This is a genomic window from Burkholderia sp. LMU1-1-1.1 (genome assembly GCF_040675865.1).
Classification (GTDB): Bacteria; Pseudomonadota; Gammaproteobacteria; order Burkholderiales; family Burkholderiaceae_D; genus Rugamonas.
Map to the genome: position 1 here is coordinate 115344 of NZ_JBEGHG010000086.1, position 57671 is coordinate 173014.

Here is a 57671-nt window from a genome sequence, read left to right on the forward strand (position 1 = left end):
CGCGGTCATCATCGACGAGTCAGCCAACTAGTCCGCAGGATACAAAATGGATTTCCCCACCCGCCATCTGAATCAACCGTTGCCCTATGATTCCTCCTACGAAATCGAGGAAGAGGATGAGGCCCAGACCATCGCCGGCCTGCAAGAGGCCATGCGCAGCGTCGCCGAGACCGTCCACAAGGACAGCGGCCACGCCCCGCGCGGCGTGCACGCCAAGAGCCATGGCCTGCTGCGCGGGCAGTTGCGGGTGCTGGACCGCATCCCGCCCGATTACGCGCAGGGCCTGTTCGCCACGGCGGGCGAGTATCCGGTGGTGATGCGACTGTCGACCACGCCGGGCGACCTGCTCGACGACAAGGTGTCGACGCCGCGCGGCATGGCGCTCAAGATCATCGGCGTTCCCGGCGAACGGCTGGCGGACGGCCAGGGCGACACCACCCAGGACTTCGTCATGGTCAACGGTCCGGTGTTCCTGTCGCCGACGGCCAAGCAGTTCCTGGGCAGCACCAAGCTGCTGGCCGCCACCACCGACAAGGCGCCGGCGCTGAAGAAGGCCTTCTCCGCGGCCTTGCAGGGCGCCGAGAAGGCGATCGAGGCGGTCGGCGGCGAGAGCGCCACGCTCAAGGGCCTCGGCGGCCATCCGGAAACCCACATCCTCGGCGAGACCTTTTACACGCAGGTGCCGGTGCTGTTCGGGCGCTACATGGCCAAGCTGTCGCTGGTGCCGGTGTCGCCCGGGCTGGTCGCGCTGAAGGACCGGCCGGTGGACCTCGACGGCAAGCCGAACGGCCTGCGCGGCGCGGTGGTCGATTTCATGACCGAACATCACGCCGAATGGGAACTGCGCGTGCAGCTGTGCACCGATCTGGCGGAGATGCCGATCGAGAATCCCACCGTCGAGTGGAGCAGCCCGTGGGTGGCGGTGGCGCGCATCAGCGCCGGGCCGCAGGCAGGGTGGACGCATGGCTTGTCGGTGCTGGTCGACGACGGCATGCAGTTCAATCCGTGGCATTGCATCGCGGCCCATCGCCCGCTCGGTTCCATCATGCGGGTGCGGCGCGCCGTGTACGCGGAATCGGCGCGCTTCCGCGCCGAGCGCAACGGCACGCCGATCGCCGAGCCGGTGAATCTGGATCATTGGCGCGAGCATCGATCGGCGGCTCGCCCATCCCTTAATACTTGTAGTTCAACCCCACCACGAACGTGCGCCCCGAATGCACGTACAACAACGTGTCGTTGCGCTGGCTATCGCGGCCGTAGCGCAACGGCGTGTCGTTCAGGTTCTGCCCCTCCAGACTGATGCGCAACTGCGGCGTGATGTTGTACGACATGCTGAAGTCGATATTGGTCGATCCGTCGACGATGGTGAAGTCATGCCCCTGCACATCGCCCAGCACATTGAGCAGATACGACGAGCGGTGCGCCGCCGATACCCGCGCGCTGAAGGTCTTGTCCTCATAGAACAACGTGAGGTTGTGCGCCTTCGGCGACAGGCCGGTGAAGTTGGCGCGCCGCGTCAGCTGCTCGTTGGCGGCGGTGTTCGGATTGTCGACCCGCGTGATGTAGGTGATCTTCGAATCGACGTGCGTGTAGTTGGCCAGCAGGCCGAAATTGGCCCAGATCCCCGGCAGGAAGCTGAACGGCGCCTGCAGGTTGAACTCGTACCCGGTCAGCGGCCCGCCCGGCGTGTTGACCTGGCGGTTGACCACCACCGTGGTGTTGGGCAGCGTGGCGCAGGCCGGCGTGCCGCCGGTGATGCTGCAGCCGCCGCCCAGCAGGATCGATTCCGGCAAGCCCAGCGTCGAGAACACCGCGCGCTCCGACACGCCCTGGATGAAGGTGCCAATGTCCTTGTGGAAGGCGCCCACCGACACCATCGCGTTCTTGGCGTAGTACCACTCGGCCTGCACGTCGTAGGTCTTGGCGCGGATAGGCGCCAGGTTGGGGTTGCCGATCGTGACCGTCTGCACCTGCGTGCTGAGCGTGGTCGACGGCGCCAGGTCGGTGTACTCCGGACGCGCCAGCGTCTTGCCGGCCGAGAAGCGCAGCATCACGTCGTGCGGCAGGGTGGCAGAGACGTTGAGCGCCGGCAGGGTGTCGCGGTAGCTGTTCTTGAAGCGCGCCGGCTCCAGCACGCCGTTGGCGTTGAGCATGGCGAAGGTGTCGACGTTGGTGCGCGCGTGGCGCACGCCGACATTGCCGCGCAGCGGAATCGAGAACAGGTCGTACTTGAAGTCGGCCGCCAGGAACAGCGCCTTGATCGACTCGTCGACGCCGCGGTTGGCCTGGTTCAGGTAGTTGTAGCTCGACCCCGGCACCTCGGTGCAATGGCACTCGATGTTGTAGACCTTGAGGAATTTGTCGAGGTCGACGGCCGCCCACGAGCTCGGCACGCCGCTGGCGTCCAGGCCCTTGCCGAAGCCGCCGATCTGGCGCGTGATGTCGCCCATCCCCACGCCCGCCGGCAGGGTCAGGCCGTTGCCGCCGGAGCCGATCTCGACGTTGGTCCAGGTGTTGTCGCGCTTGGAGAAGCCGGTGCGCAGGGTCAGGTTGTCGTTGAGCTCGTAGCTGGCGTTGACCTGGTTGGTCTTGAGCGTGTTGCGGGTGTGCAGATAGCGGCCGACGAACTGGCCGTGGAAGGTGCCGTCGGCCTCCTGCGGCGCGAAGCTGAAGCTGTTCGGGTTGGCGACGTCGACGCCGAAGTTCATCGCCGGCACGTTGCGGTTGTTGCGGAAGTCGAAGGAGTAGCCGTTGGCGTTGGGCGAATCGAACTGCACCGTCGTGCGCTGCGGCTCGTCCAGGTCCGAGCGCGACTGGCCGGTCAGGAAGTCGACCTTCAGGCGGTCGGTGACATCGTGGCGGCCCGACAACACGTGCTGGCGGAACAAGGTCGAGTAGACGTCGAGCAATCCTTCGCTGCGGATGTCGACCGCGTTGAACTTGCCGTAGTCCCAGCTGCCGGCGTCGTTGAAGTGGCTCTCCAGGATCGACGTCTGCGGCTTGCCGTTCGATTGCCCGAGGCTGCGGCCGAACGAGATGGCCGAGATGTAGTTGTCGTAGCGTTTGTTGTTGAACTTGCCGCCGAGCAGATCGAGATTGAGCTCGGTGCTACTGCTCGGGCGCCATTGCAGCGAGCCGGTCACGCCGGAGCGCTCGTACTGCGTCATCGAGCGGCGGTAGCGTGGGATGCGCGGCGCGAACGCGCCCGAGCCGGGCAGCGGGTTGGCGACCGTTCCGCCGTAGTTGTCGGTGCGCGACATGACGTCGTTGTAGGCAGCCGGGTTGGATGTGCGCGGCACGCCGAAGCCGCAATTGGCCGCGTCGATGCCCTTGACGGCGTTGTTGGCGGGGTTCTGCGGCGCGTAGCCGGCCGGCGCGCAAAAGCCGCCGTCGTTGCTGGCGCTGAGCAGTTCGACCGCCTCGTAGCCTTCCTCCTGCACCGTGCGCTTCGAATAGGCGGCCGAGATCAGCGCGCCGAACTGGCCGTACGGCGTCTTCCAGCGGTCCGACAGCAGCGCCGTCACGCGCGGGCTGTATTTTTCCGACAGCGAGTTGTGCATCTCCTGCGCGCCCAGGCTGAAGGTGCGGCCCTTGAAGTCGAACGGACGGGCGGTGCGCAGGTCGACGGTGGCGCCGAGCGAGCCTTCCTCGACGCTGGCCTCGGAGGTCTTGCGCACCTCGAGGCTGTTGAACAGCTCGGAGGCGAACACGGAAAAGTCGAAGCCGCGCCCGCGGTTGGTGCTGCCGTTGATGTCGGAGGCGCCGGTGGCCGTCACGCCCTCGATGCCGTTGATGCGCACGCGCGTGAAGCCGGCGTTGAGGCCGCGCACGGTGATCTGCTTGCCCTCGCCACCGTCGCCGCGCGTGAGCGACACGCCCGGCACCCGCTGCAGCGATTCGGCCAGGTTGGCGTCGGGGAACTTGGCGATGTCCTCGGCCTTGATGACGTCGATGATGCCGTCGCTGGCGCGCTTGGTGTTCAGCGCGCTATTGAGGCTGGCGCGGAAGCCGGTCACGACCACCACGGAGTCGGCGGACTGCGCGGCCGACTGCGCGGCCGCCGGTTCGGTTTGCTGGGACGTTTGCGCGTGCGAGGAGGTGGCCATCGCGGCCATCGCGGCCAGCACGCCGCTGACGGCGAGCACGGACGGTTTGAGCGGACTTGCGTTCCGGTTCTTCATGCGTATCCTTTTGTATTTTTTGTTGCTGTGTGGATGTCTCTCCCTGCTTGGGAAAATCGATCATATGCGACTTCAACGCGCGAAAAATCGACGTGGCGGAAACGATCAGTGAGTTGATTTATTAGGGGAGGTTGCGGGCGTCGGCGTTGCTTGCTAACTACAATCCGGCCGGCCCGCACCGGGTCCGGCGCGGCGCGCGCCTATTGTGCGCCACCGTACACCGCACTTGTTACACTTTGGCTTTCGGCTTATCAAGACATCATGGCGGCCCTCTCCGTTACCACCCTGTCCTTCCCTGCGGCCGTTGGCGCACGGTCGTACCGCTTCATCGGCGGCGGCACGCCCATGCGCGACATGGTGCGCGATTTCCCGTGGCAAGACACGGTGCTGGGCGCCATCGACGACTGGCCCGCCGCGCTGCGCGCCGGTGTCGGCATCGTCATGCACTCGGTGCACCCGATGTTCCTGTGGTGGGGCGACGAGCTGATCCAGGTGTACAACGACGCCTACGTGCCGTGCTTCGGCGAGGGCAAGCATCCGGCCGCGCTCGGGCAGGGCGGACGCGCGTGCTGGACCGAGATCTGGCCCATCATCGGCCCGCAGATCGACGAGGTGCGCAACGGCGGCGAACCGCGCTGGTACGCCGACAACCTGGTGCCGATCTGGCGCAACGGCCGCATCGAGGATGTCTACTGGAGCTATACCTACACGCCGGTGTTCGGCGAGGACGACCGCATCGCCGGCGTGCTGGTGGTGTGCACCGAGACCACCCGCCAGGTGCTGGCCGAGCGCCGCCGCCACGCGCTCGACCTGCTGGCGCGCCGGCTGCTGGCCTGCCGCAGCGAGGCCGATGTGCGCGCCGGCATCGCCCTGAGCGCCGGCGACGATCCGGGCGACCTGCTGTCGGTGGACCTGCTGCGCGGGCCGGGCGCGGACGCGGTCGACGGCGCCGACCTGGCCGTCGGCGACCCGGCCGTGGTGGTCATCCGCGGCGCCGACCTGCAACTGTGCGACGAGCTGGCGCTGGCGTTCCGCGTGTCGTCGCGCTTGCCGATGGACGCCTCGTTCCGCCAGTTCCTGGAGCAGTACACCGCCACCGTGTGCGCCACCCTGAGCCGCCTCGACAGCGACCGCGCGCTGGCGCAGGCGATGGCCGAGAGCGAGCGCCTCAACGCCGACCTGAACGCGTCGGCGCGCACCAAGGACGAATTCCTGGCCATGCTGGGCCACGAGCTGCGCAACCCGCTGGCGCCCATCGTCACCGCGCTCAAGCTGATGAAGCTGCGCGGCGGCGAACACAGCGAAACCGTCCACGAGCAGGAGGTGATCCAGCGCCAGGTCGACCATCTGGTGCGGCTGGTGGACGACCTGCTCGACGTCTCGCGCATCGCCAGCGGCAAGGTCGAGCTGCGCAAGGAGACGGTCGCGCTGGCGGACGTGCTCAACAAGGCGATCGAAATGGCCAGTCCGCTGCTCGAGCAAAAGCAGCACCGGCTGCTGGTCGACGTGGCGCCGGTGCGTTGGCACGGCGATCCGGCGCGGCTGGCGCAGGTGGTGTCCAACCTGCTGAGCAACGCGGCGCGCTACACGCCGGCCGGCGGCCACGTGACCCTGGCCACCCGCGTCACCGGGCGTTCGCTGACGATACAAGTCACCGACGACGGCTCGGGCATCTCGCCCACCTTGCTGCCGCACATCTTCGACCTGTTCGTGCAGGGCAACCGCATGGTCGACCGCGCCAAGGGCGGGCTGGGCATCGGACTGGCGCTGGTGCGCAACCTGGTGCAGATGCACGGCGGCGAGGTGGCCGCCTACAGCGCCGGCGAAGGGCGTGGCAGCACCTTCACGCTGACCTTGCCCGAGTCGGTGGTGGAGGAGGCCGAGTCCGGCAACGCGGGCGCGGCCGACAGCGCGCCGGCGCAGGGCGGCGGCGTCCGCGTGCTGGTGGTCGACGACAACCAGGACGCCGCCGATTCGCTGGCCGACCTGCTCGGCGCGCTCGGCTACAGCGCGGCGGTGGCCTACGATCCGGCCCACGCGATCGCCGAGGCCGGCAGGGCGATGCCGCAGGTGGCCATCCTCGACATCGGCCTGCCCGGCATGGACGGCTTCGAGCTGGCCGCCCACCTGCGCCGCCTGCCGCGCGGCGAAGGCCTGAAACTGATCGCGCTGTCCGGCTACGGCCAGGAGAACGACAAGCACCGCAGCCGGGAGGCCGGCTTTGCGGCCCACCTCGTCAAGCCGATCAATATCGCCGAGCTCCAGACAACGTTATCATAAAGAGTTGCATTTTTCTTAAATAAACCGCTAGAATAGCTCCCGGGAAACTTTGCGAGGCCGGGAGCCATATGGAATTGGTGTACAAGCACGAAAAAGCGCTGTTCGGCATCATGCTGGCCGTCTCGCTGGTCGTCTGGACCGGCCTGCTGGCGGCGACCCTGGGCATGGCGCTGGTGTATCTGCTGCTGTTCTTCATTACCTACTGTTTCGCGCAGTCGGCGCTGGTGTCCTGGCTCAAGGGCACCGGCGTGCGCATCACGGCCGAACAGTTCCCCGACCTGCGCGAGCGCATCGACGCCTGCTGCCGGCGGCTCGGCCTGGAGCAGGCGCCGGAGGCGTATCTGCTGCAGATGGGCGGCAGCTTCAACGCCTTCGCCACGCGCTTTCTCGGCAATAACTTCATCGTGCTGTATTCGGACGTCGTCGACGCGCTGGAGGAGCGCCCGGACGCGATCAACTTCTACATCGGCCACGAGATCGGCCACCTCAAACGCCAGCACCTGCGCTGGTCGGCGCTGCTGGCGCCGGCTTCCCTGGTGCCGCTGCTGGGCGCGGCCTACGCCCGCGCGCGCGAATACACGTGCGACCGTCACGGCTTCCACGCCTGCGACGACCTCGACAGCGCACAGGTGGGCCTGTCGGCGCTGGCGGCGGGCGGCAAGCGCTGGCGCCAGCTCAGCACGGCCGGCTACGCCGCGCAGGCGCAGCAGTCGTCCGGCTTCTGGATGTCGTTCCACGAGCTGGTGGGCGACTATCCGTGGCTGGTCAAGCGCATGGCGGTGATGCGCGGACTGGCCGGCGGCAACGAGGTCGAGCAGCCCGGCCGCCACGGCCTGGCCTATCTGCTGGCGCTGTTCGTGCCGCGGCTGGGCGTCGGCGGCGCCGGCTCGCTGCTGGCGGTGCTGGCGCTGGTCGGCGTGCTGGCGGCGGTGGCGCTGCCGGCCTACCAGGACTACACGACCCGCGCGCGCATGGCGCAGGTGGTCGGCGTCGGCCAGGAGGCGACGGCGGCGGTGGAGCGCTATTTCTACGCCCACGGCAGCGGTCCGGCCACCCTGGAGCAGGCCGGCTACGCGATGGCCGACCCGAACCACGTGGTGCAGAACATCACGGTCGATGCCGCCAACGGCGCGGTGCACGTGTTCCCGGCCGACCTGAATTATCGCGGCAAGGCTATTGCGTTCACGCCGAGCCTGGACGAGAATAAGCGCGTGGCCTGGCGCTGCGGCAGCGACGGCATCCCGGTCCGGCTGCTGCCGGCCGATTGCCGCGACTAGCTGACCCTCCAGCGCCACCCATCGAAGGACGCCGTTTTGATCACACCGCTGGAAGTCGCCGCCAACGCCGTCATGGCGCTGTCCATCGTGCTTGCCGGCCGCAACAATGTGCATTCGTGGTGGCTGGGCGTGATCGGTTGCTCGATGTTCGCGGTGCTGTTCTACATCTCCAGGCTGTACGCCGACGTCGCGCTGCAAGGCTTCTTCATCGTCACCTGCCTGATCGGCTGGCGCCAGTGGGTGGGCGGCGGCGGCGGGGCGCTGCCGATTTCGAAGGCGCGGCCGCTGCTGGTGGGCTCGATGGCGGTGGCCGGCCTGGCCGCCACCGCCGCCTACGGCCTGATGCTGCAGGCGTGGACCGACGCCTACGCGCCGTTCATCGATTCGGCCGTGCTGATGTTCAGCATCATCGCGCAACTGCTGCTGATGGGGCGGCGCTTGCAGACTTGGCCGTTCTGGCTGATGGTCAACACCGTCTCCATTCCGCTGTACGCCAGCCGGGGCCTGTACCTGACGGCCGCGCTGTACGCGGCCTACTGGTTCAACGCTCTGGCGTCGTGGTTCTTCTGGCGCCGGCAGATGCGCGGCCAGGAGGCAAAGCTACAACTAAGCGCGTAGAAAAACACGACAAAAATCGACATTGTCCTGGGCACGCTCTATCATTCATTTCCAAGTGGAAAAAATATGGAGCACAAAATGCAATGGTTCTATGATCTCAAGATAGGCAAGAAGTTAATTCTGGCGTTCGCGGTGGTCATCGCACTGACTTGCTTCCTCGGCCTGTTCTCGATCAACCAGCTCGTCAAGGTCAACCAGGCCTCGACCGACATCGCCACCAACTGGTTGCCGGCCGTGCGCTACCTGGGCCAGATGCAGACGTCGATGTCGCGCTACCGGATCTCAGAATCGACCCACATCCTGCTGGCCGAGGAGGCCGACATGGCGGCCACCGAGAAATCGATGGCGACCCGGCTCGAGACGCTGGGCAAGCAGCAGGCCTCGTACGCGGCGCTGGTGTCGGAGCCGGAGGAAAAACGCATTTACGCCGAGCTGCAAAAAACCATGGAGGCCTACCAGGCCGAAAGCAAGAAGCTGACGGCGCTGTCGCGCGCCGGCCAGAAGGACGAGGCGCGGGTGCTGTTCCGCGGCGCCTCCAACAAGGTGTTCCGCCAGGTCAACGAGCAGCTCGACGCGCTGGTCAAGATCAACGACGACGGCAGCATGGCGGCCGACACGTCGGCGGCGCAGACGTTCTCGCTGGCGCGCAAGCTCATCCTCGGTACGCTGGCGGCGCTGATCGTCATCAGCCTGGTGCTGGCGACGACCGTGTCGCGCGCCGTCGCCGCGCCGCTGCAGGAGGCGGTGGTGATCGCCCGTCGCGTGGCCGAGGGCGACCTGACCGGCCACATCGCCAGCACCAGCAAGGACGAGACGGGACAACTGATGTTGTCGCTCAAGGCCATGAACGACAGCCTGCTGCGCGTGGTGGGCGAGGTGCGCGGCGGCACCGACACCATCGCCACCGCGTCGGCCCAGATCGCGAGCGGCAACCTCGACCTGTCGAGCCGCACCGAGGAGCAGGCCAGCTCGCTGGAGGAGACCGCCTCGGCGATGGAGGAACTGACCTCGACCGTCAAGCAGAACGCCGACAACGCCCGCCAGGCCAACCAGCTGGCGCAATCGGCGTCCGGCACGGCCACCGACGGCGGCCAGGTGGTGGGCGAGGTGATCGCGACGATGGAGGCGATCAGCGCCGCCTCGCGCAAGATCGTCGACATCATCAGCGTGATCGACGGCATCGCCTTCCAGACCAACATCCTGGCGCTCAACGCGGCGGTGGAGGCGGCGCGCGCCGGCGAGCAGGGGCGCGGCTTCGCCGTGGTCGCCAGCGAGGTGCGCAACCTGGCCCAGCGCAGCGCGGCGGCGGCCAAGGAAATCAAACAATTGATCGACGACTCGGTGACCCAGGTCGACAGCGGCACGGCGCTGGTGCAGCGGGCCGGCACGACGATGACCGAGGTGGTGGCGAGCGTGCGCCGCGTCAGCGACGTGGTGGCCGAGATCTCGGCCGCCAGCCACGAGCAGAGCACCGGCATCGAGGAAGTCAACCGCGCCATCACGCAGATGGACGAGGTGACGCAGCAAAACGCCGCGCTGGTCGAGGAGGCGGCCGCCGCCGCCGGGTCGCTGCAGGAGCAGGCCGCCAATCTGGCGGCGGTGGTCAGCGTGTTCCGGCTGCGCTAAAGCTCGCAAGCCCGCAAGCGTATCGCTCAAAGCCTACGGGTTCACACTCCAAGACACGCCGCGCGCCGTCAGGCCTGCGGCGTTTTTCTTTGGTTCGAGGTGCGGAAGGCGCTCGGCGTGATGCCGTTGCGTTCGCGGAAGGCGGTGGCGAAATTGCCGGCATTGTTAAATCCGATCAGCAGCGCGATATCCTGCACGTCCATGTCCGTGTCGCGCAGCAACTCCTCGCCGCGCCGGATGCGGGCCTCGCGGATGAAGGCGAACACCGTCATGCCGGTTTGCTCGCGGAAGATTTGTGACAATTTTTCCCGGTAGGTGCCGACGCTGCGGGCGATCTCAGCCAGCCCCGGCAAGGTGGCCAGGTTGTCGGCGATCAGGCGCTTGACGGCGGCCACGATGACCGCGTCCGGATCGCTGTCGGCCCCGCCCGCGGCGGCGCGAGTGCCGGCCTCGGGGTCGTTGGAGGCCTGCAGGCCGCGGTCGCTGACCCGGCGCGCCAGGTTCAGGTGCACCTGGATGCGGGCGGCCAGCTCGCCCGGCGAAAACGGCTTGGAGACATAGTCGACGCCGCCGATCGACAGGCCCATGATGCGCTCCTCGTCGGCGTCGGCGCCGCTCAGGAAGATCACCGGGATGTCCTGTGTCACGGGGTTGGCCTTGAGCAGCCGGCACGCCGTGTAGCCGTCCATATTGGGCATGCGCACGTCCAGCAGGATCAGGTCCGGCAGATTGGCCAGCGCCAGCTGGTAGCCCTGCAGCCCGTTGAAGGCCACCGACACCTTGTAGGGCAGCTCGCTAAGCAGGTCGACCAGCACGCGCTGCTCGAACGCGGAGTCGTCCACGATGAGGATTTTGCGCTGCGTACTGTCACTGGCCGTCGGCATGGTTCACCTTGGATGATTGATAAATTCGTGACGCCCTGTTGCGTATTATGCCTATCTTTTAAAAATTTTTAATAGTTTTCTCCGCCTACAGAACCCTGGTCACTTGCAGCAAAAGCACGGTTTTTTTAGATCATCAATAATTGATTCAGTGTTGGGAGATGGCAATTGTAAAATTGTTGTCTTTTGGAATTTGGGTGGTGCGGCACGGCTGCGCGCGGGCCGCCGCCGGTTTGTGGAGGTTCGGCTCGTACCTTCCGCCAGGGTCCAAGCCTGCTTTCCGTCGTGAGTTTTGGAGAGTTTCCAGTATTTTTTTGGTCTATGTTGGAGATGGGAACAGGCCGAAAACTGTTGTTTTATAGAGGAAATAAGTAAACCCCAGGGTTAAAAAGGAGACAAAAATTGACATCGAAAAATACTTACATTGTCACATAGCTATCCCGAATACAACTCGCTCACCTCCGCCGGCCTCGGTGCCGGCAGGTCGACCGCGCAGTGTTTTCCATAACTGATTTTTCCTGTTCAACCTGAACCAAGGAGTTACAAATGAAACATACCGATTTCGGCCGCATGCCTTGCCCTATCGCACGCAGCCTGGGTAAAGTTGGCGAATGGTGGAGCATCTTGATCCTGCGCGACGCCTTCTACGGCCTGTCGCGTTTCGACGAATTTGAAAAGAGCCTGAAGATCGCCCCGAACATGCTGACCCGCCGCCTGGCCGGGCTGGTCGAAGGCGGCCTGATGGAGCGGCGCCAGTACAGCGCCCGTCCCCCGCGCTATGAATACCTGCTGACCAAGGCCGGCCGCGACTTCAAGCCTGTGCTGCTGGCCTTCATCGCCTGGGGCAACGAACATCTGGCACCGGAGGGCGCCAGCCTGCTGGTGGTGAGTCGCGAAACCGGCAAACCGGCCGATCAGGTGCTGGTCGACGCCAACAGCGGCCTGGCCATCAACGACGAAGACTACATGTTCGCGCCGGGCCCCGCCGCCAGCGACACCATGCGGACCCGTTTGATCGAGATCAGCAAACACGCTTCCTAAGCGTTGTTGCGTCCCTAAAAAAGCGCCGGCTTGCCGGCGCTTTTTTTCGTCGCGGCCAAGCTGCAACCGACCATAGCCCGGCACATGAAGTCCGTGCCGCAGATGGCGGCGGGCAAGAACGGGGCGCCGAAAACGCAGTAAAAATTACTCTAAAGAACCAAAATCGCTTTGCATTCAGGCACTTGGCGCGGGGCGGCGGGGGACCCTGAAAACTGTGGAATAATGCTGTCACAGCGTTTAAATACGTTCGGGCAACTAGACCCGGCGGACGACACACAGTCAAAGGACGTCACTTGGTGGACATGTTTGCCCTCGATGAGGAGCTGGCGCGGTGGGAGGCCGTGTTGCCGGAGATATCCGGCGCGGCGCGCTTGCCGTTGCTCGTGGCGCTCGCCTGGCATCTGCGCCAGCGCGCTCCCGCGCGCGCACGCGCCCTGTCCTCCGACATCGTTCCCCTGCTGGGCGCGCTGCCGCCGGCCGACGCGCTGGTGGTGCGCGGCCGCCTGCTGCTGATCGCCGCCGAAGCCGAATGGCTCAACGGCCAGCTCGACACCGCCCAATACCAGGCCGAACAGGCGTTGTCGCTGTTCGGGCAGGCCGCCGACCATCCCGTCGCCGCCGCCGCGTCGGCGCGCGCCCGCGCCGACGCCTGCTGGGTGCTGGCCTGGGTGTCCAACGACCGGGGCGACAGCGCCGCCGGCGACCGCTGGCTGGCGCAGGCCGGCGCGGCCGCCCGCGCCGGCGGCGATCCGGTGCGGGTGGACGTGATCGACGCCGCCGCCGGCATTTGCGCCGCCTTCGGCGATTGGCAGGCCGCGCAGCGGCAATGGGACGGCCGCTTCGACGCCGATCCGGGCGGCCTGGCGCCGATCGCCGCCGGCTGGGTCAGCGATTACTTCGGCACCTGCGCCTTCCAGCGCAGCGAGTACGGCCGCGCCATCGGCCATCTGATGCTCAGCTTCGAGATCGCGCTGGTGACCGGCCAGATCCGCCGCGCCATCATCGTCGCCACCAACATCGGCAACGGCTTCACCAGCCTCAACGCGCACGAGGCGGCGCTGGAATGGATGCAGCGCGGCCTCGACCTGGCGCGTCCGGCCGGCTGGCCGCTGTCGATCGGCATGTGCCTGATGCAGACCGCCGAGACCTTGCGCCAGCTGGGCCAGCGCGAGGCCGCGCAGACCCTGCTGCGCGAGGCGTTGGCGGTGCTGGCGCCGCTGTCCGGTTCGCGCGCCTACGCGGTGGCGCTGGAGTACCAGGGCGACCTGGCGCTCGACCTGGGCAACCACGCGGCCGCGCTCGACAGCTTCACCCGGCTCGCCGCGCGCGGGGACGCGCTGGCGCAGAACGATTTCCAGAGCAGCGCGCGGCGCGGCCAGGCGCACGCGCTGTCGCACCTGGACCGGCCGGACGAGGCGCTGGCCGCCGTGCGCGGCGCGCTGGCGCTGGCGCGCGAGCATGGCGACGCCCTGGGCCAGATCGCCGCCCTCAACGTGCTGGCCGATATCCACGCGCACCACGCGCTGCCCGAGCCGGACCTGATGATGGCGCCCAATCCGGTGCTGCACTACCTGCTGCTGGCGCTGGAGATCGCCGCCACCATCGACGGCTACACGGTGCCCGGGGCGTTGCTCGACGCCACCGCGCGCGAGTACGCCGCCATTGGCGACCACGCGCGCGCCTACGCGATCGCGCTGCAGGCCGGCGCCGCGCGCGACCAGACCCACAGCCAGCAGGCCACCAACCGCGCCATCGCCATGCAGGTGCAGTACCAGACCGAGCGCGCGCAGACCGAGGCCGAGCACCATCGCCAGCTTGCGGCGGCCGAGGCGCAGCGCGCCGAGGTGCTGCAGCAAACCAGCGCCACGTTGGCGCACCTGAGCGCGATCGGCCAGGAGATCACCGCGCACCTGGACGCGGCGGCGGTGTTCCGCGCGCTCGACCGCCACGTGCACGGCCTGCTCGACGCCACGCACTTCTCGATTTTCCTGCTGGAGCCGAACGGCGTGTGGCTGTCGTGCGCGTTCGGCGTCGAGGCCGGCAATCCGCTGCCGGAGGCGCGCTATTCGCTGGCGGACCCGCGCGCCAACACGTCGCGCTGCGTGCGCGAGCAGCGCGAGATCCTGATCGAACTGGGCGAGGCGGATGTGACGCCGAACCTGATCCCGGGCACCTTGCCGACCTTGACGCTGCTGTTCGCGCCGCTGCGCGTGGGCGAGCGCGTGCTGGGCGCGATGACGGTGCAGTCGCTGCACGCCAACGCCTACGGCGAGCGCGAACGGCTGATCTTCCGCACCTTGTGCGCGTACGGCGCGATCGCGCTCGACAACGCCAGCGCCTACCGCCAGGTGGCGGCGACGCTGAAGACGCTGAGCGCGACCCAGGAGCAGCTGCTGGAAAAGAACCTGGAGCTCGAGCGCGCCTACCAGGCGCTCGAGGAGGTCAGCCTGACCGACCAGCTGACCGGCCTGCGCAACCGCCGCTTCTTCCTGCGCAACGTCGACGCCGACGTGGCGATGAGTTTGCGCGGCTACGACGGCGGCCAGCACCGCGGCCAGCCGCCCGAATGCGACCCGCGGGCGCCCAACGATCTGGTGTTCTTCATGGTCGACATCGACCACTTCAAGGAAGTCAACGACCGTTACGGCCACGCCGCCGGCGACGCCATCCTGGTGCAGATGACCGAGCGCCTGCGCGAAGTGTTCCGCGAATCGGATTACGTGATCCGTTGGGGCGGCGAGGAGTTCCTGGTGCTGGCGCGCGCCACCCACCGCGACGACGCGCGCGTGGTGGCCGAGCGCATGCGCCGGGTCGTCGCCGAGCGCGAGTTCGTGCTGCCGGACGGCGTGCGGCTGTCGAAGACCTGCTCGATCGGCTTCGCCTGTTTCCCCTTCCTGCCGGCGCAACCGCGCCTGCTGTCATGGTCGCAGGTGGTGGAGCTGGCCGACCAGGGCCTGTACATCGCCAAGCGCTCCGGCCGCAACGCCTGGGCGGCGTTGTACGGCACCGCGCGCGCCCGCGCCGACGGCCTGTTCCCGCGCCTGATGCATCAGCTCGACGCCGCCGTGGCCGGCGGCGAGGTGCGGCTGGTCAGCAATCTGGAAGGACCGCTGTCGCTGGGCGGCGAGCGTCGCCGCGTGGGCCTGTCGAGCGACCTGGAAACCTGACCCGGTTCGACTACGCCGGCGGCGCCTCCACCACCACCTCGCAGTTGAGCGTATTGGCGATGTAGCATTTGTCGTGCGCCTCGTGGTGGATGGCGTGCAGCTCCTCCTCGCCGGGCGGCGCGGTGCCGGCGAACACGATGGCCGGGCGCAGCGCGATGCGCGTCATCGCCATCTTCCCTTGGGCGTTCTTGCCGAGCGTTCCGATGGCGCGGTCGGTGTAGCTGTCGACCGTGTGGCCCCGTTTGGCGGCGATCGACAGGAAGAACAGCATGTGGCAACTCGACGCGGCGGCCACCAGCGCCTCCTCCGGATCGACGGCGGCGGCGTCGGACATCGGCAGCGGCACCGACAGCGGCGACGACGACGCCGGCACGACGGCGCCGCCGTCGAAGCGCCAGGTGTGCGCGCGGCTGTAGCGCTGCCCGATAAAATCCTGTCCGCCGCGTTTCCATTCCAGTGTTGCCTCGAACTGCATGCGCTGCTCCTATTTGGTGGCTTGGGGGCATCCAGTATCCCACATCGCCGGCAACGAGTCCGGCATGGCCGTTTTCATGTCGGTGACGACCAGCGCCGGCCGGCCGGACAGCTGGGCGTCGACTTCGATCGGCACCCGGCAGCCATGCCAATACACCCGGAGGTTCTTTTCGAGCCGTGAGAATTCCCCCGCTGGTTTGATGAGCAATTGGCCCGGCTCGAGGCGCTCACCGATGACCAGCGTCCAGCCGTCGTGATGAGGATCATCGAACAGGGCGACCTTGTCACGCAGCGGATTGATGATGAGCGTTTCGACGGTGACGGCGGTGTTGCCGGTGTTAAGCACCGAGACGTAGGTGGCCGATTTTTTGACATCTTCTTCCAGGATGTACCACGACGACTGCAGGCGGATGGTTTGATAGCAGCAGCCGGACAGCAGCGCGGCCAGCGCCATCGGCGCGCCGGCCCTCATGGCCGCACCCCGTCGCCGCCGCGCACATGGGCGCGGGAATTGGTCTTGTGGATCTCGGCGGTGATCTTGGCCGTTTCGGTCTGCAGCGTTTTGTCGAGTATGACGAGCTGGGCCAGGATGGCCTTGATCGCGTCGCTATAGTCTGTCCCCGCCGGCAGCTTGCCGGATATCGTTTGCAGCGTACTTTTAATGTCGGTCAGCGTCTGCTCGTTTCTGGTGTTGTTGAGATGATTGATCAGGTTAATCTGCTTGTTGATCAACTGGCCGATATCGTTGCTGATCTTGTTATTGACGCTTGAATTATCGACGATCGATTGCCGCAGGTTTTGCAATTGCAGCGTCAACCCGGCGATATGCGCGGCGACGGCCGGGTCGGCCTCCCGCGGCTGGAAGATTTTCCTGAGCTCGTCGAGGCTTTCCTTGCTGATGGCGACTTCGCCGCCTTTCTTGAGCGCGACCTCGCCATCGCGCAGCGCGAGCGTGCCGACGACACCCGCGCCGAGCGCGCCGGTCGCCGCGATGGTGGTCCACAGCAGGCCGGCCTGGCCGGCCGCGCGCACCGCGCCGGCCGCCCCCGATAGCGACGGGCCGCCGCCTTCCGGGTTGTCGGCCGACCGTTCCGCGGCGGCCAGCTTTTCTTCGCTGGCGTCCACCGCGCCGGCGGGGAAGATCTTCCAGGCTTCGCCCTGCGGAAAGTCCGCCATCACGCTGTGATAGCCGAGCGCGCGGTAGCTTTCGAACTGGACCTCGTCGAAGAACTGGTCGGCGGTCGAGTGGTGGGGGAAGGGGTTCAGCTGCGCCTTGTCGGCCTTGGCGGCATAGCGGGTGATGTCGAGCGGCTCGTTGCCCGACAATAGCGGTTTGATATAAATGATACTGCCGTCGGTGCACGGACCGTCCACGGTGGAGTAGCGGATCACGCCGTGCGCCGAATGTTTATGCTTGTTTTGCTCACCGCGCGTCCAGGCCGGCGTCGGCAGGCCGTCGGGGAAGACAATGGAGATGCCGAAGTCGATGCGGATCTTGCGGATGGCGTTTTCCAGGTCTTCGAATTCGTATTTCGGATCGCAACTGGCGTCGACCACGACGATGCGCCGGCAGCGGCGGCGCACCATCTCGTACAGGCCGAGGTTCTCGAAGTGGCCGCCGTCGCTCAGGTAGACGAAGTCGCTCTTGGCGGTCGTCGCGCCGAGCGACTCGGTCATGATCGACATGGAGCCCCACGGAGGCTCGGAGCGCTGCAGCGCCTTGACGTCCTTCAGCCCGGGATTGGGCAGCCACCATCCCAGGCGGACGTTAAAGAAGGTCATCACGAAGGCGATCAGGGTCGAGGTATGGTATCCCATGCTCGATGACGCGGCCGCGCCGGAGATCGTCATGGCGCGCGCCAATGAAATGCCTTCGGAGGACGAATAAAAATCCGAACGCTGGTATTGGGTGCCCTTCGACCCGGCGAAGTGCGGCGTGACGGTGAACGAGGCGGCCTTGCGTTGCTGCCAAGCGAGCTCCTCGTTGCTGGGCTTGACCAAGTTGAGCGCGATGTTGATCACATGATAAAGCCGTGGTCTCGGTGGCGGCGGGGGAGGGGACGGCTGCACCTTCAGCGGGTCCAGCGCGTCCATCTGCAAATTGTCGTCCGGATCGAATCCTGTGAACGGATTCGGTGAGCGTGCGTCGCGCGCGGCACCTAGATAGGCCCGCACCAGCCGGTTGCCGTACATGCTGTGCAGGGAGAAGGTGTTGGTGCCGAAGTAGCGCGAGGCGATCAGGCCGATGGCGACCAGGCCGGCAAATACGAGGAACTGGCCTTCCAGGCCGGCTTGCGTGGTCTGGATGGCGTAGTAGGTGTCCAGATGGGCGCACAGGCGCGTGTTGGCAAAGATGGCGTTCAGTTTGAGGTGTTGCAGGTCGTCGATCATGGCCAGCACGAAGCTGGTGACGATCAACAGCGCGGTGATGAAGATCGCCGCAGCCAGTTCCAGCACGCGCTCGCCGGCGATGGCGAAGGCGCTCTTGACTTTGCGCGTCAGCCGCTGGCCGTGTTTGCTCCAATAGCCATATAGTCCCGTGACCACGCCCATCCCCCCGGCCGACGCCCCCAACAATTTCGTCCATGGGCTTTGCAGCAGCAGATAGGGGCCGAAGATCACCACCGCGTTGGAGAAAATCCAGAGCAGGCAGGCCCAGAATATCCAGGCGCTGGCGCGCGCCCACCATTCGCGATCGTCCTCATCCGAGAAGCGCTGCGCGAGGCCAACGTAGATGGTGATGGTCAGCCAGCCGGCGGCAAGCAGCGCGGGGACGAAAAAAACGGAGTACAGGCCCGCCGCCAGCATGTCGTTGGGCGCGTAGTGCTCCATGAGGGCCAACTGGGCGAATTTTTTTATTACGCAGAACATCAGGGCGCCGGCGATGGCGCCCGCGCCGCACGCTGCCAGCATCTTCTTGCCGGCCTTTGCGTCAGGGGTGTTTACTTGCGGGCGCAGGGCGAGCAATTGGGCCGCCGTCGTGACCACCGCGCCAGCGCAGACCGCGATCCAGAACATGTTGGTGGTGAAAAAGTCGGGCGTGGCGACGCGGGGAATGGCCCAGCTTTGCGCTATCGCCGCGCAGCACATCGGTATGAAGCATCGCTTCATGAATGTGTCTTCTTTACCTGCTTGCGGGGCGAAGCTTGGCAGACTCGTCAGCGTCTCCTTGAGCCCCCATAGGAGCAATCCCATCATCACGACCAAAAACCCCAGGCCGGCGTTGTACGAGGAGAGCCATGGCCCGGAACGGAAAGTCATCGCAAGATTCAGCCGCGGCAGCATGACCAGCGCCGCCAGCAACGGCAGCAGCATCAGCCAGTGCAAGGTCAGGTTGCGGATAAAGGTGGCGATCAGCGTGATCAGATCGATCGAGAACCCGTGCACCGGGCTCATATAATTGCTGTAGGCGCGCAACTGCCGGACTTGCTCGGGCTCGGGCTTCTCGTTCAAGGGCGCCGCGCCCGTGCGCGCGGGCGCCAGGTGGTCCAGCACCGTGCCGACGTCGCCTTTGCTTCGCGAGATCCAGCTCGACAGCCAGCTGGCGATGTAGCCGCCGCCGGAGACCGAGGACATGTAGTGGAATTTGTCGAGCCATTTGCGTTCGGCCAGCGCTTGCAGCACGCCGAGGCAGAAGGTGGCGCTGCGCACGCCGCCGCCGGACAGGCAGATGGCGGTGCGCTCGTCGCCCGCTGGCAGCGCGTGTACCGCCGCCCGGAACCGGAGCTCGCGTTGCGCGTCGTCTGCGCTGGGCTGGAGGCGCACGCCGTGGAGCAGCATCAGTTCGTACTCCAGCACGCTGGCCACCGGGACCGGCGTCCCTTTCACCGGCGGGCCGGGGCTGAAAAAGTCAAAGGAAGGCTCTGTGGGGAACGGCATGACGGTTCACTCCCGGCTTCGGACGATTTATGTTGTCATATTTATAGTTATCAAGAATAGATGTGAAAATGACCAAAAACAAGCGTTATCGTGGCCGGTGTGGTAATCGCCGCACAGGCAAATACCTTATACTGACGCGCCACCATTTCTTCCCGCTCCCATGAACAAAATCCGCTGCGGCTGGGCCAACCCGGCCAATCCCCTGTACCTGCACTACCACGACACCGAATGGGGCGTGCCGTGCCACGACGAGACGCGCCTGTTCGAGATGCTCAATCTGGAGGGCGCGCAGGCGGGGCTGAGCTGGGAGACCATCCTCAACAAACGCGAGACCTACCGCGCCGCCTTCGACCAGTGGGACGCGGAGAAGATCGCCGCCTACGACGCCGACAAGGTGGCGGCGCTGCTGGCCGATCCGGGCATCGTGCGCAACAGGTTGAAGGTGGCGGCGGCGATCACCAACGCGCAGGCCTATCTGCGCCTGCGCGCCGGCGGCGGCAGCCTCGATCGGCTGCTGTGGGCTTACGTCGGCGGCAAGCCCATCGTTTCCGGAGACGGCCCGCGCGCCAGCAAGACGGAACTGTCGGACCGCATCTCAAAGGACCTGGCCAAGCTGGGGTTCAAGTTCGTCGGCTCGACCATCATCTACGCCTATATGCAGGGCATCGGCATGGTCGACGATCATGATCCGGCGTGCTTCTGCCGGAAGCGGCGCAAGTGACGACGGCGAACGAGCCACGGCGCGTCGTACTCGATACGGACTTCGCCGATGGCGCGCGGTTTCTGGCCGCATGGGCGCGGGCCGCTTCGCCGGCTGGCGCGCCGCTGCATTATCTGGCCGTCGCGCCGCAGCTGCCAGACGCCGAACGCATCGCCGATGCGCGGCTGCGGGACCAATGGCCGCTGAATGTGCCGGGCTTCCACCGGATCGTTCTCGATGACGGCCGCGTGACGCTCGATCTGCTGGTCGGCGCGCTCGACGCCGTGCTACCGCAGATCGAAGCGCGGGTCGACGATTTCCGGATTTTCTCCTGCGCGCCGGCTTTCGCCCCGGCCTTCGCGCGCGGCCTGGCGAAGCTGGCCGCGCCGGGCGCGACCCTGCACGCGCACGCGCCGGACGAGCCGCTGGTGTGGGCGTTGACGGCGGCCGGTTTCGCCTGCCACGCCATCGCCGACACGCGCGATGTCGGCGCGGTCTATCGAAGCCGCAAGCCGCCGCCGCCCGCGGCGCCGCGACCGGAGCGGCGCGCGATCGTCATTGGCGCCGGCCTGGCCGGTTCCTCGGCATGCCATCGCCTGTGCGCCAACGGCTGGGAGGTCACGCTGATCGAACGGCACGCGCGGCCGGCGCAGGAGGCGTCCGGCAACCTGGCCGGCATCTTCATGCCGCTGTTGTCGAAGGACGACAATATCCCGACCCGCTTGAGCCGCGCCGCCTACCTGTTCGCGCTGCGCGAGTGGCGGCGCCTGGGCGGCGTCGGCAAGGCGTTCGACGGCGCCGATTGCGGCGTGCTGCAACTGGCGCGCGACGCCGCGCACGCGAAGGTGCAGCGGGACGTGCTGGCGGCGTGGGATTATCCGCCGGCGTATGCGCGCTGGCTGGCGGCCGACGACGCCGGCCGCTTGCTGGGTGGCGGGACGCCGCACGGCGGCTGGCTGTTCGAGCAGGGCGGCTGGGCGCGGCCGGCATCGCTGTGCGATGCCATGCTGGACGCTTGCGGCGAACGCCTGCGCCGCCTGTTCCACGCGCGGGCGCTGGAGTTGCGCAGGATCGACGGCGAATGGCACGTGATCGGCGCGGACGGCTTGACGATCGCGCGGGCGCCGACGGTCATTCTGGCCAACGGCACCGGCGCCGTCGACATCGCGCAGGCGGCGCGGTTGCCGTTGTCGGCGCTGCGCGGGCAGGTCACGCATCTGGCGCTCGACGATCCAGGTTCGCGGGGCGCCCCCCGGCTGCCGCTGGTGGTTTGCCGCGAGGCCTATGTGACGCCGGCCGCCAACGGCATCGTCTGCGCCGGCGCGACCTACGACAACGACGACGATCCGCACCTGCGCGCGGCCAGCCAGCTGGAAAACCTCACCCGGCTGGCGGAAATCGTCCCCGGCGATGACGTGGCCGCGCTGGCGGCGAGCGCGCCGCTGGCGGGGCGGGTCGGGTTCCGCTGCGCGGCACCGGACCGCCTGCCGCTGTGCGGCGCCTTGCCCGATCACGGCGCCGCCGGGCGCCTGGAGCGCCTGCGCGACGTGCCGCGCCACCCCGGCCTGTACGGCCTGCTGGGCTACGCGTCGCGCGGCCTGATCTGGGCGCCGCTGATGGCCGAGTTGCTGGTCAGTCAACTGGAGAACGCGCCGCCGCCGCTGGAGGCGGGCCTGGTGGCCGCGCTCGATCCGGGCCGCTTCCTGCTCAAGGAACGCCGCCGCAGCCAGTGATTGCGCCGCCACACCGGCGTTGCGTTGGCGCAAATATGGTGCGCACACAAGCGATCCCGGCGTTGGCTTGGCTATATCCCGCAGGATATAATCACCCTTTGAAACGGGCGCGAGCACCGCACAATGGACGAAGACCAAGCGCAGCACTACGAGGGATCGCCAGAGTTGTTGATGTTCCTGGCGTCGACGGTGCACGACATGAAAAATTCGATCAGCGTCCTGAGCGGCACGCTGGAGAACCTGATCGCCGCCTCCGCGCCGCCTCCTTCGGCCGCCGTCGAACAGCCCCAATACGCGCAACTGGGCCAGATGTTGTACCAGACCCGCCGCCTCAACGACAACCTGATCCAGTTGCTAGCGTTGTACAAGGAGGTCGGCAAACCCGGTTATCCGTTCGATCCCGCCGCCCATCGCGTCAGCGAGTTGGTCGACCAGGTCAAGGGCCAGGCGCGCATGCTGCTGCAATCGCGCGGCGTCACGCTCGACGTCGAGTTTCCGGCGGACGCCATCTGGACCTTCGACGAGGAGCTGATCATCGGGGTGCTGGTCCACGCCATCAACAACGCCATCCGCTACACGCGCGACCGCATCCGCCTGGGCGTCAGGATCGACGGCGACTATCTGGAGCTGCGCGTGGAGGACAACGGCGGCGGCTTCCCGCCGGCGATCCTGGAGACCGGCGCCGACGCCATGAAGACCGGCGGCGTCAAGGTCAACTTCCTCAACAACAGCAGCGGCCTCGGGCTGTACTTTTCCAGCGAAGTGGCGAAGATGCACAAGCACCGCCAGCGCCACGGCGCCATCGCGCTGGAAAATGGCGGCGCCCTGGGCGGCGGCTGTTTCATCCTTCGGCTTCCATGAACGCGGAAACCCAGGCCAGCGGCGACGTCGATTGGGCCGAGAAGCGCTATCTGCTGGTCGACGATTTCGTCGGCATCCGCCAGCTGCTGCGCGAGTCGCTGCGCAACCTCGGCGCCAAGCACATCGACCAGGCGGCCAGCGGCGGCGAGGCGATCGTGCTGCTGTCGAAGACGCGCTACGACGTCGTCATGTGCGACTACAACCTCGGCGACGGCAAGAACGGCCAGCAGGTGCTGGAGGAGGCGCGCCTGCGCAACCTGATGCTGCCCAGCAGCGTGTGGCTGATGGTCTCGGCCGAGAAAAGCGTGGAGTCGGTGATGGGCGCGGCCGAGCACCAGCCGGACGCCTACATCATCAAGCCGATCACCGAGGGCGTGCTGTTGACGCGCCTGAACCGCGTGTGGAACAAGAAGCAGATCTTCCGCGAGATCGACCAGGCCTTCGCCGACAAGGACTACCTGCGCGCGGCTCGCCTGTGCGAGGAACAGGTCGCGCTGTATCCGCTGCACGAGATCGACCTGCAGCGGATGAAGGCCACCTTGCTGCTCAAAAGCGGCGTGCCGGAACAGGCGCGCGCCGTGTACGAGAAGGTGCTCGAGGACCGCGACTACAACTGGGCGCGCTGCGGCCTGGGGAAAATCCGCATGAGCGCCGGCGACCTGGAAGCGGCGCAGCAGATGTTCCAGGCGGTGATCGCCGACAACCGCTTTTACATCGACGCCTTCGACCAGCTTGCGCTGTCGTACCAGCAGCAGGGCAAGCACGAGGAAGCCTTCGGCGTGCTGGAAAAAGCCGCCAAGCTGTCGCCCAATTCGGTGCCGCGCCAGCGCGCGTTCGGACAGACGGCGCTGAAGCTGGGAAACATCCCGGTGGCGGAAAAAGCCTTCCGCAAATGCATAGAGATGGGCGAGTACTCGGTGGCCAAGACGGTCGACGCGTATTTCGGCCTGGCGCGCGTGTGCGGCTTGAAGAACGACACCAAGGAAGCGATACGCCTGCTCAACGCGGCGGTCCATCAATTCGGCGGCGACCAGGTCACCCTGCGCGCCAAGATCACCGAGGGCCTGGTCTATCACGAGAGCGGCGACTACCGGCGCGCGCGCAAGTCCGGCGACGAGCTGGAGGCGATGCTGGCCGACGACACCAAGCAGCGTCCGGACAGCGCCACCTGCCTCGATATGGCGAGCTTGCTGTTCGCGGTCGGCGTCAAGGACGCGCCGGTGACCTTGCTGTGCTACGTGGCGCGCAACAACCATGACAACGCGCCGTTGCTCGAGGATGTGCAGAAGATCTTCGACAAGGCGCGCATGGGCGACGAGGGCATCGAGTTGATCAAGGCCTCGCGCCAGGAGGCCTCCGACATGATGAACAAGGGTGTGTTGCTGTGGAAGACCGGAAAATTGATCGAGGCGGTCGAATGGATGCGCGTGGCGCGCAAGGCGCTACCGCACAACATGCGCATCCTGTTTAATTCGGCGCAAATCCTGATCTCGCAACTGCACCAAACTGGCTATGTGCGCGAGCTGGCGGAGGAGGCGATCGGCGTGTTGATGCATGTCGACGCGATCGCGCCGGGCCAGCTGCGTTTCGCGCAGCTGATGGAGCAGCTGGCGATGTTGGCGCCGGTGTCCGGCGTGGTGGCGGCGGCCGCCGCGAGCGAGTACGAGGCCGCCAACGGCGCGGTCCCCGACTGATTCCGGGGTGACGGATGGGCGCAACAGCCAACTTGTTTCCGGGTCACCAAATGATTACACTGAATCGCGGCGCAGCCCTGTCTGCGCCTTGAAATAAAGGGCAAAACGACATGCGTGATATCGCAAAAGAAGTGTATACGAAGATGAAAGTGGGCAGCGTGGCCTGGATACGGCCGGTCGCAGCCAAGGGAGATACCCTCGACAGTTTTCAGTCCGCCCACGACAGCGCAAAGCTGCTTGAGGAAGAGGGCTTGATCGATATCGAAAAAGTGCAGCGCCAGGAAGACGGCATGATCGACGCCATCCGCATCCAGCGCCTGGCCTGAGGCCGGGCGCCGGCCACGGCGTGATCAGGACTTTTCGGAACCGGGTTTGGCGGTTTTCGCCGGCGCGGTTTTGGCCGGGGCTTTCTTCGGCGCCGGCTTGACGGCCGGCTTGTCGGCGGTGGCCGCCTTCGCGCCGCCCGGGCCGGCGTTGGCGCCGGCGTCCGCACCGGCGGGCTTGCCGCCGGCGGTGGCGGCGGCGGCGAATTTGACCGCCGTATCGGTGGCGCGCGCGGCGGCATCGGCCATCATCGACTCGGACGCCATCGCCGTCGATACCGCCTGTTTGAATTGATCCTGCAGCAGATTCCACCACACGGCCGGATTGGGCATTTGTGCGGCGGCGTCCGGGACCGGCTTGGGCGCCGGCGCGGCGTCGGGCGCCTGGGGCGCGGCCTGCTGCGCCGGAGCGGGAGCAGGCGCCGGAGCGGCCGATGGCGCCGGCGGCCATGACGGCGTGCTGGCGGGCGCCTTGTCGGCCTCGCGGGCGTGGTGGAAGAAGGCCGACGCGTACGGGTTGGCGTCGAAGATCGATTTGTCGTTGGCGCCCGTGTTGACGGCGGCGGCCAGGCTGGCGCCGACGGATTTGAGCGTGGCGATGGTCCCGCGCTGCACTTCGAGCGCCTGGATGCTACCGCGCAGCATACTCATATTGAGGTTGAGCCAGGCCTCGACGGCCTTCAGATCGTTGATCTTCTTATCCAGTTCGTCGACCGACAGCGTCGGCGCCGTCAAACCGGGCACGCTCATGCTGCCCCACAGGTTTTTGACAAAGTCTAAAGTGTCCGTCATCACTCCGGCGCCTGGAATGTTCGGCATCTGCGTATTGGCCATATCTGTCTCCTGTGGATTTTAGCTTTCAGCGTAGCAGATATCCGCCCCGCATTCAAAAAGATTTTGACAACATTTCCATGGGCGCGAGGCGACGGACCGATGGCTTTGCCCGAACACGTTAAACTAGCGGCATGACGATTGTTTCCAACCTCTTTCAACGCCGACGCCTGCTGGTCGTATGCGCGGCCACCCTGGCGCTGCATTTGGCAGCGATCGACTGGGCGGGCAATCACCTCGGCTCCTCCGTGCCGCGCACCTCGCCCCATCCACCGTCGGTGATGACGGCGCAATTGCGACTGACCCTGCCCAAGCGCGTCGAGAGCGCGCCGCTGGTGGACGTCAAGCCGCTGGCGCAAGACGCGCCGCGTCCCCGCGCCAGGCGCCCGCCGCCGCCGGCGCCGCTGCCGCCACCGCCGGAATCGGCGCCGGCCACCGATGCGCTGACCGCCATCGCCGCCACCGCGGTGCTGGCGAGCGAGGATTCGGCGCCGGCGTCCGGCAAGAGCGCCAGCCAGGCCCAGGCCGGGGCGGGGCAGGCGCAAACCGGCACGCCGCCGGCGCCCGCCGAGGCGCCCACGCCGGCGCCGGCCGTGCCGGCCGAGGTGGCGCCGCAGGGCACGCGGCGTTATAAGGTGCATCTGCCGCCGTCGGCCAAGTTCGACATGGCGGTGGCGCGGGTGGACGCCGACGGCACCAAATGGACGGGCTCCGCGTCGATGACGTGGCATACTGACGGCAGCCGTTACGACGCCTCGGTCGAAGCGGGTGTCAGCCTGCTGGTGACGCGCGTCAACTTGTTGGTGCTGCGCAGCGAAGGCGTCATCGACGACTACGGCATCGCACCGGTCAGGGTCACCGAGAAGCGCACGCGCCGGGCGGAGACGGCGACCCATTTCAACCGCGACCAGGGCACGATCACGTTCTCGGCGTCCGAGCGCAGCTATCCGCTGCTGACGGGCGCGCAGGACAAGGCGACGGTGCCGTTCCAATTGGGCGGCATCGGCCGCGCCGACGTCAACCAGTTCGGCGGCGACATCGACCTGCAGGTCGGCGACGAGAAGGAGGCGACGATCTTCCGCTTCCAGCTGGTCGGCGAGGAAGAGCTGGACACCAAGATGGGCAAGGTGGTCGCCTGGCACCTGACCCGGCCGCCCAAGCCGGGCACCTATTCGTCGCGGCTGGACATATGGCTGGCGCCGGGCATGAACTGGTACCCGGTCCAGATACGCAACACCGAAGCGAGCGGCGCGCTGACCACGCAGACCGTCTCCAATATCACGATGACAGACTCCGGAAAATAACATGCAAAAAACCCCAACCATCCGCCTGCTGGGCGCCGCCATGCTGCTGGCTTTGTCCGCGGGCGCCATGACGGGCGCCCGCGCGGCCGGCGATGCCGCCGGTCCCCATCCGAGCGCCAAGCGGGCGCACAGCGAACCGCCGTCGGCGGACCTGAACTACAACATCACGGCCAGGCAGCACGGACTGACGATCAACGGCACGGCCATCGTGCAATGGCGCGCCGGCGACGGCAAGTACTCGCTGGCGGTGGAAAGCCGCGCCGCCATCTTCGGCAAGATCCTCGAGACGCGCAGCGAAGGGCTGATCGACGACTACGGCCTGGCGCCGGTGGCGTTCTATGAAAAGCGCTTCCGCAAGGAGGCCAACACCACCAGCTTCAAGCGCGACACCAAGACCATCAGCTTCAGCGTCGGCGACGAGACCTATCCGATCAAGGGCGGCGAGCAGGATCGCGCCAGCATCCAGTGGCAGATCGCCTCGCAGGCGCGGGCCGCGCCGGACAAGTTCAAGGCGGGCAGCGAATGGGCCTACTTCGTCGCCGGCCGCCGCGACGCCGCGCAATGGAGCTTCAAGGTCGCCAACGTCGAGCCGGTGCAGACCGGCGCCGGCGAGGTCAGCGCCGTCCACCTGGTGCGTCAGCCGCTTGACGACGATAAGGGCTCGCAGGTCGACCTGTGGCTGGCGCCGTCGATGGACTGGTACCCGGTGCGGGTGGTGTTCAAGGACGCCGACGGTGATTTCGTCGACCAGACCCTGGACAAAGTTACCAAAAAATAAACTCCGGGGTCAGGTCCACCATTTCTACACGGGCTGGTCCCTATCCGCCTTGGACTGTCCAGGCCGTGTAGAAATGGCGGACCTGACCCCGCCCGCCTGCTATACTGACGCCCCCCGCGATGATGATGCTTTGTTGCACGATTTGCAATCGCGTTGCGACCAGAATGGCAGAGAATGATTGAACCTATAACAAGTGAGTCCGCGTCCGATCCGGCGCTGGACCAGCAAGACACGCAAAACAGCCTCCAGGCGCACTTCAAGCCGAACATCTCGGCCGACGAAATCGAGCAGGTCTACCACCTGAAACGCGCGCAGCCGCTGCTGCAGGTGTTCACGGCGCTGTTCCATGGCGGTTTCGACGGCGTGCTGGTGCGCCTGCTGGTGCTGCGCGAGCTGGCCTCCGACACCGCATCGGCCAGCTTCAGCCGCGCCGACATCAACACCCGCCTGGCCTATCTGCTTCCCGAGAGCCTGGAGACGGTGCTGATGCGCCTGCGCACCAACCAGTTGCTGGCCTGGGACGCGCAGCACGCCGTCTACCGCGTCACGCCGATGGCGCGCAACGTGCTGTCGGCGATCGACGCGCTGCTGGCGATGGGCAAGGAGGAAGATCCGGCCGACATGGGCTATCTGCTGTCGCAGGTGGCCGGCGCCCAGGTGATGGGCGGCGTCACCGTCGACCAGCTGCAGCATTTGCTGGGCCGCCTGGTCGAACTGACCGAGGAATTCTCCGACGCCATCGCCTCCGGCTCCGAATTCCGCCTGCGCGCCTCGCAGGCCAAGTGGCACATGGCCTGCGACTGGGTCGAGAAGGGCTCCGAGATCCTGCGCGCCATCCTGTCCGACGAAAACGCCGACAGCGCCACCCACCGCGCGGCGCAGGCCATCGGCCGCGCGCAATCGGCGCTGCTCAACATGCAGGGCATGTTCTCGCGCGCCCTGAACCAGATCGAGCGCCAGCGCGTGCACCTGGGCCAGTCCGGCCTGTCGACCACCGACATCAAGCGCTGGCTGCTGCTGCACGAGGACCTGGCGTCGCTGGCCGAAGGCGCCATCGACCAGCCGGTCGTGCCGCTGTTTATCACGCCGGCCGAGATGATCGACGTCGCTGAAACCGAGCTGCTGGCCGACCGCGCCGTCAGCGCCGTCTCCGGCGGCCTGCCGTCCGGCGAGGACGCGCCGACCACCATCAGCGACGGCCCGGCGATGCAGCAGGAGCTCGACGAATGGCTCTCGCGCCTGTCGGACTTCGCCACCCTGGCCAAGTTCCCCGCCGCCGGCGCCGCCGGCGAACCCGCGCCATCGATCCCGGTGCAGGATTCGCTGCTGCCCGCGACCTTCGCCGTGGCGTCCTACCGCGCCTCGCTGCTGCCGCTGCTGGGCGACGCCGACGAGGCGCGCCTGCAGGGCGCCACCGGCGACCTGGCGCGCTTGCCGGTCACCTTCAACCCCTGCGACGAAATGGTGCAGCTGCCCGATTTGCACGTGGCGGCGATGTCCCTGGCCTCCCTCTCACTTTCTTTGAAACCGGAAGGCGACAAGTCCGATGAATGACGATTCCCAAATCCTGATCGCGCGCCTGCTGACGCATCAACACCTGCGCCGCGACGACAAACTGGTCAAGCGCGTGCTGTCGGACGAGTTGTTCCGCGCCGAAGTCGACGCGCGCCTGCTGGCCACCGGCCTCAAACTGCTCGACAACGTCTACGCCGATCATGTGACGCTGGCGCTGCACCGCGCCATCGAACCGAAGATCTTCGGCGCGCGCGACGTCTGGCAAAACAATAACTTCGGCCTGTCGCGCGACGGCGTGGCCCTGCTGGTGGTGCTGTGGGCGCAGATCATCCTGCCCAAGCGCGAACGCCAGGAGACCCACCAGCACGCCGACGATGAACAGAACGACATGTTCGGCATCGAGAAGCCGCTGCCGCGCGCCGAGGACACCTCGATCGGCATCGCCTACAAGGCGCTGCTGGCCGACTTCGGCGACAAGTTGGGCAAGAAGACCCGCCTCGACATGAACCTCGGCATCCTGGCCAAACTCGGCTTCATCGAGCGTCGCGGCGACGTCATCGTCGAAGGCCCGCTGCTGGACCTGATGATGGACACCGACCAGCTGAAGGAGCGCATCATCAACGGCGCGCTGGCCGACGTCTTCAAACGCTCGCCGGCGCAGGTCATTCCGGTGCCGCGCCGCACGCCGCCGATCGCCGCCAACGACGACGAACCGGCGGCCGGGCAGGTGGCCGGCGACGCCGAAGCCGAAGAGGCTCAGGACGATTCAGTGCCGGTGTTCGACATCCCCGCCGACAGCACGCCCGACGCGCCGCCCGCCGACGACACCGACCTGCCCACCAAGGACTAAACCATGTTTCATATCAAATCGTTAGAACTGGTCCACTGGGATTACTGGCAGCGCATCAAGAACATCCCGCTGGACGCCAAGATCATCACCATCGCCGGCCAGAACGGCTCCGGCAAGACCACCCTGCTCGACGCGCTGCGCACCCTGTTCGGCCTCGATTGTTCGATGGGCCGCACCTACAAGCACTACGCGCGCCACAGCGGCCAGCAGACCGCCTGGCTGCGCGCCGTCGTCGACAACAAGAACGTCGGCAAGCAGCTGTCGAACCGTCCGTTCCGCAGCTCCGGCTTTTTCAGCGACGACGAGGTCACGCTGTTCTGCCAGATCCAGAAGAACGGCGGCGACTGGAAGCGCCAGTACCTTATGCGTCCCGGTAACGTGCAGATCGAGGACATCGGCGAGGCCGGCAACGACTGGCTCGGCGTCGAGAACTACCGCAAGCGCCTCGCCAACGCCGGCCTGTCGCCGGCGATGGCGAAAGTGCTGGCGCTCGAGCAGGGCGAAACCGACAAGCTGTGCGAATACGCGCCGCGCCAGTTGCTCGACCTGGTGTTCCAGGTCTTCGGCGACAAGGAAGTGCTGGACGCGTACGACGAGGCCAAGCGCCACCAGCGCGACACCGAGGTCGAACTGAAACGCTTCGAAACCGAACTGGAAGCTTCCAAGACCAACCTGGAAGGCCTGCGCCTGCGCGTGGCCAATTACCACCAGTGGGAAGACCTGAACAAGGAACGCCGCAACCTGCAGGAAGAAGTGCTGCCCACGCTGGAATACCATGAGGCGCGCGAAAAGCACGGCAACGTGAGCCGCCAGCTGCGCGAGGCGCGCAAGCCGCTGATGCAGGCAGACCAGCAGATCACCGACAAGCGCAACCAGCTGGCCGCGCAGGCCAAGGCGCTGACCGACGCGCAGCAGCACGAGACGGTGCTGGAGCAGGAATCGACGTCGCTGCAAACGCGCCTGACGCATATCAACGGCAAACTCAAGCCGCTAGACAGCCTGCTGGAACAGAAGGTGCGTTTGCAAAAGCTGGCCGCCGATTCCGGCGCCGACCTGGCCGAAGTGGCGCAGCAGTTGCAGGAGAAGGAAATCGAGCTGGCGCGCCAGCGCAACGCGCGCGACGCCATCGCCGCCAAGATCGCCGGCGAGCTGTCGACCATCTCCGCGTTGCAGGGCAAGACCGCGATGCCGGAACCGGAAGCCCAGCGCACCATGCGCCGCGCGCTGAACGACGCCGGCATCGGCCACGCCATGCTGTCCGACATCGTCGAGGTGACGGACGCGCGCTGGCAGGGCGCCATCGAGGGCGTCCTTGGCGGCTATGCCTCGGTGGTGCTGCTGGATAAAGCCAGCGACGCCTCGGCGGCCTACCGCCTCGCGGAAAAAGAACGCTATCGCCACTTCATCGTGCCGGACCTGGTCAACGCGCCGACCGTCAAGGACGACAGCCTGATGTCGGTGGTGAAGTTCTCGGCCAAAGTTCCGGCCTGGCTGGTGGAACAGCTGTCGCGCATCACGCGCGTGGACACCGTCGATGCCGGCGCCAAGCTGGGCAACCACGAAGAGTGGATCACGCCGGACGCCTACCACCGCGAACGCCGCGGCGGCCGTTCGCTGTTCGTGGAGGTCTCGCGCTACCGCTTCGGCTCCGCCGGCCGCACGCAGCGTATGGAGGCGATCCAGCGATCGCTGCCGGCGCTGGAGGCGCAGGAGGACGCGCTGACGTTGATCGTCTCGAAACTGGCGTCGGAAATCAGCGCGCTGAAAACCCGCCTGGCCGGTGTCGACGCCGCCAAGGAACTGGCCGCGCGCCAGGAAGAATTCGACGAGGCGGCGCGCAACGCCGTGCCGTTGAAGGAGGAGCGCACCGAAGTCGGCACCCGTTTGGGCGAGCTGCAAAACTTGATCAAGAACGCCGTCGTCACGCGCACGCGCGCCGACACGACGTGGCAGAACGCGCGCTTCGCCTTGTCGGAGGCGGAAGCCGGTATGCGCCTGAATAACAAGCGCCAGATCGAGCAGCGCGCCGATCACGCGCGCGCCTTGCTGGCGTTGCGCAAGGCGTGGCGCCATCTGCCGAAAAGCTGGCGCCGTCCGGAACGCCGCCTGCGCCTGGTCAAGGATCACCAGAATGCGCACCAGGTCAACCTGCGCATCCATAGTCTGGAAGCCAGCCTGGCGCGCAGCGACTGGGAACTCGATGCGACGGTCATCGACCAGTACCAGCGCCTGAACGATCAGCTCAGCGGCCGCCAGTCCGAGACCGAGGAGCGCCGCTACCAGAACAACCGCGCCATCGAGGCGACCGGCAACGCGCGCGGCGCCTACATGGAGCGGCTGCGCTACACCATCAAGACCTACTCCAAGAACATCAAGGAGCTGGGCGAGCTGGCGGGCATCGAGGTGCACTCCGATCCGGTGCGCCTGGAGAACGACGACGTGCAACTGGCGCAGGCCGGCCTGCACGTGCGCTTCAAGTTCGACGGCAAGGGTATCATCGGCATGAACGACGGCGAAGCGTCCGGCGGCCAGCAGGTGATGAAATCGCTGGTGCTGCTGATCGGTTTGCTGAAGTCGGAAGACGGCTCCGGCGGCTTCGTGTTCATCGACGAACCGTTTGCCCACCTGGATATCCGCAACATCCAGCTGGTCGGCGAGTTCCTGAAGAACACCGACGCCCAGTACCTGATGACGACGCCGCTGACGCACAACACGGACGTCTACGATCCTTCCGAACTGACGCTCATCACGAGTAAAAAGAAGAAGGATACCGAGTGGGCGCAGCCGATCTTCGTGCTGCAGCGCCGGACCGACGGCGCCGCCGCCAAGGTGGCCTAAAGGTTAGGCCAGGGGCGTGATGCCCAACAGCTGATCGAGCTGGCGGGCGAGGGCGGCGGCGGTTTCGCTGCCGCGCGCTTTCTGCACCGCTTCGATGTAGGGCTGGCGCAGTTCGCGCAGCTCGGCGACGCTGCTGGCCTTTTCCACCTTCAGCTGCAGGGTGAAGCCGCGCAGGCCGATCGTGTTCTTGATGGTCTTGTTGTAGAAATCATAAACCGATTGGAACTGCGCGATCTGCGCGGGTTCGGGAGCCGGTGCCGCCAGCGCGTGTTCGGCCGGCGAAGCTTCCGCCGGTGAGGCTTCAGCCAGTGAAGGTTCCGACAGCGAAGCGTAGCTGGTCGCCAGCACGATGTAGCCATGCTCCAGCAATTCGGCCAGCGCGCTCGCGCCCAGTCCCAGCCCCGCCACATTGCGCAGCAGTTCCTCCTCGGCGCGCCGGCCATCGATCAGGACCAGCAAGGTGCGCAGACGCGGCGCAAGCTGATACTTGCGCGTCGCGATCTCCTCCTTGCCCTTGGCGGTCTTGTCGTAAATGGACGTGTTCATTGGCATGCGAATTATTGCTGTCCGGATACTTCAGGATATCACCGTTTGCATCCCGCTCCGCACCATAACGATAGCACTGTCGTTTAAAAGGCGTGGCATTTTTACACGCTTTCATCGCCGCCATCGCCGCCCGCGGCGTCGTCCGGCGTCCACTCCAGGATGTCGCCGGGCTGGCATTCGAGCCGCTCGCAGATCTTCTCCAGCGTGGCGAAGCGGATGCCCTTGACCTTGCCCGATTTAAGCAGCGACAGGTTCTGTTCCGTGATGCCGACGTAGGCCGCCAGCTCGCGCGACTTGATCTTGCGCCGCGCGAGCATCAGGTCGAGATTGATCAATATCGCCATCAGATGAAGCTTTCGTTTTCCTCCGCCAGCCGGCGGCCTTCCTGCATCAGCCGCGTGATCAGGTAGAACAGCGCGCACACCAGCATCAGCATCATTTGCTCCGAGTTTAATTTCATCACGACCTCGCACTGGCCGCCCCGCATCGCGCAGAATCCCAGCGCGCGGGTTGGCAGTTCGAGGATCGACAATCCGGTCGCCAGCAACGTGGCGCCGGCGAACATGCGCAGGTGGCCGATCGACTCGGCGGTGAACAGGTCCAGCCGGTGGAAATTGAGCAGCAAGCGGTCCAGCCGCCACAGTCCGTACGTCAGCACCAACAGCGCCGGCAGCGCGACCGCCGCGCCGACCGCCCGCTGCGCCGGCGACATCGCCAGCTTGGCGGCGGGATCGATCCCGCTGCCTGTCAGCTGGACGGTCATCGCGCCGATGGCTGACTCGAAATCCGTCCATGCCAGCACGAACAGCACCGCTTGCACGCCTATGCACACCCACAGCAGCGTGCGGACAAAACCTGTATTCATCATCGCCCTCCATCAAAAATTATCGTTTTACAGTAAATAATTACTGTTGCATAGTTAACTTTGACTCGATGAGGCGATTACCTGGCTATTTGATGTCGAAGATGTCGATCGGGCGCGGCAGCGGCTTCTGGCTTTTGTGCCAGCGCGCCAGCAGCAGGCTGTAGGTGGCGTAGTAGCCGGCCAGCAGGCCGAACAGCACTGCGGTGACCGGGTTGCCCAGGAAGTCCGGGTCCAGCGGCAGGCCGTCGTGCATGTGCAGGTACGCTTCGAACAGGCGGTAGATCAGGCGGCTGATGAACAGCATCGTCACCAGCAGCGGGATGCGGCGGTCCGGCGTGTAGAAGAAGCCGTCCGGCTTGTTCTCCAGGCGCGTCAGGCGCAGGTTGCGGTGGCCCAGCAGCGCGCCGGCGACGGCGCCGGCGACCAGCGCGCCCAGGGCGATCCATTTGCCGATCAGTAGTCCCAACATGACCAGGATGACCACCGACATCACGCTCGCCATCGCGTAATGGCGCCACAGTTCGGACTTGGTGCGCACCATCATTTTTTTCAGCCGGGAGTAAATTCGCCACACCGCCAGTGGTACCAGCAGTAGCAACGTGAGCGTTGTCATTTCCATAGTCTATCCAACCGCGTCATTCGAAGAACTGCGATTGTACGCGAGAGTGCGGCGCGCTCCCAGCGCACCCGCCCGTTGTGCCGCGTTGCAGCATGGCGTTACAGATTGTCACGACTGATTGTCGTCACAGTGCTGCGCGCATTGACATTCGCGTTGAGCATAAGCACACTGAACCGCAGCAGTCCCGCAGCAGCCCCGAGATTCTGGACCGAAAGGACATCCATGAACCAACAGATCCCCATGCTGCCCCTGAATTTAGGCTTGATGGCCGCCTCGCCGCAGACCGGCGCGCAGGAAGGCGGCTACCGTTTGCCACCGGCCGCCCTGCAGGCCATCGTCGATGCCCCGCGCGCGCCGGCGCTCAGTCTCAGTCCCCGGCGCGACCTGGCCGCCGTGGTTCAAACGCCGCCCTTGCCGGGCATCGCCGAAGTGGCGCAGCCCGAGCTCAAACTGGCCGGCCTGCGCATCAATCCGCGCACCTGTTCGTCGTCGCGCTTCTCGTTCGGCACCGATCTGGCGCTGCTCGATATCGCCACGCAAAAGGAAAGTCGCATACGCGGCCTGCCGCGCGGCTTGCGCCTGTCCGACCTGGCCTGGTCGCCGGACCAGCGCTACCTGGCCTTCACGCACATGGCCTTCAAGGGAGAGCGCGGCGCGGTCGAACTGTGGCTGGTCGATATCGCCGCCCGCAAGGCCGGCCGGCTGTCGGCGCAGCCGCTGTCGGCGGTGCTCACGCGCGGCTTCAACTGGCTGCCCGACAGCAGCGGCCTGCTGGTGCACTGGCGTCCGACCGGCATGGGCAAGGCGCCGCAATCGACCGGCATTCCGACCGGTCCGATCCAGCAGGACAGCGAGGCCGATGGCGCCATGCGCCAGCTGCGCACCTATCAGGATTTGCTCAAGAACGAGGACGACGCGCGCCTGTTCGAACACTACGTCACGGTGCAGATGGTGCTGCTCGACCTGCACGGCAAGGGGCGCATGATCGGCGCGCCCGGCCAGTATTCGCGCACCTCGATCGCGCCCGGCGGCGAGTATCTGCTCACGCAGAGCATCACGCGGCCGTATTCGTACATCGTGCCGGCCAGCAGCTTCGGCGAGCGTGTCGACGTGCGCAACCTCGATGGCGAGTTGCTGCACACGGTGGCGACCTTGCCGCTGGAGGAGGGGCTGCCGCCGGGGAACGACGCCGTGTCCGAAGGCGTGCGCCACGTGTCGTGGCGCGCCGACGCGCCGGCGTCGCTGGTGTGGGCCGAGGCGCAGGACGGCGGCGATCCGGCGCGGCCGGTGGTCGACGGCATCCGCGACCTGGTTTACCTGCACGCGGCGCCGTTCGCCGAACCGCCCAAGGTGCTGGCGCGGCTGACGATGCGCTACGCCGGCATCGCCTGGGGCAGGGAGGATGTCGCGCTGATCAACGAGCGCTGGCACAAGACGCGCGACTACAAGCAGTGGATGATCGCGCCCGGCCATCTGTCGACGCCGCCGGAGCTGATCTACGCCGGCTCGTACGAGGACCGCTACAGCAGTCCCGGTTCACCGGTGATGCGCGCCGACGCCACCGGTTTCCCGCGCCTGCTGATCGGGCCCGGCACCACCATCCTGCTCGACGGCGCCGGCGCCACGCCGGAAGGCGACCGCCCGTTCATCGACCGCCTCAGCCTGACGACCAGGCAGAAAACGCGGTTGTTCCAGAGCGAGGCGCCGTACTTCGAGAACGTGGCGGCGGTGCTCAACGACGACGGCACCTTGCTGCTGACGACGCGCGAGTCGCCCACCGAGCGGCCCAACTACTATCTGCGCGATTTGTCCAAGCCGGCCGGCAAGCAGCTGCGCGCGCTGACCGACTATCCGCATCCGACGCCGCAGTTGAAGGACGTCCACAAGGAGCAGATCCGCTATCCGCGCAACGACGGCGTCGAGCTGACGGCCACGTTGATGCTGCCGCCGGGTTATGAGCAGGCGCGCGACGGCCCGCTGCCGCTGTTGATGTGGGCTTACCCGCAGGAGTTCAAATCGGCCGGCGCGGCCAGCCAGACCACCGGTTCGCCGTACCGCTTCAACTCGGTCAGCTACTGGGGGCCGGCGGCGTTCCTGGCGATGGGGTATGCGGTGCTGGACAATCCATCGTTCCCGATCATCGGCAGCGGCGAGGAGGAGCCCAACGACACCTATCTGCCGCAGCTTGTGGCGGACGCGCAGGCGGCGGTGGACGAGGTGGTGCGGCGCGGCGTGGCCGACCGCCATCGGATCGCCATCGGCGGACATTCGTATGGCGCCTTCATGACCGGTAACCTGCTGGCGCATACGCGCTTGTTCCGGGCCGGCATCGCGCGCAGCGGCGCCTACAACCGCACGCTGACGCCGTTCGGCTTCCAGTCGGAGGAGCGGCCGTTCTGGCAGGCGCCGGCCGTGTACCAGGCGATGTCGCCGTTTAATAACGCCGACAAGATCAAGGACGCGATGCTGCTGATCCACGGCGAGGAGGACAGCAATTCCGGCACCTTCCCGTTGCAGAGCGAGCGGATGTTCCAGGCGATCAAGGGATTGGGCGGGACGGCGCGGCTGGTGATGCTGCCGAAGGAATCGCACGCATACCGGGCGCGCGAGTCGATATTGCATATGCTGTATGAGACCAACGCCTGGCTGGATAAATACGTGCGTCAGGCGAAACCGGCGTAATCGGCGGGCGTCGTAGAATGGACGCCCGCCCTTTATCTGGAGTGAAGATCATGGAACTTGTCACCTCGCACCGCGCGCCCGATCCGTTGCCGGATGATGATACGGCGCCGCCATCGCCACCGCATGTGCCGCAGCCGGTGCCGCAGGACGATCCCGTCCCGGACCACAATCCGAGTTGAGGCGCCGGCAGTTTAATCGAACGCCCAGGTGTACAGCACGTCCAGCGCGTTGTTGGTCCCGGTCTGGAACTGCAAGGTGATGCGCGGATTGAGTTTGTAGCGCAGCTTGACCAGGCTGGTGGCCGTCCCCGCGCCTTGCTCGAAACTGAGGTAGGCGCGCGACGAGATGCGCTTGCCGATCGTGACCACGGTGTTCTGCAATCCCGTCGCCGCGCCGGCCGACGACGTGCCGGATGCCTGTCCCACTCCCAGTTCGTCCAGTCCCAGCTTGCCCGCCAGCTTGCCCGTGCCGCCGCCACCGCTGCCGCCGAACAGCGCGCCGGCGGCGGTGCTGAGCAGCGCCATGTCGTTGCCGGCCGTGTTCTCGATGCCGTGGCCGAGCACCAGCCATGACAGCTTGTCGCTGTCCGGCACCGTCGGCGTCGACACCAGCTTGGCCGCCGGCGCCAGCGCCGTGCCGCGCACCTCCACGCCCGCTTCCACATTGCTCTCGCTGAGCTGCTCGCCCTCGGGACGCCGGCGCACGGCCAGGATGTTCAGCCCCGGGTTGTCGTAGGCGCCGGTGAAGTTGATCACGCCGCGCTCGATGGCCAGCTTCTGGCCGTAGGCCGCATACGTTCCATCGACCACGCGGATGCTGCCGTTGACCCGTGGTGGGCGGCGGTCGGCGATGCGGATGCGCACCGCGCCCGCCAGCCGCGCGTCCAGCCCTTTGCCTTGCAGCTTGAACGCGTCGCCAAGATCGGCTTCGACGTCGACATTGAGCGGCATGCCTTGCGCGGCCTTGGCCTGCGGCGCGCCCTTGCCGACGATGACCACGTCGTTGCTGATGGTCGGCCCGCCTTCGCCGGCCAGTTCGATGTTGGCGCGGTCGGCGCGGAATTTACCGTCGAGCTGGAAGCGTTTGGCGTCGCGCGTCAGCGAGCTTTGACCGCTGACGACCAGAATACGGTCCGGCCTCGAAAGGATTTCCAGCTTGTCGGCGGTGAGCTTGAGGGCCATGGTCGCCTCGTTGCCGGCGTAGCGTATCCAGCCGTCTGCCAGCGCGCGGCCCTGGGCGCCGTCAAAGCTCAACTTTTGCAGCTGCAGCTGGTCGCCGGCCAGGCGCGCCTGCAGCACGCCGTTGCGCAGCTTGATGCCCTCGTCGGGCAGGTTGACCACCAGCTTGTCGCCATTGATGTCGCCGTTCAGTTGCGGCGCGCCCAAGGTACCGCTGCCGGAAATGGCCAGCTTCAGGGTGCCGTCGATCTCCAGCCCCGGCTGGCCGGCCAGCGGCGCGAGCCAGGCCAGCGAACCCATATTGGCGTTGCCCTCCAGGGTGAAGGGGCTGTCGTCGGCCAGGCGGCCCTCGCGCAATTGCGCGCTGCCGTCGACGCGGGCCTGGCCCACGCGGGTGCCGTCGACATCGAGCTGGGTGCGCAGGGTGCCGTTGTTGACGTCGACGCGCGCATCGAGCTTGGTCAGTCCCAGCGCCTGCGACAGGTCGGCGCCGATGATGGTCAGGTCGCCCTGTTCGCGGAACACGTGCAACGAGCCGCCCAGCACCGGGGCGCTGGTCTTGGTGCCGGCCTGCAGATTGAGGCCCCAGTCGGCGCCGATGGTCAGGTTGCCGCGCACGTTCTCGCGCCAGGCGTCGGACAGCTGGCCCAGATAGTTGACCGGCACGGCGTTCGCCTGGCCCTTGCTGCGCCACGCGCCGCCGTTTTTCTCGACGCTGTCGATGCGGATGGCGCCGTCGCGGATCTTGATGGTGGCGTTGGTCAGCGCGATCTTTTCTGGACGCGCCAGGCCGGCGACGCCGCTGCCATCCGGCGCCACCAGGCGTAGTTGCGCCGGCGCGACCAGGTTGAGCGCGAAGCGGCCCTTGTTTTGCAGCGAGTCGATGGTGCCGGTCCAGGCGTCGTCGGCCCAGGCGCCCTTGACGCGCAGCGAGGCGTCGAAGCGCGGATTGCTGGCGCTGACGTCGATCGTGTGGCCGCTGCGGGTGCCGCTGGTCTGCAGGCGCGCCTTGTCGATCTTGATCGATGGCGATTCGTACAGCGTGATTTCGATGTCGCTGACCAGCGGCACGTCGGCCGTGACATCGCGATTGGCGGCGCGGCGCGCGCCGGTGGAAGCGGCGGCCGGCGCGGAGGCGGCCATCGCCACCGTGTTGCCCAAGGTGGCGCTGCCACGGATGGCGGCGATTTGCTGCTGGCCCGGCAGGCGCAGGGCGCTGCCGTCGAGCGTGAGCGCGACCGCCGGACGGGCGGTAGTGCCGGACAGGGTGCCGCCGGCGCGCAGCGCGCCGCCGAACGGCGGTCCGAGCGCGGCCAGTTGCGGCGCATCGAGCTTCCATTCCAGCTTATCGAGCGCGCTGCCGAAGCTGCCCTTGGCCAGTAGCCGGTTGGTCGCCAGGCGCAGGTCGATGTCGGCGTCGCGGATCTCGTCCTTGCCAGCCGTCAGTTTGGCGTAGCCGGACAGCGGCGCGCTGGCCAGCGTCGATGGCTGCAAGGTCAGGTTCAGGCCCGCGCGCCAGTCGTCCGACAGTTGCGCGTCGGCGGTGAAGGTGGCGTTGATGGCGCCACTCTGCGCCGCGCCGAAGGCGGCCGGATTGAGGCGCTGCACGGTGCCGTTCATTTTGACTTCGGGGATCTTCTTGGCTCCGGCCAGCGCCACGTTGCCGCTGGCGTGGATCAGGCTATCGGGAGCGGGGCGCTTGGCCGAGGCCAGTCCCAGGCCTTTGGCGTCGGCCTCGAAACTGCTGCGCGGCGCCTGCATGGTGCCGGTGACGACGCCGCTGGCGCCGATGGCGCCCAGCAGGTCGCTGCTGACGGCCGACAACTGGCGCGCGTCGACCTTCCACAGCAGCTGCTCGCCCGGCGCGCCGAAGCTGCCGGTGATCTCGGCGTTGTTCTGCGCCATCGTCACCTTGGCGTTGACGCCGCTGATATGTTTGGCATCGGCGTTCAGTTTGCCGTTGCCGGTCAGCGGCTGGCCGAACAATTTGCTCGGCTTGATCTGGAAATCGGCCGCCACCTGCCATGCCGGCGCGATGGCGCCGCTGGCGTTGACGTCGGCGTTCAGATCGGCGACCGGGAAGCCGGCGCCCAGCGCGGAAGGATCGAAGTGATCGGCGCGCAGCTTGGCGCTGAAGGCCTGCTTGTCCTTCAGGCTCAATTGGCCGGTGGCGCTGATCGAGCCTTTTTTCGCCTGCAGGCGCGCTTGCTGCAGTTGCAGCAGCGCGTCGGCCAGGGTGGCTTGCACATCCAGCTTCAGGCCGGCCTGCGCCAGATTGGCGTTCAGGGTTTGCTTGGTCGGCGTGCTGGAAAGCGCGATGTCGCCCGCCACCGTCGTCTTGTTGGCGCCGGTGTGCAGGTGGCTCAGATCGAGGCGGTCGGTGTGCAGTTTGAAGTTGGCGGCGTCGATGCCCGCTTCCGGCCCCTTTCGCTGGACCTGGCCGCCGCCAGTGAAGTGCCCGGCCGCGCCCAGGTCGAGCAGCACGTTTTCCAGCAGCGAGGCGGTCAGCGTGCCACCCAGGCGGCCGCTGAAGATTTGCAGCGGCAGCGTCTCGCGGTCGATGGGGCCGGCCTTGTCCTGGTTCACCAGCGCGAATTGGCCGGACAGCTTCTGGTCCGGCGTGATGGCCGCCGTCACCTTGAGGTTGAACTTCGCCGGCGGCAGACCGGCTTCGAAGCCGGCCGGGTTGACGTCGCGCGCGGTCAGGTCGATGGCGCGCAGGATGATCGGGTCGAAGGGCGCCAGCGATAGCGTGGCGTCGCCGCTGGCCGGTCCGGCTTCGCCCTGCGCCTTGAGGTTGAGCAGCGCCAGGCTGCCGCCGGCGGTCACGTTCAGTTGTGCGGGAATGGCGGCGGTAGCGCTATCGGCGGCAAGCGCAGGTTTGGCGCCGGCGCCGGGTTTTGCGCCGGCGGCCGGCTTGGTGGCCGGCACCGCGGCCTGCGTCAGCGACGCCTTGCCCTGCAGCGCGAACGGCTTGTCGGCGGCGATGGTCAGGTCGGCCTTGACGTTGCCGAACGGCGTTTTGGCCGATGCCTCTTGCAGGTGCCAGCTGGTCTTGTCGCCATACAGTTCGAAGCGCAGGTTTTCGATGACGTTGGTGCCGGTTTCGCTGACCAGGGTCAGTTTGTCGAGGCGGGCGTCGGAAAGACTGAGACGGAACGGCGCGGCCAGCGACTCCGGCATCTTGGCCGGCTCGGACGGCCCCAGGCTTTGCACCGTCAGGGCGACGACATGCAGCTCGCTGATGGCCAGGCCTTCCGAAAAATACTGCAGCGGCGACCAGTTGATGTCGATGTTCTGCGCGGTGATGACGCTGTCCTTGCCGCGATAGACCAGTTTGCCGATGTGCATGCGGTGGTACAGCGATCCGCTGACGTCGGTGACGGCGATGGTGCCGCCGCTGGCCTTGGAGACGCGCGCGACCAGCTGCTGCAAGGTCGATTCGCGGCCCAGCAGCCAGAAGGCGCCGGCCAGCAGCGCGACTAGCACCACCAGTGAAATCAGGACGCGGCGCGGCCAGCGGCGTGGGCGGGGGCTGGCGGGAGCGACGGCGGAATCGGGACCGCCCGGCAGCTCGGTGTTGTTATTGTCGGCCATCAGAAGGTGAATCCCAGCGAGAAGTGCAAACGATACTTTTGAACCGCGTGTCCGTACGCGACATCGACGTTGATCGGACCCACAGGACTTTTCCAGCGCGCGCCGATGCCGTAGCCGGACTTGGGATGCAGGGCGCTGAAGCTGTCGCCGGCGTTGCCGGCGTCGTAGAACACCGCCGCGCCATACTGCGGCTTGAACCAGTACTGGTATTCGGCGCTGGCCGTGGCCAGATAGCGGCCGCCGACGGTGGCGTCGCCCTGTTTGACGCCCAGCTCCTGGTAGGCGTAGCCGCGCACCGACTGGTCGCCGCCGGCGCGGAACAGGTACACGGCCGGTACGCCGTCCTTGCTGCGCGAACCGAGCGCGCCGAGGTCCGCGCGCAGGATGATGTTCGAAGTGGTGTTCAACGGCAGATAGTAGATGCCGCGCGTGTAGGCGCGCACGAAGGCTTCGTCGGTCAGGATCGGCAGCAGCGCGCCGCCCACCTGGGCGTTGAGCGCGTAGCCCTTGGTCGGCATCAGCAGGTTGTCGACCTTGCGCCAGGTGACGGCGTACGTCAGCGGCAAACTCTTGCTGGTCACCGATTCCTGGCCCTGCACGGTCTTGGTCTCGGTCAGCAGCTCGAGCGAGATGCTGCGTTCGAGCAGCGGCGTGCCCCACGCGCGCTTGCCGGCGATGCTGGTGACGGCTGTGACTTCGCCCTCGATGTCGCTGCGCTCGTAGGAGGCGCCGATGCTGTGGTTGTAGCCATCCGGCGTGACGGGGAAGTAGAAGTCGCCGCGCGCGGTCTGGCGCTTGGTCTCCAGGGTCAGCGCGCTTTTCAGGCGCAGGCCGAAGATGGCCAGGTCGTCATAGGTCAGCGACGCGCGGTTGCCGGTATTGGTGCTGTAACCGAGACCGGCGCTGACGTTCTTGCGCTTGTTCTCGGTCACGCGCACCAGCAGCGGCAACGGCGCCATCGACGCGGCGTTGTCCGAGCGCGGCATCGGGACGGCGGCGGCGGCGGGGTCCGCGCCGGGCGGCGGGGTGGTCGCGGCGGCCGCCTCCAGCTGCTCATTGAGGATGGCGCTCATGTCGGCGCTCACTTCCACGCTGCTGAAATAGCCGGTGTCCTGCAGGCGCGATTGATACGACTGCAGCGCCGCCTCGCTGTAGTAGTCGCCCGGATCGATCGGGTTCAGATTGGTGATCACCGATTCCGGGTAGCGTTTCAAGCCTTCGATGCGCAGCTCGCCGAAGCGCAGCTCGGGGCCGCTGTCGAGCACCACGCGCAGGTTGGCCTGGTGGCTTTCCGGATCGATGGTGGCCTGGGTCTCCAGCAGCTGGGCGCGCGGATAGCGGGTCTGCACCACCTGGCGCAGGATGGCGCGCTTGGAGGCTTCCCAGTCGTCCTGGCGGAAGACGGCGCCGCGTTTCAGCGCCCAGGTGCCCTTCAGGGCGTCGGCGTTGAACTGGTTGCTGGCGCGCTGGTCCGGGTTGGGCGGGAAACCTTGCAGAACGATCTCGACCTCGCCCACGCGCACCGGCTCGCCCGGGGCGACCTTGACCTGCACCGCCAGCGGCGCCGCATCACGGTCGAGCTTGACGCTGACCTCGGGCGAGTAATAGCCGGCGGTGGCGACCAGGGTGCGGATTTGTTCCGGCGTGGTGCGCACCAGCCGGAACAGCTGCTCGCGGTTCATGCGGGCGTTGCCGCGAAAACGCATCAGATCGAGGTTTTTCTCCAGCAGCTCTTCCAGCTCCTCGGGCGCGTCGATGTTGACCGTGTACTTGATGCCGGTCGACACCACCGGGGCGGGGGAGGCGGGTTTCGCTTCGGGTTGCGGGTCGGCCTCGCCCTCCGCCGGGGCGGTGGCGGGCGCCGGCGTCTGGTCGGCAGTCTGGTCCGTGGTTTGCCCCGCGGTTTGCCCCAAAGCCGGACCGGCAGTCATCACGGCGCCCGTCGCGAAGGCCAGTAACAGTGTCAATGCTGCATGGCGGCAAGATACTTTTGGCGCGAGTTGTGCCAAAATTCGTGATCTTGCCATTTTTTTTGCTGGCGATGCCGGTAACATGAGACTCCATCAGGGTGTGCGCTAGGCGCCATGTTACCGGATTGCCCTTAAAGATGGCGTACATATAACATCGTGTCACACCTGAAAGAAAATCTCATGTTGCCTACCGATTCCGCTCTGGTGCTTTTTAGCGGCGGACAAGATTCCACCACCTGCCTGGCCTGGGCGTTGAAACATTATGCCCGCGTCGAGACCATCGGTTTCGACTATGGCCAGCGGCACGCCGTCGAGCTGACCGTGCGTCCCGACGTCATCGCGCGCCTGCGCGCCCAGAACCCCGAGTGGGACGCCAAACTGGGCGAGGACCACATGATCGACCTGTCGCTGATCTCCGAGATCTCGCAGACCGCGATGACCCACGATATCGCCATCGAAACCCAGGCCAACGGCCTGCCGAACACCTTCGTTCCGGGCCGCAACCTGCTGTTCATGACGGTGGCGGCCACCGTGGCCTACCGGCGCGGCCTGACGGTGCTGGTCGGCGGCATGTGCGAGACCGATTTCTCCGGCTATCCGGACTGCCGCGACGACACCATGAAGGCGCTGCAGGTGGCGCTCAACCTGGGCATGGACACCCGCATCAAGCTGGAGACGCCGTTGATGTGGCGCGACAAGCGCCAGACCTGGGAGCTGGCGCAGGAGCTGGGCGGCCAGCCGCTGGTCGACCTGATCCGCGACGGCACCCACACCTGCTACCTTGGCGAGCGCGGCGCGCTGCACGACTGGGGCTACGGCTGCGGCACCTGCCCGGCGTGCGAACTGCGCGCGCGCGGGTACCGGCAGTTCGTGGGAAGCGAGGGGTAAATCCCGGCCGCCGCCTCGGTTACACCCCGTTCACCAACGCCAGATCGAAATTCGCTCCGCTGCTGCGCAATTTCCTGAGCGGGACGTGTTCGGGATCGTCGTTCCAGTCCTTCGCGTGCTGCTCCGAAGGGAACTCGATCAGCACCGCGATGCCCGGAAACACGGGCTGTCCCTCCAGCGTCTGTGTAGGGGCCTTGGCCAATATCTTGCCGCCGTGCTTCTGTATCAGCGCCGGCATCCTGGCGCCATATTCCTGTTGCCAGTCCGTGTTGTGCAGCGTTAAAGAACCTATCGCGTATGCAGCCATGGTGGTGCTCCTCATTGCCTGGTCGACAAACCCGCGCCGGCCCCGTGGCCGCCGCGCTTGTCGCGCGATCATTATTGAGTGAAAACCATCCCGGTATAAATGATTTTATGGTTTTTTCACCACTAAACACGTGTTATGAATCGGCACAACGCTTTGATTGTCATTTTGAGGCCGGACCCTGTTAGGATAAGGACGAGTTCGTTAGCGGATGCAACTTAGCCAGGGACATATCCTTGATGTCGTACTTATACCAGTTGCAGGTCACGGGTTAACCGGAAATGGCCGATATCCAGGCACAGCTGCGCCGGGTGGTGCAGGCCCTGCTGTCGCAGCGCGTGCTGCCGGCGCTGGTGCTGGCCGGCAGCCTCGGGGTCACCGCCGTGCTGTGGCAGGTCGCAAGCGCCGACGCCGAGCAGGAGGCCCAGGCCGACTTCGACGGCCGCGTGCGCGAACTGGTCAACCAGCTCGACCAGCGCATGCAAACCTATGTGCAGGTGCTGTACGGCGTGCAGGGCCTGTTTTACAGCTCGGTGGAAGTCGACCGCGGCGAATTCCGCAGCTATCTGGCCGGGCAGGAGCTGGGCCGCCATTTCCCGGGCGTGCAGGCGATCGGCTACATCCGCCTGGTCGGCGCCGACCAGCGCGAGGCGCACGAGGCCCTGGTGCGGCGCAGCGACTATCCGCACTACCGCCTGGTCCCGCCGGGCGCCCGTCCGTGGTACGCGCCCACCGTGTACATGGAACCTTTCAATGAAAGCAACCGCCGCGCGATCGGCTTCGACTCCGCTTCCGATCCGGTGCGCCGCGCCGCGCTGGAGCAGGCGCGCGATTCCGGCCAGCCGGCGATGACCGGCCGCATAGCCCTGGTGCAGGACCAGGGCGGGCTGCCACAGGCCGGTTTTCTGATCATGCTGCCCTTGTACAGCCCCGGCCAGCCGGTGCGCAGCTGGAGCGAACGCCGCGCCGCCATCACGGGCTGGGTGTTCGCGCCGTTCCGTGTCGGCGATCTGATGGCGGGGCTGGGCAACGCCCGCACCGCCGCGCTGGACGTGGAGATCTACGACGGCGACCGCGTGACGCCGGAGGCGCGCATGTACGACAGCGCGCCCGCCGCCAGCGCCACCTTGCGTTCGAGCGTGCAGCAGATCGCCATCGCCGGCCATCGCTGGACCTTGCGCATCTCGCTGCTGCCGGGGAAGTCCGCGCGCCCCGACCGCGCGCTGATGATCGCCGGGTTCGGCGTGCCGCTCGGCGGCCTGGCCGCCTGGGTGGCGTGGATGCTGACGCGGGCGCGGGTGCGCGCGCACCGGGCGCTGGCGCGCAGCCGCATGCTGGCCGGGGAGCTCAAGGACGGCCAGGCGGCGCTGATGGTATTGGCCGACAGCGCCCAGAGCAGCCAGGCGATGTTGCGCAGCATTCTCGATTCGACCATCGACGGCATCCTGGTCGACAACCTGAAAGGCTCGGTGCTCAACTCCAACCGGCGCTTCCGCGAATTGTGGAACGTGCCCGAGTGCCTGGACTGGCAAAGCGACGGCGCCGTGCTGATGCGCCACATGCGCGAGCAGCTGTACCGTTCCGACGGCGGCGTGCGGCTCGACGACGCGCAGCAGATGCTGCTGCCGGGCGTGCAGCGCGGCATGCCGGTGGAGGCCCAGCACGAGTTGCTGCGCCTGAAGGACGGCCGGGTGATCGAACAGCACACGCGCGGCCTGCGGCTGGGCAGCGAACCGGCGCGCATCTGGTCGTTCCGCGACATCACCGAGCGCACCCACACCGAGCGGCGCGAACAGACCCGGCGCCACGTGCTCGAACTGCTGGCCACCGGGGCGCCGCTGCACACCATCCTCGAGAGCGTGGTCAAGGGCGTCGAGACCGACAACGAGGACTTGATGTGCTGCGTGCTGCTGCTCGACGAGCCGGGCGAGCGCCTGCTGGTGACCGCCGCGCCCAGCCTGCCGGCCTTCTTCATCGCCGCCGTGCACGGCATGTCGGTGCACGCCCTGCACAGCGCCTGCGGCGAGGCGGTGCGCACGCGCAGCCGCGTGATCGTCGAGGATATCCGCAACGCGCCGGCGTGGATGGAGCACCGCGACCTGGCCGTGCAGGCGCGGCTCGGGTCGTGCTGGTCCGATCCGATCTTCGGCGCCGGCGGCAATGTGCTGGGCAGTTTCGCCGTGTTCCATCCGGAGGCGCGCCTGCCGAGCATTGCCAACATCGCGCTGACCGAGCAGGCCGCGCGGCTGGCCGGCATCGCCGTCGAGCAGGCCCAGGCGGCCGAGGCGGTGCGCGCCGGCGAGGCGCGCTTCCGCAGCCTGTACGACCACGCGCCGGTGGCGCTGTGGGAGCAGGACTGGTCGGCCGTGCGCGCCGCGCTGGCCGAGTTGACGCAGTCCGGCGTCGACGACATGGAGCGCTACCTGAGCGCCAATCCGAGCCAGGTGCGACGGCTGGCGTCGCTGGTGCGCATCCTCGACGTCAACGCCTCGGCGCTGCGGCAGATCGGCGTCGAGCCGCGCCACAAGGACATGTCGGTGATCACCCTGGCGCAGAACTTCAACGCCGAGGCCATGTCCGGCTTCGCGCGCGCGGTGACGGCGCTGGTGCGGGGCGAGCGCTTCTTTTCCTGCGAGGGCAGTTTCGAGCGCCTCGACGGCGTCACCCGCCTCAACGAGCTGACCTTGCTGGTGATGCCGGGCCACACGGACAGCCTGGACTTCGTCATCGTCTCGACGCTGGACACCACCGAAAAGCGCCGCATGCACGACGAGCTGCGGGTGCTGGCGACCACCGATTTCCTGACCGGGCTGCCGAACCGGCGCGAGTTCATGAACCGGCTGGCCGAGGAGCAGGAGCGGCTGCAGCGCGACATCGGCGCCTGCACGGCGGTGCTGCTGCTGGATCTGGACCACTTCAAGCGCATCAACGATGAATACGGCCACGCGGCCGGCGACGCGGTGTTGCGCCAGCTGAGCGAATTGATGCGGCAGGATCAGCGCAAGATCGATATGCGCGGGCGCATCGGCGGCGAGGAGTTCGCGATACTGCTGCCCGGCGCCACACTGGGCAAGGCGGCGGTGTTCGCCGACCGCCTGCGCCAGCGCATTGCCGATACGCCGATGTGCCTGGGCGACGGCTTGCAGTTGACGGTGACGGTCAGCATCGGCATCGCGGTCATGGGAGGCAAGCAGCCCGGCGGCGATGCGGCGCTGGTGCGGGCCGACCAGGCGTTGTACACGGCCAAACGCGGCGGGCGCAACCGGGTGGTGCTGATCGATGTCGAGGCGGATCGGCCGGGAGTTCAGGTCCCGGCCGCTTCCGGTTGAAAGGGGGAGAGCGGAGCTGTAAAGCAACTGGACAACGGTGATACGTAGGGCGGATTAGCGCAGCGTAATCCGCCATGCATGGGCCGCCGACGGAGCTTGGCGGATTACGGCGTGCCGCCTAATCCGCCCTACGTGTCTCCACGTGCCTCATACATAACCTTCATTGATTCAGACCGCGTGTTCCATCGTGGCGCGCAGGCGCTGCTTGCGCGAGCGGCTGCTGAAGTACCAGTACAGGCCGACCGGGATCAGCAGCGGTAGCAGCAGGGGCGAGATCGCCGCCGCCAGCAGCACGCCCGCCAGCACCAGGGCGCTGACCATGACGATGCCGACACCGGCGAACACCAGGCCGACGAACACCGCCGCGCAGGTCATCGCCAGCGCCGCGATCAGCAGGCCGCCGGCCCCCAGCACGATGCCGAGCAAGGCGCCGAATGGGCCGCCCACCTCGTCGCCGTCGACGTTGACGGTCATGCCGTCGCCGAACACCGCCTGGCACACCGACACCGCCAGCAGCAGGATGAAGAGGCCGAGTACGACTTTTTTGGTGGTGCTGGTTTTGCTGAGTTTGCTGTCCATGATCGATCCCTTGGTTATTTGTTGTTCGTTTGCCGTTTTGTTCAGGCATGGTCGAACTGTAGCGGCGCGCGCCGCCGCCGGCCATCGGATTGCGACAGACCGGCGGATTTGCGGGATGGAATGACGCCGGGCGGCGACGAGCGGGACGCACAGGGGCGGTGAAAACAGATGGTCGATCAGGAAACAAAAGGCCGATTGTTCCTTGATTTAAAGATATCCCTGCCTATACTGATAACCTGACTTGCGCAGGGAGGGTTTTACCATGGCATGGCTTGCAATAAGCGAGGGTCAATCGCTACCCTCGGTACTGAATCGGACCACGCGCCAACGCAGCGCACGGCAACGCTCCGGCGGAGGCCCGAAAGGTCCGCCCTCGGCGCCGCCGACCATACCGCCTATCATCATCACGCCGTTCAACTACAAAACGCCGCAACCGGCCATCGATCCGCGCGTCACGCCGCCGCGGCCGCCGATCGCGCCGCCGCCCCGGCCGTGCATCTCCTGCCTGGCCGTTTGCTGAACCGTTTCTGATTTCCGTCCGGATCGCGCCGGCACCGTCCCGTTCGAAGGCGGCGCCGGCGCGGGAGATTGCTCATCCATATCGAGTTGCTATTGTTGTTCGGGTGCTGGCCGCTTATGATTCCACCCCCGACCCCAATTCAACACGAGCCCCAAGCATGAGCAACGACTACCCGGAAGATTTCGATGAACAGCCCGACGACGACGCCCCGATCCAGGAGGCGCGCGTGTGGCAAGGCAATGGCTGGACCGCGCGCGTGATCAAGAACGACGACGACGAGGGCTGGGCCGTGGCGATGATCAAGGACGGCGAGCCGGAGCCGGCGCTGGTCGGTCCCTGGACCATGGGCCGCGACAAGAAAAATCCCAAGCCGCTCGACGTCAACGCCTTCAACACCCTGGTCAAGACCGCCAACGAGGTGATCCGCCGCCACGAGCAGCAACTGCACGCCCAGCTGCACAAGAACGTGTTCGTCAGCACCGACGACGGCCAGGTCAAGGTCGCGCTCGACATCGTGCCCGACGAGGACGACGCCTACGCCACCCTGACCGCGTTCGACCCCTACGGCGAGCAGATCGCCCAGGTGCGGGTGCCGCCGACTTTCAAGCTGAGCGTGACGAGCGCCTCGGCGTGGATCGAAAAAGGCTACAAAAAGCCCTGAGCGCGAAACCCGCACGGCCCGGCGGGGTCTGACCCATCGGGGTCAGCCCCCTAAGCGGCGCGGCTGGCGTATCGCTAAAAGCATACGGGTTTGACCGCCACGGGCCAATTTCGCGATCAGCGCTGGCTTTGACAGCCGTTGACCTGATAGTATTTCCTATGTGCATCAATCCCACTTAGGAAATTCGATGGAAAGTCGTCTCACCCGTCTTGAAGCCGTCCAGGCCATGCTGCTCGAAATCGGGCAGAAATCGAGCACCTGCACCGATATCAGCGAGTTTTTGCAGGCCGTGCACGCGGCGCTGGGCCGCATCATGTACGCGGCCAATTTCTTCGTCGCGCTGAGCGACCACGACGGGCCGGCCAACCAGGTGCGCTTCGTCTATTTCGTCGACGAGGTCGACGAGCCGCCCAGCCGCGACGAATTGTTCGAGCTGAAGGCGGGCGAGTCGCCGACGGCGGCGGTGATCGCCAGCGGCAAGCCGATCGTCATGACGGCGGCCGAACACGTGTCCAAGCGCGAGGACAACGCCGGCTTCGGCATCGGCACCATCGCCGAGCACTGGATGGGCTGCCCGCTGCTGGACCAGAACCACCAGGTGCTGGGCGTGATCGTCATCCAGAGCTACGACAAGCGGCACACCTTCAGCCAGGAGGACCAGGCGCTGTTCGCGCTGATCGCCAACCACGTCTCGAGCGCGCTGCGCGGCCTGCAGAGCATGGACCGGCTCGAACGCGCGGTGCAGGAGCGCACCGCGCTGCTGGCGCACGAGGTGGCCGAGCGGCGCCGCGCCGAGAACATCCAGCGCGCGCTCTACGAGCTGGCCAACCTGTCGGCGACGACCACCGGCGGCAACGTGCTCAACACGCGGCTGCATGAAATCATCAGCGAGCTGGTGCCGGCGCAAAACTTCCTGATCGCGATCTATCATCCGGACACCGAGGAAGTGAGCATCCCGTATTTCGTCGACCAGAAGGACGACCAGGCGCCGGTCAAGCGCTTCGATTTCGGCATCGGCATGTCGTCGTATATTTTGCGGCGCAAGCAGGCGGCCATGCTCGACAAGGCCGGCTTGAACGCGCTGGTGGCCGCCGGCGAGATCGCCCAGCCGCTGGGCAATGTCGATATCGCCAGCTGGATGGGCGCGCCGATGCTGCTGGGCGACCAGGCCTACGGCGTGATCATCGTGCAGAGCTACGACGCCGCCGTCATCTACTCCCAGGGCGATCTGGACATCCTGGCCTTCATGGCCAGCCACGTCGCGGTGGCGATCGCGCGCATGCAGGCCGAGCGCGAAATCCGCCGCGCCAAGGACGCGCTCGAAGAGCAGAACGCGGCGCTGGAGAACGCGCTGACGTCGCTCAAGGACGCGCAGGGCGAACTGGTCCGGCAGGAGAAGCTGGCCTCGCTGGGACGGCTGGTGGCCGGCGTGGCGCACGAGATCAACACGCCGCTGGGCATCTGCGTGACGGCCACCAGCCACCTGGTGGAGGAACTGAAGCTGACGCGCGAGGACATGGCGGCGGGCGTGCTCGACGAGGACGGCCTGAACCAGTTCTTCGACATCATCGACCAGTCGCTGCGCATCATGACGACCAACACGCAGCGGGCGGCGGCGCTGGTGCGCAGCTTCAAGCAGGTGGCGGTGGACCAGTCGTCCGACGACATCCGCAGCTTCAACCTGCGCAAGTATCTCGACGAGGTGCTGCTGTCGCTGCAGCCCAAGCTCAAGGGCAAGCCGATCGCCATCGAGATCGACTGCGAGGAGCGCATCGAGATGGCCAGCTTCCCCGGCGCGGTGTCGCAGATCGTCACCAACATGGTGATGAACTCGCTGGTGCACGGCTACGAGGAGGGGCAGTCGGGCAAGATCAAGATCAGCGGCAAGCTCGACGGCGATTTCGTCGTGTTCGAGTACAGCGACGACGGCGTCGGCATGGACACCGGCACCTTGAGCCAGCTGTTCGACCCGTTCTTCACCACCAAGCGCGGCTCGGGCGGCAGCGGCCTGGGCGCGCACATCCTGTTCAACCTGGTGACGGGCGCGCTGGGCGGCACCGTCAAGGTGGCCAGCGCGCCGGGCATGGGCCTGCACTACAAGCTGCGCTTCCCCAAGGTCAAGCGCAAGTAACAACGAAACGTGGCGCATGAAATACCGCAGAGACACGTAGGGCGGATTAGGCGGCACGCCGTAATCGGCCATCTATGAGCCGCCGACCGCGCATGCATGGCCGATTACGCTGCGCTAATCCGCCCTACGTGTTTTAGATGACACATACTTTTCTCACGGGATAAATGATGATGGGTTTACGTTCGATTTTTTTGGCATCGATATTTTTTGTGGCGCAGGTGCAGGCGGTGGCCGCCGAGCCCAAACCGGTTGATGCGGAGGCCGCCGTCCGGCAAGCCGACGACGCGTACTGGGCCGCCTACAACCGTGCCGACCCGGTCGCGATGAACGCGTTCCTGGCCGACGATGTGGAGTTCTACCACGACCGTGGCGGCACCCTGATCGGCAAGAAAGCGCTGGCCGCCGTCAACAGCGAGATGGGCACTGGGGACCACACGCTGCGCCGCGAAGCGCTCCCCGGCACCGTGAAGTTTTTCCCGATGCGCAAGGACGACGTTATCTACGGCTATCTGTCGACCGGCGAACACCAGTTCATCGTCCTGCCGAAGGACAAACCCGAGTTCCTGGCCGGGCGCGCGCTGTTCACGCAGCTGTGGGTCTTGCAGGGCAAGGAGTGGAAAGTCTCGCGCATCTTCAGCTACGAGCACGCCGACGCGAAATAACCCGGCACGGCGGCGACGCTTCGGTGCGGAGCGAAGTGTCCTGCGCCAGCAATCCCTAAGATGGGCGTTCATGGGCGGCACTCGCGCCGCCCTTCATCAGAAAACGCCCATGCACCCCTCGAACGCCGTTGCCGCCGCCAGTCATCCCGACCCCTATCCCTACTACCGTCAATTGCTGGCGGGGCCCGCGCTGTATTGCGACGCCGATCCGCGACTGTGGATCGCCAGCCGGGCGGACGTCATCCAAGAGGTATTCGATAATCCGCACTGTCTGGTGCGACCCATCGCCGAGCCGGTTCCCCTGGCTATCGCAGGTGGCGACGCCGGAGGCGTCTTCGCAAGACTGATACGCATGAACGATGGCGCCGCGCATGCCGGCCCCAAGCGCGCCATCGGGCAGGCGCTGGCCGGGATGGACCTGGCGGACGTTGCCGATAAAACCCGCCGGCTGGCGGCCATGCTCGAGGAGCGGCATGCCCTGGCCGATGGCGCCGCCCTCACGCGCTGGCTGTTCGAGCTGCCCACCTGTGTCGTAGCCGATCTGCTCGGCGTGGGCCGTGCGGAACTGCCGCTGGTGGCGCGCCGGGTGGCGGAGTTCGTGCGCTGCCTGTCGCCGTTGTCGACGCCGCAACAATTGGCCGAAGCGGATGCCGCCGCGCGTTCCCTGAATCGACGCTTCAGCGAGCTGGTCCGATCGGGTACCGCGGTACCGGGCACGCTGCTGGGGGAGGTGTGCCGGCAGGGCGCAAAGACCGGCTGGGGAGGGCAGGAGGCGATCGTCGCCAATGTTATCGGCCTGCTGTCGCAAACCCACGAAGCGACGGCCGGACTGATCGGGAATTGCATCGTGGCTTTGCTCGGCCAGCCTGGATTGGAACAGCGTCTGCGCGCCGAGCCGGCATTGGCGGCGGCGTTGGTGCGGGAGGTGGCGCGCTTCGATCCTCCGGTGCAGAACACGCGGAGGTTTGTGGCGCAGGCGACTAGTGTCGCGGGCGTGGCGCTGCAGCCGGGAGACGCCGTTTTGTTATTGCTGGCGGCGGCGGGGCGCGATGGGCGGGTTCATGCGCAACCGGATGCGTTTGTGTTGGAGCGGTCGGATTGTCCGCCGCCTGGCTTTGGACACGGGAGGCATGCTTGTCCGGGACGGAGCCTGGCCTTTGTTATCGCCACGGCGGCGATACGTTACTTGCTGCAGCGGCCGGTCTCGTTGGGACAGGCGGAACTCGGGTGGGGCTATCGGCCGTCGGCCAACGCGCGGTTGCCGGAGTTTTTTAACGCTGGCTTGGAGGGACGGTCATGATTGCCGTGATTTTTGAGGTTGTTCCGCATAGTCACGCGCGGCAGCGGTATCTGGCGCTGGCGGCGGAGCTGGCGCCGCTGCTGGCCGGGATCGATGGCTTTGTGTCCATCGAGCGCTTTCAAAGCTTGAGCCAGCCGGAGAAGATTTTGTCGTTGTCGTTTTGGCGCGATGAGGAGGCGGTGCGGCTGTGGCGCAATACGCAGGAGCATCGCGCCGCGCAGTCGCAGGGCAGGGCGGGGGTGTTTGCCGATTACCGGTTGCGCATCGCGGGGGTGATGCGGGATTACGGGTTGGTCGAACGTGCGCAGGCGCCGGAGGATAGCCGTGCTGCGCACGGACCTGCCGGAGCCGCGAACTGAGCTTGGCGGATTACGCTGCGCTAATCCGCCCTACGTGATTTCGGGGTGTATTCCAGGGCACGTTATTTAGGCGCCGATGATGTTAATTCGCCTTCCGGGATTTCATGCCTGTCAGCGTGGCGTTCACCCAGGCCATCAGCTTTTCGTCGTCGGCCATGTTGCCGTCGTAGCGCACGGTCGGCACGAACGGTTCGCGCGTGGCCTGGAAGGCCGTGTAGATCGCCGACGGCACCGCGATCGCGCCCCTGCCGCTGGGGAGTTTGTATGGGCCGATCTCGCCATACGGCGAGTAGCCGATCGTCGGCTCGCCCAGGATCACCGTGTCGGACATGGACGAGATCTGCTGGACGAAATTCATGCAGGAGCTGAAGCAGCCACGGTCGATGACGGCGGCCACGCGGGGGCCGCCTGGCCGCCGGCGGACCTTGGCGGCGAGGGCGGCGGCGGCCTCCTTGCTGGCGTATTCGACCCGCGATAGCGGTTCGCCCTTGGCCACCGATGCTTCCAGTTCCTGGATCATGCGTTCAAACTCCGGTTTGGAGGCGGCAAACTGCTCCAGACTGGTGTACCGCCGGTACAGGTCGATCGTGGCCTGGTCGGCGATCACCGATTTGACGTAGGACGCGGTGTTGCCCAGCTCCTCGCCATACGCCTTGCCATACAAAGCCTGCAGCGCGCGGTTGCCCCAGCTGGAATCGCCGCCGCCATTGCCGCGCAGGTCGAAGACGATCCAGCCGGTGTGCTTGAGCGCGGCCAACTTCGGATACAGCGCCGTGTAGGCGTCGCCGGAGATGCCGCCGTTGAAGTCGGGCATGCCGACCCATTGCTTGTCCGCCGCCAGCCGGTACAGGCCGACCGGCCGCGCCTTGGCTTTGTAGCTTTTGCGCACAGTGCCGAGGCGTGATTCGCCGATGCCGTCGGCCACCGCGCGCAGCGGCAGATCGTATGTTCGGGCGCCGTCTGCCTGCTCGAACGTGCATTGCTTGGGTGTCCAGCCGAGGCCGGTGTCGAACATCGACACGCGGGCGAGTTCGCTCAGCGTGGTCGCGTATTCGAGGCTGTGGTTGCTGAGCGGGGCCACATTGCTTTTCAGGTAGGTGCCGATCCAGACGCCATCGCAGCTTTGCACGGTGGCGCCGAGCGGCGGCAGCGCGTGCGGCCAGTCCGGTTCCGACCAGACGACGCGGAATTTGCCGTCGACGTGATCGAGCACGACGCCGGTCCAGGCCGTGGTTTTCAGGCCGAGCTGGATGCCGGTGTGCGGATCGCCGAAGCCGTTGATGAAGCGCACCAGCGCGCGCTTGTAGTCCTGCTCGGTTTTGGCGTCGGCCGCCTCCAGCATGCCGGCGCGGGCGCCGGACTCGAGCGGCGCGGTGACATCGATCTGACCGCTCACGTTGCCCGCATGGCTGCTGCGCACCTTGTCGATGGCGAACTTCATGTCGGCCTGGGCGATGGCGCTCCAGTCGGTGGCGCCAAAGCATGGCGTTGCAAACACTGCGAACGCCAAAGGAAGGATATTGAGACGATGCTTTTTGTGGACGGTCATGAACGATGGTATCGGCAAAGTTGAGTTGATAAGATGGTAACTCAGTTCGCTGTCTTGATGCTGCCAAGAAAACTATTTTCTTATCGCCGCTAAGTCACTTTGTCTCGCTCGACCACACCTTCATCGTTTGCACGGCCAGCAGTTTGCACTGCCCGCCGACGTTGACGTAGGTGCGCATGAACTGGTAGCGGTTGCTGCGCCAGGTTTTTCCGTCGGCGTTCCACTGCTCGACCGTGCTGAGGCCGCGCAGCACGACGGTGTCGCCGCCGGCGTGGGCGTGGACGTCGCTGGTGGTGCGCGACTTGTGCACGACGGCGGGCTTTTTCGAACGCTCCAGCACCACCGCCTTGCCTTCCGTTTGCGACGCCAGGTTGTGCACCCAGACGTAGTCGTCGGCCAGCCACCGGTCGAGGAAGGCGACGTCGCCGACGCGCAGCGCTTCCTCGTACTGTCGGTCGCGCTCGATCAGATCGGCGGTCGGCAGGCAGGGCGCGGCCGCCGCGCTCAGCGACAGCGCCCAGCCCAGTGCCATCAAGCCTGCTTTCATTTCGACGGCACCTTGGTGATCTCCACTTCCCAGTCCACGCCCGATTCGATCTTGTGCTTGGCGGCGTAGTTGCCCTGGCTGATGGCAATCGCCACGTCCAGCAGGCTGTTGAGGTAGACCAGCGGCTTGCCCTTGGCGACGCCGCCGAAGGTGTGCTCGAACGGCGCGATCACCTTGTCGATCTGTTTGCCGTTGTGCAGGATGCGCACCTGCACTTGCTCATGCACGCCGACCTTCAATTCGTCGAACAGCGATTTTGGAATGTTGGTCCAGACGTTGCCGTATTTGACGTCGAGCACCGGGATGATGCCGCGAATGGTGTTGCCGTTGCGGACGGCCTTCTGGTACGGGATCTTGACCACCGATTCGCTCGGCAGCACCGGGCCGACCTGCTCGTAGGTGATGGCGCCCGAGGCCAGGCGCGCGCCGACGAAGGCGTAGACGTCGCGGCCGTGGAAGGTGTAAGACTCGGCAGAGCCGGCCAGGCGGTTGACCTTTTCGTCGATCTCGCGCAGTTCGGCCACGCCGTCGCGT

42 protein-coding genes and 1 pseudogene (1 of these 43 only partly in view) are annotated in these 57671 nt (G+C 66.4%); 26 read left to right on the forward strand and 17 right to left on the reverse strand.

What is annotated here, in order from left to right:
- The first annotated feature begins 46 nt into the window (after nucleotides 1-46).
- On the forward strand, nucleotides 47-1300 hold the full coding sequence (locus MRBLMU1_RS31795; RefSeq protein WP_363510486.1) for a catalase family protein: 1254 nt from the start codon (nucleotides 47-49) through the stop codon (nucleotides 1298-1300).
- On the opposite strand, the pseudogene MRBLMU1_RS31800 reads toward MRBLMU1_RS31795, so the two are convergent.
- Nucleotides 1236-4181, reverse strand: a pseudogene (locus MRBLMU1_RS31800) (TonB-dependent receptor); the annotation flags it as partial. The gene MRBLMU1_RS31795 and the pseudogene MRBLMU1_RS31800 overlap by 65 nt on opposite strands.
- 261 nt (nucleotides 4182-4442) lie before the next feature.
- Here MRBLMU1_RS31800 and MRBLMU1_RS31805 point away from each other — a divergent pair.
- The 4 genes from MRBLMU1_RS31805 (at nucleotide 4443) to MRBLMU1_RS31820 (ending at nucleotide 9982) form a co-directional block, all read left to right on the forward strand.
- The gene (locus MRBLMU1_RS31805; RefSeq protein WP_363510489.1) at nucleotides 4443-6461 is read left to right on the forward strand and encodes a hybrid sensor histidine kinase/response regulator; all 2019 of its coding nucleotides are present in this window, start codon (nucleotides 4443-4445) and stop codon (nucleotides 6459-6461) included.
- Nucleotides 6462-6529: 68 nt separating this feature from the next.
- Nucleotides 6530-7738 carry a M48 family metallopeptidase gene (locus MRBLMU1_RS31810; protein ID WP_363510492.1) on the forward strand — a complete coding sequence of 403 codons (1209 nt, stop codon included), beginning with the start codon at nucleotides 6530-6532 and terminating at the stop codon, nucleotides 7736-7738.
- 36 nt (nucleotides 7739-7774) lie between these two features.
- A complete protein-coding gene (gene pnuC, locus MRBLMU1_RS31815) occupies nucleotides 7775-8356 on the forward strand; it encodes a nicotinamide riboside transporter PnuC (RefSeq protein ID WP_363510495.1) in 582 nt (193 codons plus the stop codon).
- Between the two features lie 78 nt (nucleotides 8357-8434).
- On the forward strand, nucleotides 8435-9982 hold the full coding sequence (locus MRBLMU1_RS31820) for a methyl-accepting chemotaxis protein (protein ID WP_363510497.1): 1548 nt from the start codon (nucleotides 8435-8437) through the stop codon (nucleotides 9980-9982).
- A 68-nt stretch (nucleotides 9983-10050) separates the two neighbouring features.
- Here the strand turns inward: MRBLMU1_RS31820 and MRBLMU1_RS31825 are convergent, their stop codons facing one another.
- On the reverse strand, nucleotides 10051-10866 hold the full coding sequence (locus tag MRBLMU1_RS31825) for a response regulator (RefSeq protein WP_363510500.1): 816 nt from the start codon (nucleotides 10864-10866) through the stop codon (nucleotides 10051-10053).
- Nucleotides 10867-11409: 543 nt separating this feature from the next.
- Here MRBLMU1_RS31825 and MRBLMU1_RS31830 point away from each other — a divergent pair.
- Nucleotides 11410-11904, forward strand: a complete 495-nt coding sequence (locus MRBLMU1_RS31830; protein ID WP_363510502.1) for a winged helix-turn-helix transcriptional regulator — start codon at nucleotides 11410-11412, stop codon at nucleotides 11902-11904.
- Nucleotides 11905-12206: 302 nt separating this feature from the next.
- A complete protein-coding gene (locus MRBLMU1_RS31835) occupies nucleotides 12207-15071 on the forward strand; it encodes a diguanylate cyclase (protein WP_363510505.1) in 2865 nt (954 codons plus the stop codon).
- A 10-nt stretch (nucleotides 15072-15081) separates the two neighbouring features.
- On the opposite strand, the gene MRBLMU1_RS31840 is transcribed toward MRBLMU1_RS31835, so the two are convergent.
- The 3 genes from MRBLMU1_RS31840 to MRBLMU1_RS31850 are packed head-to-tail and all read right to left on the reverse strand — an operon-like array spanning nucleotide 15082 to nucleotide 19424.
- A complete protein-coding gene (locus tag MRBLMU1_RS31840) occupies nucleotides 15082-15546 on the reverse strand; it encodes an OsmC family protein (RefSeq protein WP_363510508.1) in 465 nt (154 codons plus the stop codon).
- Between the two features lie 9 nt (nucleotides 15547-15555).
- Nucleotides 15556-16017 (reverse strand): hypothetical protein, encoded by a 462-nt coding sequence (locus MRBLMU1_RS31845; protein WP_363510511.1) that lies wholly within the window; start codon nucleotides 16015-16017, stop codon nucleotides 15556-15558.
- Nucleotides 16014-19424, reverse strand: coding sequence for a patatin-like phospholipase family protein (locus MRBLMU1_RS31850; protein ID WP_363510513.1), 3411 nt, complete (start codon nucleotides 19422-19424; stop codon nucleotides 16014-16016). Before MRBLMU1_RS31850 ends, MRBLMU1_RS31845 begins: the two co-directional genes overlap by 4 nt.
- A gap of 160 nt (nucleotides 19425-19584) precedes the next feature.
- Between MRBLMU1_RS31850 and MRBLMU1_RS31855 the strand changes: the two genes are divergently transcribed.
- The 5 genes from MRBLMU1_RS31855 to MRBLMU1_RS31875 all read left to right on the forward strand — a co-directional run bounded on the left by MRBLMU1_RS31855 (nucleotide 19585) and on the right by MRBLMU1_RS31875 (nucleotide 24738).
- A complete protein-coding gene (locus tag MRBLMU1_RS31855; RefSeq protein ID WP_363510516.1) occupies nucleotides 19585-20145 on the forward strand; it encodes a DNA-3-methyladenine glycosylase I in 561 nt (186 codons plus the stop codon).
- Nucleotides 20118-21857: an FAD-dependent 5-carboxymethylaminomethyl-2-thiouridine(34) oxidoreductase MnmC gene (gene mnmC, locus MRBLMU1_RS31860; protein ID WP_363510519.1), complete on the forward strand. Its 1740-nt coding sequence runs from the start codon at nucleotides 20118-20120 to the stop codon at nucleotides 21855-21857. The genes MRBLMU1_RS31855 and mnmC overlap by 28 nt, the downstream gene beginning before the upstream one ends.
- 123 nt (nucleotides 21858-21980) lie before the next feature.
- On the forward strand, nucleotides 21981-22718 hold the full coding sequence (locus MRBLMU1_RS31865; RefSeq protein ID WP_363510522.1) for a sensor histidine kinase: 738 nt from the start codon (nucleotides 21981-21983) through the stop codon (nucleotides 22716-22718).
- A complete protein-coding gene (locus MRBLMU1_RS31870) occupies nucleotides 22715-24412 on the forward strand; it encodes a tetratricopeptide repeat protein (RefSeq protein ID WP_363510525.1) in 1698 nt (565 codons plus the stop codon). Before MRBLMU1_RS31865 ends, MRBLMU1_RS31870 begins: the two co-directional genes overlap by 4 nt.
- Nucleotides 24413-24522: 110 nt before the next feature.
- A complete protein-coding gene (locus MRBLMU1_RS31875) occupies nucleotides 24523-24738 on the forward strand; it encodes a hypothetical protein (protein ID WP_363510527.1) in 216 nt (71 codons plus the stop codon).
- A gap of 24 nt (nucleotides 24739-24762) precedes the next feature.
- On the opposite strand, the gene MRBLMU1_RS31880 is transcribed toward MRBLMU1_RS31875, so the two are convergent.
- The gene (locus tag MRBLMU1_RS31880; RefSeq protein WP_363510530.1) at nucleotides 24763-25527 is read right to left on the reverse strand and encodes a PhaM family polyhydroxyalkanoate granule multifunctional regulatory protein; all 765 of its coding nucleotides are present in this window, start codon (nucleotides 25525-25527) and stop codon (nucleotides 24763-24765) included.
- Between the two features lie 173 nt (nucleotides 25528-25700).
- Here MRBLMU1_RS31880 and MRBLMU1_RS31885 point away from each other — a divergent pair, with 173 nt between their 5' ends.
- From MRBLMU1_RS31885 to MRBLMU1_RS31905, 5 genes are all read left to right on the forward strand, one after another.
- Complete coding sequence (locus MRBLMU1_RS31885; protein WP_363510533.1) at nucleotides 25701-26870, forward strand: DUF3108 domain-containing protein; 1170 nt, start codon at nucleotides 25701-25703, stop codon at nucleotides 26868-26870.
- A gap of 1 nt (nucleotide 26871) precedes the next feature.
- Nucleotides 26872-27648, forward strand: a complete 777-nt coding sequence (locus tag MRBLMU1_RS31890) for a DUF3108 domain-containing protein (protein WP_363510536.1) — start codon at nucleotides 26872-26874, stop codon at nucleotides 27646-27648.
- Nucleotides 27649-27822: 174 nt separating this feature from the next.
- Nucleotides 27823-29202, forward strand: coding sequence for a hypothetical protein (locus tag MRBLMU1_RS31895; protein ID WP_363510539.1), 1380 nt, complete (start codon nucleotides 27823-27825; stop codon nucleotides 29200-29202).
- Nucleotides 29195-30013 carry a hypothetical protein gene (locus MRBLMU1_RS31900; protein ID WP_363510542.1) on the forward strand — a complete coding sequence of 273 codons (819 nt, stop codon included), beginning with the start codon at nucleotides 29195-29197 and terminating at the stop codon, nucleotides 30011-30013. Before MRBLMU1_RS31895 ends, MRBLMU1_RS31900 begins: the two co-directional genes overlap by 8 nt.
- 3 nt (nucleotides 30014-30016) lie before the next feature.
- Nucleotides 30017-32851, forward strand: coding sequence for an ATP-binding protein (locus MRBLMU1_RS31905; protein WP_363510545.1), 2835 nt, complete (start codon nucleotides 30017-30019; stop codon nucleotides 32849-32851).
- 3 nt (nucleotides 32852-32854) lie between these two features.
- Here the strand turns inward: MRBLMU1_RS31905 and MRBLMU1_RS31910 are convergent, their stop codons facing one another.
- The 4 genes from MRBLMU1_RS31910 to MRBLMU1_RS31925 all read right to left on the reverse strand — a co-directional run bounded on the left by MRBLMU1_RS31910 (nucleotide 32855) and on the right by MRBLMU1_RS31925 (nucleotide 34881).
- Complete coding sequence (locus MRBLMU1_RS31910) at nucleotides 32855-33397, reverse strand: hypothetical protein (protein ID WP_363510547.1); 543 nt, start codon at nucleotides 33395-33397, stop codon at nucleotides 32855-32857.
- Nucleotides 33398-33498: 101 nt separating this feature from the next.
- Complete coding sequence (locus MRBLMU1_RS31915) at nucleotides 33499-33741, reverse strand: helix-turn-helix domain-containing protein (RefSeq protein WP_363510550.1); 243 nt, start codon at nucleotides 33739-33741, stop codon at nucleotides 33499-33501.
- Nucleotides 33741-34265: a DUF2975 domain-containing protein gene (locus MRBLMU1_RS31920; RefSeq protein WP_363510552.1), complete on the reverse strand. Its 525-nt coding sequence runs from the start codon at nucleotides 34263-34265 to the stop codon at nucleotides 33741-33743. The genes MRBLMU1_RS31915 and MRBLMU1_RS31920 overlap by 1 nt, the downstream gene beginning before the upstream one ends.
- Nucleotides 34266-34347: 82 nt before the next feature.
- The gene (locus tag MRBLMU1_RS31925; protein ID WP_363510555.1) at nucleotides 34348-34881 is read right to left on the reverse strand and encodes a hypothetical protein; all 534 of its coding nucleotides are present in this window, start codon (nucleotides 34879-34881) and stop codon (nucleotides 34348-34350) included.
- A gap of 222 nt (nucleotides 34882-35103) precedes the next feature.
- On the opposite strand from MRBLMU1_RS31925, the gene MRBLMU1_RS31930 reads away from it, so the two are divergent.
- The gene (locus MRBLMU1_RS31930; protein ID WP_363510558.1) at nucleotides 35104-37563 is read left to right on the forward strand and encodes an alpha/beta hydrolase family protein; all 2460 of its coding nucleotides are present in this window, start codon (nucleotides 35104-35106) and stop codon (nucleotides 37561-37563) included.
- Between the two features lie 50 nt (nucleotides 37564-37613).
- Complete coding sequence (locus MRBLMU1_RS31935; protein ID WP_363510561.1) at nucleotides 37614-37742, forward strand: hypothetical protein; 129 nt, start codon at nucleotides 37614-37616, stop codon at nucleotides 37740-37742.
- Nucleotides 37743-37754: 12 nt separating this feature from the next.
- Here MRBLMU1_RS31935 and MRBLMU1_RS31940 read toward each other — a convergent pair whose 3' ends face one another.
- On the reverse strand, nucleotides 37755-42338 hold the full coding sequence (locus tag MRBLMU1_RS31940) for a translocation/assembly module TamB domain-containing protein (RefSeq protein ID WP_363510564.1): 4584 nt from the start codon (nucleotides 42336-42338) through the stop codon (nucleotides 37755-37757).
- Nucleotides 42338-44269 (reverse strand): autotransporter assembly complex protein TamA, encoded by a 1932-nt coding sequence (locus MRBLMU1_RS31945; RefSeq protein ID WP_414646144.1) that lies wholly within the window; start codon nucleotides 44267-44269, stop codon nucleotides 42338-42340. The genes MRBLMU1_RS31940 and MRBLMU1_RS31945 overlap by 1 nt, the downstream gene beginning before the upstream one ends.
- A gap of 219 nt (nucleotides 44270-44488) precedes the next feature.
- Here MRBLMU1_RS31945 and queC point away from each other — a divergent pair, with 219 nt between their 5' ends.
- The gene (gene queC / locus MRBLMU1_RS31950; RefSeq protein WP_363510570.1) at nucleotides 44489-45196 is read left to right on the forward strand and encodes a 7-cyano-7-deazaguanine synthase QueC; all 708 of its coding nucleotides are present in this window, start codon (nucleotides 44489-44491) and stop codon (nucleotides 45194-45196) included.
- A gap of 19 nt (nucleotides 45197-45215) precedes the next feature.
- On the opposite strand, the gene MRBLMU1_RS31955 is transcribed toward queC, so the two are convergent.
- On the reverse strand, nucleotides 45216-45503 hold the full coding sequence (locus tag MRBLMU1_RS31955) for a DUF1330 domain-containing protein (RefSeq protein ID WP_363510574.1): 288 nt from the start codon (nucleotides 45501-45503) through the stop codon (nucleotides 45216-45218).
- Between the two features lie 278 nt (nucleotides 45504-45781).
- On the opposite strand from MRBLMU1_RS31955, the gene MRBLMU1_RS31960 reads away from it, so the two are divergent.
- The gene (locus MRBLMU1_RS31960) at nucleotides 45782-48829 is read left to right on the forward strand and encodes a sensor domain-containing diguanylate cyclase (RefSeq protein WP_363510577.1); all 3048 of its coding nucleotides are present in this window, start codon (nucleotides 45782-45784) and stop codon (nucleotides 48827-48829) included.
- 168 nt (nucleotides 48830-48997) lie between these two features.
- On the opposite strand, the gene MRBLMU1_RS31965 is transcribed toward MRBLMU1_RS31960, so the two are convergent.
- Nucleotides 48998-49408 carry a hypothetical protein gene (locus MRBLMU1_RS31965; protein WP_363510580.1) on the reverse strand — a complete coding sequence of 137 codons (411 nt, stop codon included), beginning with the start codon at nucleotides 49406-49408 and terminating at the stop codon, nucleotides 48998-49000.
- Nucleotides 49409-50085: 677 nt separating this feature from the next.
- Here MRBLMU1_RS31965 and MRBLMU1_RS31970 point away from each other — a divergent pair.
- The 5 genes from MRBLMU1_RS31970 (at nucleotide 50086) to MRBLMU1_RS31990 (ending at nucleotide 55041) form a co-directional block, all read left to right on the forward strand.
- Nucleotides 50086-50589 (forward strand): hypothetical protein, encoded by a 504-nt coding sequence (locus MRBLMU1_RS31970; protein ID WP_363510583.1) that lies wholly within the window; start codon nucleotides 50086-50088, stop codon nucleotides 50587-50589.
- A gap of 187 nt (nucleotides 50590-50776) precedes the next feature.
- Nucleotides 50777-52720: a GAF domain-containing sensor histidine kinase gene (locus MRBLMU1_RS31975; RefSeq protein ID WP_363510586.1), complete on the forward strand. Its 1944-nt coding sequence runs from the start codon at nucleotides 50777-50779 to the stop codon at nucleotides 52718-52720.
- 191 nt (nucleotides 52721-52911) lie between these two features.
- Nucleotides 52912-53382, forward strand: a complete 471-nt coding sequence (locus MRBLMU1_RS31980) for a nuclear transport factor 2 family protein (protein WP_363510589.1) — start codon at nucleotides 52912-52914, stop codon at nucleotides 53380-53382.
- Nucleotides 53383-53491: 109 nt separating this feature from the next.
- Nucleotides 53492-54682, forward strand: coding sequence for a cytochrome P450 (locus tag MRBLMU1_RS31985; RefSeq protein WP_363510592.1), 1191 nt, complete (start codon nucleotides 53492-53494; stop codon nucleotides 54680-54682).
- Complete coding sequence (locus tag MRBLMU1_RS31990; RefSeq protein ID WP_363510595.1) at nucleotides 54679-55041, forward strand: antibiotic biosynthesis monooxygenase family protein; 363 nt, start codon at nucleotides 54679-54681, stop codon at nucleotides 55039-55041. The genes MRBLMU1_RS31985 and MRBLMU1_RS31990 overlap by 4 nt, the downstream gene beginning before the upstream one ends.
- An 82-nt stretch (nucleotides 55042-55123) precedes the next feature.
- Here the strand turns inward: MRBLMU1_RS31990 and MRBLMU1_RS31995 are convergent, their stop codons facing one another.
- From MRBLMU1_RS31995 to MRBLMU1_RS32005, 3 genes are all read right to left on the reverse strand, one after another.
- Nucleotides 55124-56539 (reverse strand): hypothetical protein, encoded by a 1416-nt coding sequence (locus MRBLMU1_RS31995; RefSeq protein WP_363510598.1) that lies wholly within the window; start codon nucleotides 56537-56539, stop codon nucleotides 55124-55126.
- Between the two features lie 145 nt (nucleotides 56540-56684).
- The gene (locus MRBLMU1_RS32000) at nucleotides 56685-57137 is read right to left on the reverse strand and encodes a nuclear transport factor 2 family protein (protein ID WP_363510601.1); all 453 of its coding nucleotides are present in this window, start codon (nucleotides 57135-57137) and stop codon (nucleotides 56685-56687) included.
- On the reverse strand, nucleotides 57134-57671 hold the 3' portion of the coding sequence (locus MRBLMU1_RS32005; RefSeq protein ID WP_363510603.1) for an SAM hydrolase/SAM-dependent halogenase family protein. It continues 383 nt past the right edge of the window; the window shows 538 of its 921 coding nt (coding positions 384-921); its start codon lies beyond the right edge, outside the window — the gene reads right to left on this strand; its stop codon occupies nucleotides 57134-57136. The genes MRBLMU1_RS32000 and MRBLMU1_RS32005 overlap by 4 nt, the downstream gene beginning before the upstream one ends.

Bases quoted from the DNA above. Each gene is read 5' to 3' on its own strand.
- MRBLMU1_RS31840 (WP_363510508.1), bottom strand. From the start codon at position 15,546: ATGCAGTTCGAGGCAACACTGGAATGGAAACGCGGCGGACAGGATTTT.
- MRBLMU1_RS31920 (WP_363510552.1), bottom strand. From the start codon at position 34,265: ATGATGAATACAGGTTTTGTCCGCACGCTGCTGTGGGTGTGCATAGGC.
- MRBLMU1_RS31955 (WP_363510574.1), bottom strand. From the start codon at position 45,503: ATGGCTGCATACGCGATAGGTTCTTTAACGCTGCACAACACGGACTGG.
- MRBLMU1_RS31935 (WP_363510561.1), top strand. From the start codon at position 37,614: ATGGAACTTGTCACCTCGCACCGCGCGCCCGATCCGTTGCCGGATGAT.
- MRBLMU1_RS31915 (WP_363510550.1), bottom strand. From the start codon at position 33,741: ATGGCGATATTGATCAATCTCGACCTGATGCTCGCGCGGCGCAAGATC.
- MRBLMU1_RS31945 (WP_414646144.1), bottom strand. From the start codon at position 44,269: ATGACTGCCGGTCCGGCTTTGGGGCAAACCGCGGGGCAAACCACGGAC.
- MRBLMU1_RS31805 (WP_363510489.1), top strand. From the start codon at position 4,443: ATGGCGGCCCTCTCCGTTACCACCCTGTCCTTCCCTGCGGCCGTTGGC.
- MRBLMU1_RS31965 (WP_363510580.1), bottom strand. From the start codon at position 49,408: ATGGACAGCAAACTCAGCAAAACCAGCACCACCAAAAAAGTCGTACTC.
- MRBLMU1_RS31900 (WP_363510542.1), top strand. From the start codon at position 29,195: ATGAATGACGATTCCCAAATCCTGATCGCGCGCCTGCTGACGCATCAA.
- MRBLMU1_RS31885 (WP_363510533.1), top strand. From the start codon at position 25,701: ATGACGATTGTTTCCAACCTCTTTCAACGCCGACGCCTGCTGGTCGTA.
- MRBLMU1_RS31940 (WP_363510564.1), bottom strand. From the start codon at position 42,338: ATGGCCGACAATAACAACACCGAGCTGCCGGGCGGTCCCGATTCCGCC.
- MRBLMU1_RS31990 (WP_363510595.1), top strand. From the start codon at position 54,679: ATGATTGCCGTGATTTTTGAGGTTGTTCCGCATAGTCACGCGCGGCAG.
- MRBLMU1_RS31930 (WP_363510558.1), top strand. From the start codon at position 35,104: ATGAACCAACAGATCCCCATGCTGCCCCTGAATTTAGGCTTGATGGCC.
- MRBLMU1_RS31960 (WP_363510577.1), top strand. From the start codon at position 45,782: ATGGCCGATATCCAGGCACAGCTGCGCCGGGTGGTGCAGGCCCTGCTG.
- MRBLMU1_RS31890 (WP_363510536.1), top strand. From the start codon at position 26,872: ATGCAAAAAACCCCAACCATCCGCCTGCTGGGCGCCGCCATGCTGCTG.
- MRBLMU1_RS31870 (WP_363510525.1), top strand. From the start codon at position 22,715: ATGAACGCGGAAACCCAGGCCAGCGGCGACGTCGATTGGGCCGAGAAG.
- MRBLMU1_RS31830 (WP_363510502.1), top strand. From the start codon at position 11,410: ATGAAACATACCGATTTCGGCCGCATGCCTTGCCCTATCGCACGCAGC.
- MRBLMU1_RS31855 (WP_363510516.1), top strand. From the start codon at position 19,585: ATGAACAAAATCCGCTGCGGCTGGGCCAACCCGGCCAATCCCCTGTAC.
- MRBLMU1_RS31985 (WP_363510592.1), top strand. From the start codon at position 53,492: ATGCACCCCTCGAACGCCGTTGCCGCCGCCAGTCATCCCGACCCCTAT.
- MRBLMU1_RS31895 (WP_363510539.1), top strand. From the start codon at position 27,823: ATGATTGAACCTATAACAAGTGAGTCCGCGTCCGATCCGGCGCTGGAC.
- MRBLMU1_RS31905 (WP_363510545.1), top strand. From the start codon at position 30,017: ATGTTTCATATCAAATCGTTAGAACTGGTCCACTGGGATTACTGGCAG.
- MRBLMU1_RS31970 (WP_363510583.1), top strand. From the start codon at position 50,086: ATGAGCAACGACTACCCGGAAGATTTCGATGAACAGCCCGACGACGAC.
- MRBLMU1_RS31845 (WP_363510511.1), bottom strand. From the start codon at position 16,017: ATGAGGGCCGGCGCGCCGATGGCGCTGGCCGCGCTGCTGTCCGGCTGC.
- MRBLMU1_RS31825 (WP_363510500.1), bottom strand. From the start codon at position 10,866: ATGCCGACGGCCAGTGACAGTACGCAGCGCAAAATCCTCATCGTGGAC.
- MRBLMU1_RS31975 (WP_363510586.1), top strand. From the start codon at position 50,777: ATGGAAAGTCGTCTCACCCGTCTTGAAGCCGTCCAGGCCATGCTGCTC.
- MRBLMU1_RS31835 (WP_363510505.1), top strand. From the start codon at position 12,207: ATGTTTGCCCTCGATGAGGAGCTGGCGCGGTGGGAGGCCGTGTTGCCG.
- MRBLMU1_RS31850 (WP_363510513.1), bottom strand. From the start codon at position 19,424: ATGCCGTTCCCCACAGAGCCTTCCTTTGACTTTTTCAGCCCCGGCCCG.
- MRBLMU1_RS31910 (WP_363510547.1), bottom strand. From the start codon at position 33,397: ATGAACACGTCCATTTACGACAAGACCGCCAAGGGCAAGGAGGAGATC.
- queC (WP_363510570.1), top strand. From the start codon at position 44,489: ATGTTGCCTACCGATTCCGCTCTGGTGCTTTTTAGCGGCGGACAAGAT.
- MRBLMU1_RS32000 (WP_363510601.1), bottom strand. From the start codon at position 57,137: ATGAAAGCAGGCTTGATGGCACTGGGCTGGGCGCTGTCGCTGAGCGCG.
- MRBLMU1_RS31880 (WP_363510530.1), bottom strand. From the start codon at position 25,527: ATGACGGACACTTTAGACTTTGTCAAAAACCTGTGGGGCAGCATGAGC.
- MRBLMU1_RS31925 (WP_363510555.1), bottom strand. From the start codon at position 34,881: ATGGAAATGACAACGCTCACGTTGCTACTGCTGGTACCACTGGCGGTG.
- MRBLMU1_RS31875 (WP_363510527.1), top strand. From the start codon at position 24,523: ATGCGTGATATCGCAAAAGAAGTGTATACGAAGATGAAAGTGGGCAGC.
- MRBLMU1_RS31810 (WP_363510492.1), top strand. From the start codon at position 6,530: ATGGAATTGGTGTACAAGCACGAAAAAGCGCTGTTCGGCATCATGCTG.
- MRBLMU1_RS31795 (WP_363510486.1), top strand. From the start codon at position 47: ATGGATTTCCCCACCCGCCATCTGAATCAACCGTTGCCCTATGATTCC.
- MRBLMU1_RS31820 (WP_363510497.1), top strand. From the start codon at position 8,435: ATGCAATGGTTCTATGATCTCAAGATAGGCAAGAAGTTAATTCTGGCG.
- MRBLMU1_RS31865 (WP_363510522.1), top strand. From the start codon at position 21,981: ATGGACGAAGACCAAGCGCAGCACTACGAGGGATCGCCAGAGTTGTTG.